This is a genomic window from Brevinematales bacterium, from assembly GCA_026415355.1.
GTDB lineage: Bacteria > Spirochaetota > Brevinematia > DTOW01 > DTOW01 > SKYB106.
This window is the reverse complement of sequence record JAOAHF010000005.1, coordinates 1-57671: the sequence shown is the minus strand read 5'-3', so window position 1 is coordinate 57671 and position 57671 is coordinate 1. Positions and strand designations below refer to the sequence as shown.

Below are 57671 nucleotides of genomic sequence, written 5' to 3'. Positions count from 1 at the left end.
GATAATTTTAGATTATTTTACTTGACGAATTTGTATGGTTTATAATAGGAGAACGTATGAAGAAGTTTTTTGTAGTTTTTTCCTTTACCTTAATATCTGGGATGGTTTTTTCAACTTTGACTTCTGATGTTGCAATAAGGCAGCTTCGTAATGCTTACAACTCTATTTCGTCTTTTACTGGTTCTATAACCATAAAAATAGGTAATAAAACCTTCAGTGGTAATATAAAATATAAGTTGCCAAACAAGCTGAAAATAAATTTCTTCCAACCCTCTCAGATAGACTTAATAAGTGATGGGTCTTCCATGTGGATATTTGTAAAGGGTAATAATACTGTTATTAAACAGCCGTTGCTTCCAAAAAAAGGTGATAGAGTTATATATGTTTCAGAAGTTATAAACCCTTATGATAAGTATAACAGAGAGTATATTATAACTCTTGATAAGTATGATGACAAGTCTTATACTTTTGATCTTAAGCCTAAACCTGATGTGTTTACTACCTTCAGTAGTGCTAAGTTTACCGCTCTTAAGAATGGTTTAATTTCTTCAATAAATGGTATTACAGTTACAAGAGAAACTCTATCGATAAGTATATCATATAGTGGTGTTAACGTTATAATTGATGATAGAGAATTCTTCTTTACACCTCCTGCTGATGCTCAGGTTTTAACAGATATTTTCCAGTAGCCTATGTTGGATTTTTACCCTACATTAAGTAATGTAAAATTTAAGAATCCTATTCTGCTAGCATCAGGTACGGCTTCTTTTGGGCTTGAACTTATGAAACTTTATGATTTATCTGAACTTGGAGGTATCGTTTTGAAAACTATAACTCTTGAGGAGAGAAAAGGTAATGAGCCTCCTAGAATAGTTGAAACTTATGGTGGTGTGTTGAATTCAATAGGACTTGCTAATCCTGGGCTTCGTAGGTTTAAGGATGAAGTTTTACCAAAGGTTTTAGGTAATATAAAGACTAACATTATTGTTAGTGTTGCAGGTAGTAGTGTAGGAGAGTTTAGAGAAATAGTTGAAGAGATTTCTTCTTTGGATATTGCTTTTATTGAACTTAACCTTTCCTGTCCAAATGTTGAAAAAGGGGGGGTAACTTTTGATAGTAATGAAGAAAATGTTAGAGAAGTTGTTAAAGTTATAAAAAGAGTTTCGAAAAAGCCCTTCTGGGTAAAATTGAGTCCTAATACATCTAACATAGTTAAAAATGCTCTCATATGTGAGGAAGAAGGTGCTGATGGTATTACAGCTATTAATACTATACTGGGTATGAAAATTGATGTAAAAACTGGTAAACCTGTATTTAAGAATATATTTGCGGGATATTCAGGTCCTGCAATAAAGCCTATTGCGTTGAGATATGTATATGAGATATGTAAGAATGTTTCAATACCTGTGATAGGAGTAGGTGGCATATCGTCTTATGAAGATGTCTTGGAATTTATGTATGCTGGAGCAAAGCTTATACAAATAGGTACTTCAAATTTCTTCGATCCTTTATTGCCAAAGAGGGTCGTTGAAAGACTGTATGAAAGTAAGATGTAAAAGTCCTTCATTGTTTTATGGTGTTGAATTTCTTATACTATTTTAAAATTATGTTAACTTTTCTGTGTAAAAACTCCACAACCAAGGAACACCCAGGAACACAAAACGGACACTCAAGTCCCATCTTTGCTTTTCAAAATACTATATGGGTGATTCTCACGCTAGTTCCATAATGTTGAAATCTATGAAGTCTTCGAACATTTTGTAGAGCTGGTACAAAAGTGATAATCTGTTTTGCCTTATTTCTGTATTTTTGTCCATTACGAAAACTTTTTCAAAGAAATTGTGTATAGGCTTTTGGAATTCAAGTAATGTTTTGAGTAGTTCCTCGTAATTTTTAGTTACCAAGTAATTAGACACAGTGTCTTTCTTAGATAATATTAGATTATACAATTCTCTCTCTTCTGGAGTTAGTATATCGTAGTTTAGTGGAGTAGGGGAAGTAAATTTAGCTTCGTTTAGAATGTTTCTGACTCGTTTGAAGAGTATCCCGACGTTTGCGAACTCACCTTTATTTCTGAAATTATTGATAGTTTTCACTCTTAAGTAAGCATCGTATGGATTAGTTGTTGCTTTTATTGTTGCTTCTATTTCATCTGTTCTAAAACCCATTTCCTTAAATAATCCTTTGAGTCTTGCGTTTACAAATTGCTTAAGGTCTTCTGTTATTTCTTTATATTCCTTTGTGAAGAATGCTTCATATATTTCTTTTGATGATGTAAATATGTCTACTATGTCAATATCTAGATTGTAATTTATCATTATTCTTGATACGCCGACTAGTTGTCTTCTCAAACCGTAAGGGTCACTTGATCCTGATACTTTTTTACCTGCTGAATATAGTGAGAATATATTATCTAATTTATCTGTTATTGATACGATTCCTGCTCCTAGTGATGATGGCAATTCATCGTCTGATGATATAGGTTTGTAGTGTTCTTTTATGTAATTTGCTACTTCTACTTCTTCTCCAAAGTTCAAAGAGTAATAATATCCCATTATACCTTGTAGTTCAGGAAACTCGTATACTACTCCTGTTGTTAAATCAAACTTACATATACTTGATGCTCTTTTTATTTTCTCATCCTGAATTTTCAGTTTTTCCATTATTCTTTGGGATAGCTTTTCCATTCTTTTCATTTTGTCATATATTGTTCCAAGTCCTGCAAAGAATATTAGTTCTTTAGTTTTCTGGATAAAGAATTCTATGGACTTCTTGGTATCTTCCTCGTAGAGGAATTTACCATCATTAAGCCTTGCTGAAATAACCTTTTGATTGCCTTTTACTATTTTTTCATTTGGTTGAGTATTTACCACTATTATGAATTTATTTATGAGTTTTGAATCTCGGGTTAATGGGATGAATTTTTGATGTTCTACCATTTCTGATATTAGTATTTCGTTTGGTATTTCAAGAAATTTTTCGTCAAATGTACCTATTGTCGTTTTTGGGTATTCTACTAAATTTACGATTTCTTCAAGTAATTTTTCGGATAAGACAGGTACCGAGTTAAGTTCTTTTGAAATTTTTTCAACATCTTTAAGTATTACTTCTTTTCTTTTACTAGGTGATGGGATGACTTTACCTTTATTCTCTAGAAGTTCTTCGTATTCTCTTGGATTTTTTATTTCTACATTTTCTCCTATGAATCTGTGTCCATAAGATATGTTTGAGGATTTTATTGTTGCTAATTCAATGTCTAGGATTTTATCTCCAAATAGGCATACAATCCATCTAATTGGCCTTACGAATCTGAAATCTACGTTTGACCATCTCATCGTTTTTGGAAATTCTATACTCTTTACTATTCTTGGAATTTCTCTTTTGAGTATTTCTTCTGTGTATTCTCCTTTTTGAATTCCTTCGAAGAATACAAATTCTTTTTCTCCCTCTTTAAGTATTTTTATTTGGCCTTCAAAGGATGATACTGTTGATAAGAAACCCTTAAGAGCTTGTGTTGGTTCCCCATTTTCGTGGTATGCTATGTTTTTAGGAGGTCCTTTTTTGATTATTTTCCTGTCTTCTTGTTTTTCTTCAAGATCCGTTATTAGTATTGCTAGACGCCTAGGAGTAGAATAGGTGTATATCTTTGCATAGTTTAAGTTGTATGAAGATAACGTTTCTATGAATATTTTTTCAAATTGTATGTGAGATTTTGATAGATAATCATGAGGTATTTCTTCTGTTCCAATTTCAAAAAGAAAATCTTTCTTCATCTTATTGTCTCCTACGCAAGCTAGAATTATCAATGTCTAACCTTTACTATTTCAAAAATAGTCCTAAATGGTGTACCGGAAGTCTGCAGGTGAATTGTTGATAAAATTAAAATTATGTTAACTTGTTTGTGTAACAAAAAAACACCAAAAAAAGAAAAAAAACAAAAACTACAAAAAACAACCCAAATCCCTCATCCCAAGCAACAAACCCAGAATAGCCTCCCTCCTATGACTTATTCTATTCTTAACACTACTACCCAATTCAGCAAATGTTTTATCATACCCCTCAGGTATAAAAACAGGATCATACCCAAAACCGTACTGTCCTCTAGGTTCATAAGCTATTTTACCTCTAACAATACCTTCTGAAAACAAATATCTGTCCTTACCATACATAAAAACAGCTAAACAGACAAACTTTGCACTCCTGTCTGTCTTGTTTTCCATATTTTTGAGTAATTTTCTTATTAAATCTTCCTGCGTTGAGTTCTCACCAGCATATATTGCAGACATAACACCCGGTTCCCCATTCAAAGCATTAACTTCCAAACCTGAGTCTTCCGATATTAAAGGAATGTTGTAAGCACTATAGTAATACTTTGCCTTTATAAGTGCATTATCAAAAAAAGTTTTACCATTCTCGACTGGGGGAGGTATTTTAGGCAAATCAGACAGAGAGAGAATTTCTATACCAGGTAATACTCCCAAGATTATATCAGCTATTTCATTGTACTTACCTTTATTAGAAGTTGCTACAAGTATCCTAGTAAGTTTCATATCTTGATTTCATAATTTTTGTCTAAAAACGTAACTGAAAAACCATACTCTTTAAACGTGCTAACAATCCATTCCCTTATTCTGTCATCTTGTATCCTAGCTACTATTTGTTTTTTAAAGTTAGGATCCAAGAGCAAAGTTTCTTTGAACTCATCTTTACTGATGAATCCTTCTTCTCTTGAAATAACCTTAAGAGCAAAAGCATAATCATTACCTTTTATCTTAAGACCTTTTATAGGGTAGGGTAGCGTTTGTCCTACTTTTATATTAACCAATCCCCCCAACAACTCAACAGGAAAGCCATTTTTTGCTAGAGATTGTATGGATACTGGCTTCTCAACAAACATAGTTGCATCTTTAAATAAGTATTTTCCTAACTTTCTCTCCGCCACTGATACTGCTTGTTGATATTTCCTTAATTCAACAAGGTTGCTTATCTCTGAGAACACAGATTCTATTTCCTTTTCTTCTTTAAGAGAGAGATCTCTTGGTAAGTTTACAACTATCGACAAGAAACTAACTCTAATTGACTTGACGTTCTGTTTATTCTTTTCGTACAACTCCTCAATTAACTTGTTTACTTCGGAGTCATCTGGTTCTCTTGACAGGTAATTCTTTAGCTTCTCATCAGAAGTAATAAGCCTTGAAAGAATATATTGCTGTTTTATTTCTCCTAAGTAATCATGGTAGAATCTTTTTTCCTTTCTGAGGGAGTTTTTTATCTCGTCATCTGTTATGCTAGCAACAATTCTTTCATCCTCTGGTAACACTATGTTTTTCTCTTTCCCTATAACTAGTACCATTTTTTCTAGGATTAATTTCATCATAACATCCTTATCAGATATTTGGTTAGTTTCACCAAGAGTAGAAAGCTTATTCCGTAGAAACTCTTTCCTTTTAGCTAGTTCAAGTAATGTTATAGTTTCTCTATTTCCAACAACAGCAATCACCCTATCCAAAGGGTACCTCTTGGAATTATACTGAGAATATGAATCTGTGGACATAAAGATAAAAGCGACTAGACAGAAAAGAAATATTATTTGCAGAAACCTATTCATACAGTAGTACCTCGCAGTCTTAAGGATTATATATGATGTTTTCAAGTTTAAACAAACTAAGAATGCTTTGTTAAACAGTAGTAAACTTACCACATAAAAAATTCTTTACATTGCGATCATAGTATAACCTGATCTGATTACTATACACCAAAGCTAACTTGAAAAAATCAGTATAGTGAATTATGATATTTGTATTAGGAGGTATATATGAAAAAACTAATCTCACTTATAGTGTTTACAGTATTTACCACATCTGTGGTAATTTTAGGGGGCTGTCCTCAACCACAGAAAGGTCCTGAACCAGTTACAAAACCTCAAGAATCAAAAGTTAGGTATGAGATTATTCAAGATCAACAAAGTGCCTTTACTGGTAGAACTATGCCACTACCAGAGTGGCTTTTGAATGCTCTTCAAGGCAACCTATTACAATTTGGTACTGATCAGGACAACAAAAAGGTTGTTTATTTTGTGGCTATAGAAAGACAAAAAAACCTTGACCTTGCAAAACAGAACGCAAAGTTAAACTTAAATGCAAGGGTAGCTGAGTCAGTCCAAACATTGGTAACTTCCGAAGCTGCAAAAGTATTTGAGGGTGATCAGGATACCTTTGCACAATACATACAGGGAGCAATAGGATTGCTTGCCAAGAACGTTAAGGTTAGTGGACTTGTACCAGTAAACGAATACTGGGCAGAATTACAGGAATACTTGGGTGATACCCCTAGAGAGAAATACTTCAGTTATGCTATAAGATATCAGATGGATCTCGGAACATGGAGGCAAATGCTTTCTGGTGCTTGGCAACAAACTAAGCAACAAAAACCTGATATACCAGAAAAAGCAAGGGAGAAAATGGATAAGCTTATACAACAGATGTCTGAAGCTATGTAGTTTTAACATAAAAGGGGGTAGTATCCCCCTGAATTTTTACTTTATGAAATACAGTTATGAAAGGAGGTTATGATGTTTAGAAACTTTCTAATTTTTCTTTGCATTTTTAGCCTACTATTCTTTTCGAGTTCTTATCTTAAAGCACAGAAGAAGATGCCTGATTGGATTTCAATTCCTACTTTCAAGAAAGGGAAAGACTTTTATTTTGTGGGTATGGGAATTAGCAAAGATATAGTTTCAGCAAGAAATTTGGCTATTGAAGATATAAAATCCAAAGTAGTTCAATCTATACTAGTCGATGTAACTGCTGAAACAAAGGGTGAGACTGTAATATCATCACAAAGTGGCGAGATTGACGTAACCCAGAACATTAGAAATGAAGTAACGGTTAAAGGCAAAGCGAGAATCTTCGTTCCAGCGCCTGATGAGGAAGTTTCGTATCAAGACAAAGATGGTAGTTATGTAGTTTATCTTCTGGTCAAGTTTCCAGAATCTAAAATATTAGAAGAAAGACAAAGGATAGAACAAATGTATAAAGACATGATAAGATCTGTTGATAAGTTTATAGAAGAAGGTGATATGTTCGTAAGAGAAGGAAAACTTCTCAATGCAATAGCCTCATATACGCTAGCTGCTAAGAATTCTGTGAATGTTGAAGAAAGGAAAATGTTTTACCCAGAAATAATAAAGAAGATAGACGATATAATATCAAGACTCTCTATTGAGGTAGTTGAAGGTAGTAACAAAAAGGTTGGAGTAGGGGACAAGGGTGAGATAAAGTTTAGGGTGTTCTATAATTCGGAAGGTAAGAAAGTACCCATCAGAGATGCTAACGTTATATTTAGAGTTTCCTCAGGAGGTGCCGAAGTAAGCACTTCAGCTACTAGTGATGAAAATGGATTTGTCACCTGTAATGTGTTTAGAGTGTTGAGATTTGACAATAAGAAACTCTCAATAAAGGCATTCTTGAATCTCGATTTCACTTCTCTGGCAAGCATAAGTAGAGAAACAAAACAAGATGCTGCCAAACTTATAACTAAAGGCAGACTTGTTCAATCGGAAGCAAATTGGTACATGAGTGAGACAAAAGCTAAAAATGCAGTTATCATATCATTGAAAGATAAGGATAATAGTGGATATCTCTACGATAGTACTTTGTCTTCATCGTTAAGTAGCTACGTAATGAAGAAAGGCTATAAAGTTTCTAAGCCTACTTCGACATCAATAAACAGTGATGACGTTCAAAAGATAAGAAAGTTCGTTGCTAAAGATGCAGTTATAGTACTTGTGAAAGTTTCTGAACCAAAACAGAAAGTCATCGACTTTGGTAACGAGAAGATAAATAGAGTAGAGTACGAGATATCTGTTGAGGTATACGACGAGGAAGGTAACCTCATTAACTCTCTGTCAAAAAACTTGTCCAGCAGTAGTTTGAGTGCTATGAATTCAAACTTACCTACTAATATTGGCGAAGTAATTGAAGAAATGGAATTCTAAATCCAGTGCAAAGTTTACTATCGTAACATACAATAATTTCGTAGGTAGCCTAACATGTCGTAGGTACCTAGGTGTTATTCATAGGTCAAATTATCCAAGTTTTTTCAACTAAATATCTGTAAGTAATGATTACTTGTACTTATGTTCTATGATTTTACCGTCTATTATATAGACTGTATCTTCACATATGTTAGTAAGCAAATCTCCTATTCTCTCAAGGTCCTTAAAGACAAGAATTAGTAATATTGCTCTTTCAGTACTATTGTCTCTTTGGCTTTCTTGCATTATCCTTTTTACTCCCTTATTTCTCAGGTTATCAATTTCCTTATCCATTGTAATAACTTCTTTAGCCATCTCTGAGTTATGATCTATAAATGCTCTAACCGTTTTATTCATCATTATTATGAGGTTGTTAAACATACTGTCGACTTCTTCAGGTATTTCTATCTTACCTAGGCTGAGAGACTTTATGGTATTACTGGCTATATTAACAGCATGATCTCCTATTCTCTCAATGTCCTTGTTTATCTTAACTGCCATCACGAGTTTTCTTAACATTTCTGCTTCAGGCTGGTAAAGTGCTATAGCTCTTATTATCTTGCTTTCGATTTCAACTTCGATCTTATCAACCTTTTCATCAGATTTGATCACTCCTTCACAAGTCTCTTTGTTCATTTCCTTCAATCCTCTTATTGCTTGATATAACATGTCAGTAACTATTGAAGTTGTATTTACAATATCTTCTTCAATTTGACTAACTTCTTTTTCAAGTTTTATCATAAAAATCCTCCTAAAAATTATCCAAATTTTCCTGTTATATAGTTTTCTGTCCTTTCGTCTTTTGGGGTAGTAAATATATCTTCTGTTGGACCAAATTCAATTAGTTCCCCATTCAGCATAAATCCTGTAAAGTCTGATATCCTTGATGCCTGTTGCATATTGTGGGTTACTATGACAACTGTATAGTTTTGGGCCAAATCGATGATAAGTTCTTCAATTTTTGCTGTAGATGCTGGATCTAGAGCTGAAGTGGGTTCGTCCATAAGCAAAACTTCTGGTTGTACTGCTAAAGCTCTTGCTATACATACTCTTTGCTGCTGACCTCCTGATAGAGATATTGCTGGTTTATTAAGTCTATCTTTTACTTCATCCCAAATACCAGCTCTTCTCAAAGATCTCTCAACTATTTCATCCAGGTCACTTTTTCTCTTTATACCTCTTAGTCTAGGACCAAACGCAACGTTGTTATAGATAGATGTATAAAAAGGGTTTGGTTTTTGGAATACCATACCTATTTTACTTCGCAGCTCAAAATCATCAATAGCTCCATCCTCTATAATGTTCATTCCCTCAAATATTATCTTTCCTTCTATTTTTACTCCTTCTGAAAGTTTGTACATTTTATTGAAAGTTCTAAGTAACGTTGTTTTCCCACAACCCGATGGGCCTATTAGAGCTGTGATTTTGTTTCTCTTTATGGATATGTTAATATTCTTGAGTACATGGATATCACCGTACCAGAAATTCAAAGAATGAGTTGATAGTATTTCATTAGTATTATTATTTCTGTTGTTATTCTTCATAGTATTACCTCCACCTATAAAGTTTGTAGCTTCCTTAATCTTCTTCTTAGAATTATTGCTACAAGATTGAGAAGAAAAGTCAAAAGTAACAATACTAGAGTTGTCGCAAATTGTATAGGTAATGTTGCATCGACATCAACGGATTGCGTAGACATTATGTATATATGGTAACCTAATTCCATGAATTGATCATTGAGAGAACTTGGAAGATAGGGTAGGAAATATGCTGCTCCTGTGAATAGTATTGGTGCAACTTCACCACTTCCTCTTGATACTGCAAGTATTGAACCTGTAAAGACTCCTGTCATAGCTCTAGGTAAAACAACTTTAAAAACAGTTTCTGCTTTTGTTGCTCCTAACGCAAATGATGCCTCCCTCAGTGTACTTGGTACAGCCTCAAGTGCCTCTTTTACCGAAACTATAACAACGGGTAAAGTCAGTACTGCCATTGTGATACCAGCCCACAATATCGCCGGCTTACCCCAGACCAGTTTGCCACCGTAAAACAAATTGTCAATTCCGCCTCCTATAAACACAATGAAGAAAGAAAAACCAAACAAACCTATAAGTATAGCAGGTATTCCAGCAATTGTGTTTATTGAAAAATGAACAAACCTGTAAAATAGAGAATCCTTTTTGGAATACTCACTCAGGTATATAGCAGTCACAACTCCAATTGGTATTGCAAATATGGACATGACTATAACTAAAAATACGGTTCCAAATATAGCAGGGAATATACCACCTTCAGTCATTCCTTCTTCAGGTGAACCTAGTAAGAATTCCCATGTAATTTTTTCATACCCACCGATAAATATTATTAAAAGTATTATTGCAAGAATCAACACTACTAATAACGAAGAAATTCCTAGTAAAGCATACGTTGATATATTACCTATCCTATAGATACTCTTAAGATTTTTATTTTCTCTCTCTTTTATACTCGGTAACGCTATATCCTTCATAATTTACCTCCTTGTTAATTCCATCATGAAATACCCATTTTTGCCCTTATCCTTGATGATATATAGTTTGCTAGCATATTGAATACTATAGTAAAAGTTAGAAGTATTGAACCTATGAAGAAGAGGACAGCATAATGTTCATCACCTATTACAACTTCACCCATTTCGGCACCTATAGTTGCCGCCATTGTTCTGGTAGGTAGCATAAAGTCAAAAGTCAATACAGCAGCATTCCCTGTACACATTAGAACTATCATAGTTTCACCAAAAGCTCTTATGCCACCTATTATTATAGCTGAGAACGTGTAATTTATAGAAGAAGGTAAAATGACACGCCAAGCAATATGATGTTTTGACGCCCCTAATGCATAAGCAGATTCTACAAGATGTTTCGGTACTGTATTCATTCCATCTTCAGCTATTGTGAATATGGCTGGTAAGATTGCTATGCTTACACCAATTCCACCTACAATTGCATTCAATCTATAGTCCCATTGAAACAATTCCTGCAAAAAAGATGCAGCGACCATAAGCATAAAAAATCCTATCACAACAGTAGGTAAACCTGCTATAAGCTCTATAACTGGTTTTATGAATTCCTTAATTCTCCTAGAAGCATAAACACTGACATACAAAGCAGAAAAAACGCCAAGTGGTATAGCAATTAATAAAGCAATAATGGATATTTTCAAAGAACCTACCATTAAAGGTATAACTCCGTACTTCGGCTCGGAAGAAATAGGTTGCCATACCGACGAAAAAAGCCTGTCAAGCGAAGCATACCCTTTTACAAATCCCTTTGTAACAATAAGAAAACTTTCTCTGAATATAAAAACAATTATAAAAACCAAAAGTAGTATAGCCAGGAAAGCAACAAAGTATATAAACCCCTTTGCAATTACATCACCGAACTTCCTTCTAGACTTTAGATCTAACTTTAACTTAAACTTACTTAGATCCATGTAAAAATTATTTCTGCCTAGTGTAAAATAATTGTAAAGTGATTGTAAAAATATGGCAAAATTTTCAGGTTTTTACTCAAGTTAACATAATATTTATTATCGGAAATAAATATAAAGAATCTTAACTTCATATATCTAGAGTTTTAATCTCTTATATCCGTTGTAACTAAGCTAGGAGCAAATTTGATAACATCTTCAACAAAAACTGGTATCTTATATCCCATCCTATGAAGAAGAACATCTATGAAATTATAATCATCTTGAGTATCTAACGTGACTCTTATATCTTGGAAGTTACCATATTCATACACAGGTTCCAAAACTTTGAATATCTTTCTGTTTTTGTATATATAAGGAGTTACATGTTCTCTATCATATTCGTCGATCGCAAGCTTCGAAGACATAACTAATGCTTCAAATTTTATAACTTCAACACCTGTACCCAAAGGTATCCCCAGAAAATGAGTTAAATCTGCCTTATCTTTTAAATGTATTTCTACTACTTTGTCTATATACCTGGGACATGTTAGTGGATTATCTGCTGTTATTCTTACAACATGATCAACATCATCAAAGACACTAACACAGTTTACAAATCTATCAAGTACGTCTTCATCAGAACCTGCAACCACATTAACATCATTAAACTTACTCATTACGAAAGACGAGATAATACCAAAAGATAAATGATTGGTAGCCACAACTATATTATCTACTAGCTTCGAATGTTTAACCTGCCTTATAACTCTCTCAAGAACTGTTGTACCATCTGAAAATCTAGCTAAAACTTTGAAAGGAAATCTATCCGAATTTACCCTTGCTTGAATTACACCAAGTATCATAAATCACCTACTTAATCTCAATAACTTGCTTCGTCGCAACTAGGTATCCTTTTTCTGTCTTTAAAAATACTTCACCGTTCTCATTAAGCCTAACACCAACAACCTTATCACTATAAGAGTTACCTGTATCACCATCCATCCACTCAATAACCTTGGAAATCATTGATAAAGAACTATTTATTGAATTCTGAGAAACTAAAGACAAAATGTTATTGTTTAGAGTGCTTAATTCTTTGAGAGTAGTAAGCTGAGCCATCTGAGATATAAAAGTTTTATCGTCTATAGGATTGGTAGGGTCTTGAGTTTTAAGTTGAGTAGTTAGTATCTTAAGGAAATCCTCTTCTCCAAGTGTGTTTTTACTTCCTTGTTTATTCACCTTTAGCTCTTCGTTAAGTCTTCTTATTTCCTCTTTAGTAGCTTTATCAAGATCAACCTTCTTTGAGATCATATCAAGACTGTAATTACTATTTATTATCATATCTGACCCCTCCTAATAAGGAATTTCGGATAATACTCAAAACCTTTTAGTTTATTAGTATCCGAAAACATAACATTACTACCTTAACAAATTATTCCCCACCATAGTCTCAGCATCGTCGATATACTTTACAGTTTCTTTTACCTTCTCTAACCATTTCTCAGTAGTGTAAGGCTTTATTCTACCGTTAAACAATCTATAAAGATCATGAATAAAGAAACCATTAGGTGGGAAATATGAATAGTGAGTTATAAACATTTTCAATCTACTTGAAAAGGTATCCAGAGGATCCTGATTACCTCTGTTCAATATACTATCTATAATGTTACCAAATACAATATTTGTATCAAGATTATATACATATCTTAGATAGTATTCTCCGGCACTTTCGTACATACTGTCACTATAAAACTCATAAAGCATATAAAAGGAATAATCAATCCCTGCATCTCTAAACATAAATAGATCCTGGCCATGTTCTCTACCAGCATTCCACCCCAACATGAACGCAACAAGCGGTTTACTTATGCCCATCCTCATAAGATGATTTCTTATACTTCTGATAATCCTACTAACTCTAACTGCTTGGTACCATCTAAAAAGACTTCTCAGACTTTCATTTCCACCAACAACTTTTATAAGGCCCTCATAACTCAACTTAGAAAAATCAACATTTACTATGTCAGAAAGATCCATCATAGAGAGAACCTCAGAATAAAACTCAGGTATAAGCTCATATCCCCCGTAGTCCCCTACCCTAATAAAATCAAGTCCCAAGAAATCTATATAATCCTTCCTACCAATATAGGTAAGAATATCAATTATATCATTTACGCGGTTTGTTGAAAGAACAGAAGTAAACTTGTATTCTTTTGATATTCTACCATTTCTGTAAGTTATTATTGGTCTATAACCTTTGAAAATATCTTTATCATTCTGACCAAGTGTAAGAAAACACATCACATAAGCACCAGTTTGAATACCTTTATCTTTTAGGTACTTCAGAACAGTAAGATTAGACAATGGAGTTGAGTACCACACATTTCTTTTGTCCTTAAGATAGGTAGTTTGTCCACCTAACATAAGAAAAGTATTTAGATTTGCTTCAAGCATCAATCTGTATATTGAATCAGCAACACTTCTATAAGACTTAGTACCTGGTTTCTTCATCTGCACTTTGAAGATACTGACATCATCTTTCATAGTAGATAACCTAGCTTTAAAATCAAGATTCCTAATATCCATATTCTCCTCAAAAGTCAAGACTTTGAGAGGTTCCAAAAGCTTAGCCTGCTGCCTTGACTGTAACAAAACGTTGGTTTTAAATAAAACTTCATCAACATTCTTAATCACCACATCGTAAAACCCACTTTTCATACCATATCTTGGTACAAACAAAAATACCATCTGATTACTAAATACCTTAGGCTTTACAAACTCCCTACCTAAAAGATCTGAAACTATTCCATCATCTTTTAAAACTATCAAACGATAATCATCTACTTTACTCTTTAAACATCCACTCCGGAAACTAGCAACAACCTTAATGTAGTCATAATGTAGAATCTCAGTAGAGTTTATACTAAAAATAATATCTCCCATCGAAGCACGAACAATAGCAAACAAAAGACAAAATGAAGCAATGTGCCTAAACATATATTGAAATTGTCGGAGTTATTAAACAAGACTGTAGACAACTATGTAAACTATACTTGTCTAGATAGTACTACAGATATTATAATTTTATAGATATGACTAAGAGGTTTACTGTTGTTACCCATGGATGTAAACTCAATCAGTTTGAAAGTGCTGCCATATCAACAAAGCTTTCAAACATAGGAATAGTATATACTGAAGACTACAAAAGCGCAGACATCGTTATCTTCAACTCATGTACTGTAACTAATACTGCAGATAAAAAAGCAATAAAGTTCATAAGGCAGATAGAAAGACTTAAAAATAACAAAGATATAATCTTTATAGTTACTGGATGTTTAGCACAAACAGACAGAGAAAAAATCCTTGGAATGAATGGAATAAATCTTATAGTCGACAACAAGCTTAAACACAAAATACCTGAGTTTGTTGATTACTACCTAAAAAATGGAGTTTTTGAGACAGGCAAAGTAAAGGTAACTAGAAGCGATAGATTCGAATTTGAACCAGAATCCTTTCCGGGGAGAACTAGAGCTTTTCTTAAGATACAAGATGGATGTAACAGAATGTGCTCATTTTGTAAGGTACCTTTCGCAAGGGGGGGCAGCATTTCACTTGAAACAGACGAGATCATAAGAAGATTCAAAAGATTGCTTGACTTAGGATACAAAGAAATAGTATTAACTGGAGTTAATATAACCAGCTACTATTGGTCTGGAAATACACTCAAAGATCTAATTAAACTCATACTTGATGTAAAAGGTGAATATAGGATCAGACTATCATCAATAATGCCGGATGAATTTGACACAGAAATACTTGAGTTTACAAAAGACGGTAAGTTATCACCACATCTACACATATCGATTCAGAGTGGATCTGATAGGATAATCAAAATGATGAAAAGGCACTATACATCCTCAGACGTAATAAAGATAGCAGAAAAAGCAAGAAAGTACGTTTCTGACTTTGGTTTTAGTGGTGACGTAATAGTAGGATTTCCTGGAGAATCAGAAGAAGATTTTCAAAACACAATCAAAACAGTAAGGAATGTAGGCTTCTTTAGACTTCACATATTTCCATTCTCTCCTCGAAAAGGCACTCCTGCATCCGCATTTCCAGATCAAGTAGACTACAATACAAAAAAAGAAAGAGAACACATACTAACCGAAGTAGTAAAAGAACTATCTACCAAGTTCAAAACTAACTTCCTAGGCAAAAAGCTAAGAATACTGCCCGAAGAATACTGTGAAGAAGGCGTATACGGATACGCTGATAACTACTTGCGAGTATTGTCTAAAAATCCAACACTAAAAAGAAATGAATTTAGCTATGTTGAAATTACTGATATCAACAAGGACGACGTAACAACAGTTATATCAAGTTGAAAGATCTACAAACTAATATTGGCCATCGTTAATTTGCAACAATTTGAGAATTACAATAAACAACATATAAACTTACATAGTATGGTTAATATAATAGAGAAATATAAGTCATTTCGTGCTGAAAAGCTAAACAACCTAAAGAATCTATTTGAAGAGTTAGGCAAAGGTCAAAAGCCTCATACTTTATTCATAAGTTGTTCTGACAGTAGAGTTATACCTGAACTAATAACAAATTCAAACCCAGGAGAGCTATTTGTAATCAGAAACGTCGCAAATATAGTTCCGAAATACGATAATAGTGATATATCAGCTACTGTATCATCAGCAATAGAATACGCTGTAAACGTTCTAGAAGTACAAAATATTGTTGTATGTGGTCACCACAATTGTGGAGGATGTGCAGCATTACATCTAGAAGAAGAAAAACTCAACGATAAGCCAAATTTAAAAAAATGGGTATCTCTATCGAAAGATGTTGGCCAAAAAGCACGGGAAATAGTAAAAGATGATCCTCACAAACTTGCAATTACCACTGAACAGTTAAACATAGTAAAACAATTAGAAAATCTTATGACATATCCTTTCATAAAGGAAAAGGTCCAAAACGGAAAGCTCAAGATATACGGTTGGTACTATGTAATATCAACTGGCGAAATATTGAATTACAACTACGAAAAGCAAGTCTTTGAACAAATAACCTAAGTTACAAGGTTTTTACAGAAACTCCACGAAGTTACAATCTTACACTTCCGGTTGTATATCATTTAGACTCATACCATTTGCAATTAGAGTGTCGTTATAATCTTCAACAAAACCTATAAGTTCATATATCCTTACAGGCATCTTCTTACCTTTTACTCTTATAAGGTCAAGTTCTCTTGCTATAACTCTATCCTTTACTTTTTCATAGGTATACTCACTTATTATAATACGAGTATGGAAGAGCTTGTTAACACCTTCAAGTCTAGATGCTAAATTTACGCTATCTCCCATTGCCGTGTAGTTTTTCTTTTTAGTTGATCCCATGTTTCCTATAGTTGCTATTCCTGTGTTTATACCTATACCTATCTCTATCTGCTTGTCGGGTGGTAGCGTTGAATTTATTTCTTCAAGTGCTTGCAGCATCTCCAGGCTTGCTTTACAAGCTCTATAAGCATGTTCTGGATCATCAAGAGGCGCTCCCCAAAACGCCATTATAGCGTCACCTATATACTTATCAACAGTTCCTCTGTTATCCATTATTATGTCAGTCATTCTTGAAAGATATCTATTTATTAAAGAAACTAATTCTTGCGGAGAAAGACCTTCTGAAAGCGACGTGAATCCCCTAATATCAGAAAAAAATATAGTAACTTCTCTATCTTCACCACCTAAAGTTAGTTTTTCAGGATTTTTAAGTAATAGGTTTACAACCTCTGGAGATACATAACTATCTAGCATACTTTTTATCTGTAATCTTTGAGCTCTTTCCCTAGATATTATAAAAACTTGTCCACCTATGTAAGATGTAATAAAAGCGAGACCAGGGGTAAGTACATCCAGAAGATAAGCATTCGTTGAAATTGGCTTTAAGAAAGGTATAATAGTACCTTGTGAAAAAATAAAATAAGAAATAAAAACAAATAGAAACATTACACCTATAGCTTCAGCTAGTACAAGTATTATTCTTTTTGTTAAAACTAATATCAAAACTGCAATAAAAGCCATTACTAAAGATATTAGTACAACAACACTTCTTGGAACAACCCTAACAAATCCAGGATACCCTTGGATATTAGCCATTATTACGTTATTCATGGCATTTGCTATATGCTCTATACCATACATATTATCAGCAATTGGTGATTTCCATACATCACCATATCCATATGCTAGCATACCTATCATGAGTACCTTACCATCTACAAAGTTCCCTATTCCTCTTATTCTTGGCAAATCGGAGAGAGAAATAGTTCTTATAAACCCACTTCTAGATAGCTTTGTACTTCTTGACACATAATTAACAAAGAAGTTATTGTACTCATCAATAGGTATAAAAACATCTCTCGTTTCAAAACTTCCATCAGGGTATTTGACTTTTGCGTCTTTTATCACAATCTTTTCACCAAGATATACTATTACGTTCGATAAAGAAACTTCATAGTAACTACATAGTAGTATAAGCAGAATACTTGGATAATAATCGCCATTATATTCTAGAACCATAGGAAAAACATTGTACGTCTCAGCAAATACATTATATTTAGAAATATTTGCATATCCAACTCCATATGATCTTTCTGATATCTCTCTTATAGGCAGGTTACCTCTGGATGGAGAGTTTACAAAACTTCCTGATTTACCTTTCACATTACTTCTAGGAATAGTAAACTTTTTCAAAGGTTTCAGTTTTTCTCTATTTACTTGACTGTCTAATGGTAGTCCTTCCTCTCCTAACTCTTCAAAAACAAACATATAGTCAAAAGCTACTCTTATTCTATCCTTAGCTTTTTCAAGAATGCTTATAAATGCTTTATCTTCTTTTTCTGTTGAGTATTCAGAGAAGACAATATCAAAAAACACTATGTTAGGTTTCTTATTGTTGGTTATTGAATACAAAGGCTTTAGAACATAATCACCGTAATAACTTCTAGGAAATGGAAATTTACCTAATACCGACAAAGACTTATCATCAATGCCAACTATTACTATATCCTCTGTAAAGAAACTTATTCCTTCGAACTCTCTTTTTTGAACTCCTTCGGAAATTACATCAGTTGAGACTTCTCTGAAGTGGAAGAAAGCATTAAATATAGTATCTTTCACTCTAGACAAAGGTCCTTCAACGAGAATAAAAGATAGTAATACACTCAACAAACCTATAGAAACTAGGATAATTAAATCTTTTAATGACTTCTTCATAGACAAATAATAAAATATACCAGTAACTATTTCAACAAAACCACTTTTAAGATCTGAAATATCAAAAGAATAAATTGAATTTAGTTGATGATCGTAATCAAGTAAACTAAAAGAAATAAGAGAGGGGGAATACCCCCTTGATTAACTAGACATCAAAGTAGAGAACAAATTCGTAAGGATGAGGTCTCTGCGCTATTGCTTTTACTTCAGCATTCATCTTATACTCTATCCATGTTTCTATAACATCCTTAGTAAATACATCACCTTGGAGTAAAAACTCGTGGTCGTTTGCTAGTGCATTAAGTGATTCTTCAAGCGAACCTGAATATTGAGGTATCTTTGCCTTTTCCTCTGGTGGTAGATCATATATGTTTTTATCAATTGGTTCTCCTGGATCTATTCTATTTCTTATACCATCCAATCCAGCCATCAGCATTGCTGCAAATGCTAGGTACGGATTAGAAGTTGCATCAGGTGGTCTGTACTCAATTCTCTTAGCTTTTGGAGATGTAGAATAGACGGGTATTCTAACAGCTGCACTCCTGTTTCTTGCAGAGTATGCAAGATTTATTGGTGCTTCGAATCCTGGAACTAGTCTCTTGTAAGAGTTAGTTGAAGGATTAGTAAACGCTGCAACTGCCTTTGCGTGCTTGAGTAGACCTCCAATATACCATAAAGCTTCTTGAGAAAGTCCTGCATACTTATCTCCTGCGAACAAGTTTTTGCCGTCTTTCCAAATACTCTGATGTGTATGCATACCTGTACCATTATCTCCAAAGATGGGTTTTGGCATAAAAGTAACAGTTTTGCCTCTTTTCCAAGCAACATTCTTAAGGACATACTTAACCTTCAGAACATTATCAGCAGTTTTTGTTAGAGTATCAAACCTAAAATCGATCTCACCTTGTCCCGCTGTAGCTACCTCATGGTGATGTGTTTCAACTCTTATACCTATTTTCTGCAATATAATTACAGCCTCGTTCCTCAAATCTTGTAATGAATCGTGAGGTGGAACTGGGAAGTACCCCTCCTTATGTCTTATCTTATAACCTCTGTTGAAAGAACCATCAATATTCCTCTCGTTTCCACTATTCCATATCGCTTCATCAGAATCTATGAAGTAATACCCGCTGTGAGAGTTCTGATCAAAATATGCTTTATCGAAGACAAAGAATTCAAGTTCTGAGCCAAAGTACGCAGTATCACCTATGCCCGTTGATTTTAGATACGTTTCAGCTTTTTTAGCTATATGTCTTGGATCTCTTGTGTAATCCTTACCAGTTAATGGATCTTTAATATCGCAGAAGAATATAAGAGTTTTGTGCTCCGCAAATGGATCGACAAACGCCGAAGTGGGATCTGGGGTTAGAAGCATATCGCTTTCGTTTATAGATTGCCACCCTCTTATTGAAGATCCATCGAATCCAAGTCCTTTGTCAAATACATCTTCGTCGATCTCACTAGCAGGTATTGAGAAGTGTTGCCAAAGGCCTGGAAAATCCATAAACCTAAGGTCAATAATCTCAATACCCTGATCTTTGATGAATTTAAGGGCTTCGTTTTTGTCCTTAAACATACTCTATACCTCCTTAAAGATTTTCTAAATCTAAATGTTTATATAGCGCTATTTCCACTTTCACCGGTCCTTATCCTATAAGCGTTACTAATATCATAAACAAATATTTTTCCATCACCTATTTCACCGGTCTTTGCTGTCTCAATTATAGTTTTAATAACTTTATCAACCATATCATCAGTTACAACAACTTCTATCTTAACTTTTGGTAAAAACCTGACCTCATATTCCTTTCCTCTGTATATCTCAACATATCCTTTTTGTACACCGAATCCTTCAACTTCTGAAACCGTCATACCCTTTATACCTACTTTTATCAAAGCATCCGTAACATCTTCAAGTTTAAAAGGTTTAATTATAGCTTCTACTTTTTTCATAAAATACCTCCTATTTATACATGTAAATTATATGCTTTCTCACCATGTTCACTTCTATCAAGTCCTATAATCTCAGAGTCTCTGCTTACTCTCAATCCATCAATAGCTTTCACGACAAGCATTATAATCAATGTAACGATGAAAGTATAAACTATCACAACACCAACTGCAATCAACTGGGTAACAAGTTGTTGTGGATTACTGTATAGTAACCCCTTTCCAGCTTGGTTTATTGATGGATCAGCAAATACACCAGTAAGTATTGATCCTATTATTCCAGATACCCCATGTATACCAAATACATCAAGAGCATCATCATAACCTAAAGCAGGTTTTATATAAGATATGAATAGAGGTGGTATAATACCTGCAAGTAACCCTATTATTATACCTGAACCTACGTTAACAAAACCAGCTGCTGGTGTTATAGCAACTAATCCAGAAACTATACCTGACGCTAAACCTAGAACAGTCGGTTTGCCATTTATAAGTCTCTCTGTAACTATCCAAGATATTCCAGCAACAGATGTTGCTAAGGTGGTATTTGTAAAAGCTATAGTAGCAAGCTCATTAGCAGCTAATGCTGAACCTGCATTAAACCCAAACCATCCAAACCATAGTAATCCAGCACCTATTGCTACTAAAGTTATATTGTGAGGTAGTAATACTGGATCCTTTCTTCTACCTAATACTATTGCACCAGCAAGAGCAGCAATACCTGCATTTATGTGTACAACTGTTCCACCGGCGAAATCGAGTGCTCCTAGAGAATATAGAAATCCACCACCCCATACCCAATGAGCAATCGGTACATAAACCAAAGTTAGCCATAGTACAGAAAACAATATCCAGGATGAGAATTTTATTCTTTCAATGAATGCCCCACTTATAAGCGCCAGGGTAATAGCAGCAAACGTCAGTTGAAATACGACAAAAATATACTCAGGTATAGTACCTAAAACACTACCGCTAACCCCATTAAGTAAAACTTTTGAAAATGTTCCAATAATACCAAGAGTATCACCACTAAAAGATAGTGTGTATCCGTAGATTGTCCACACAACACTAGCAATCGCAAACGCACTAAACGACATTGCTATAGTGTTCAAAGCGTCTTTTCTCCTGGCCATACCACCATAAAATAAAGCAAGACCAGGTACTGTCATTAACATAACTAATGCAGTAGCTACTATCATCCAAGCTGTATCTCCAGTGTCAATTTTTGGACTTTCTGACTGATCTTGGGCAAAACTATAAATCGCAATTCCCAAGACCAAAATCACAGTTAAAACCCGCAATATATTTCTCATAGGCTTCGTACCTCCTAATGCCTATTTGAGTACAAAAAACGTGCCGTTAATATAACACCTATGCCAAAAATACCATAACTTCTATAAGTAAACACTATTGTCGAAAGTATTTACGATATCTAAAAAACCAAATGACATTGCCTAAACTACAAGCATAAATAGGAATATTGCCTAATAAATAGGCAACAACTAAAAACAAGCACAGATTCTAATTATATTTATCAAAGTACTCACAGTTTCTACTTGGAACTACTGAAAGCTATAGGGTAATTGTCAATCTTATTTTGGTTTTTAGTGTATTGCTAGTTAACTCTGATTACAGCTTGTATTTCTTTATATATGAGAAAAGTGTATTTCTATTTATTCCTAGTATCTTGGATGCCTTTAGTTTATTCTTATTCGTTCTTACCAAAAGCTGGTTTAGGAGTGTCTTTATTACAGGAGATACAATCTTTTCGTAGAGATTACTTTCACTGTCAATATCATTTGATTGTATAAACTCTGTTATGGCTTCAGATATTTTTTCTTCATAATTCATTTTCGATGTAGTTTTGTTAAATATGTACCTTGGTAATAAAGATTTAGATATAACTCCATCAGTTGACATAACTACCGCTTGTTCAACAACATTTTCAAGCTCCCTCACATTTCCAGGCCAGTTGTGTAACGTAAGGAGTTCTATAAACTCTTTGTCGATCCTACTAATGTTCTTGTTGTGCTCTCTTGCAAACTTTTTTATAAAGTGATCAACTAGTAACGGTATATCTTCTATTCTCTCCCTCAACGGCGGTAGTGTTACTTTAACCACATTAAGTCTGTAGTACAAATCCAACCTAAATTTACCTTCTTCAACTAGTTTCTCAAGGTTTTTGTTCGTTGCGGATATAAATCTAACATCAACCTTAACTGGCTTTCCACCTATAGGTTCGACTTCCTTTTCCTGTATAACTCTCAGTAACTTTGCCTGAAGTTGGATAGGCATATCCCCTATCTCATCTAGAAACAAGGTGCCTCTATTTGCCATAAGTATTTTACCATCTCTATCTACTGTTGCTCCTGTAAATGACCCTTTTTTATATCCAAACAATTCACTCTCTAGTAGAGTTTCAGGAATGGCAGCACAGTTTATAACTACAAATGGACCATCCCTTCTATCACTTGCGAAATGAATTGCTCTTGCTACTAGTTCCTTACCAGTACCAGACTCTCCTTCTATGAGCACTGTTGAATTAGTTTTCGAAACAGTACTTATAATATCAAAAACTTTCATCATACTTTTGGAGTTGCCAATTATGTTATAAATACTATACCTTTTTGAGAGTTGCTCTCTTAGAGAAATATTTTCGTTTATCAACTCCTCTCTTTCTTTCTTTAGTTTTAAGTATCTTAAAACAGATATAGCTATAAGATCAGATATCTCGTTCAATATCTTCTCTATAGTCTTGAATTCTTCAAGGTTTGAGAACTCTCTTTCGACAGTGATAACACCTAGTATTTCATCACCAAACTTTATGGGATTTGCAAAGAAAGATATAATTTTACTTTTGTGTCTTCTAGCTCTTGTCTTGTTGAGAAATCTCTTATCTTCCCATATGTTGGGCACTGATATAGGTTTTGACGTCAAAGCGACTGTACCAACTATACCTTCACCTAGTTTATATACTCCCCTCCTTATCTCATCTTCTGTAAGACCAAAACTGTTTGTTATCCTTATTTCGTCTTTCTGTTCGTTTATTAAGAATATCATTCCTCTTTCAATACCTGCGGTGTTTACCAAAAAGTTCATCAGCTTTGTAAACAGAGTATTCAAGTCATCAATATTTTGAAATATCTTATACACAGAGTATAGAGACTTATAGAATTTTATCTCATATTCCTTAGATTGTAGTTTGTAATTGTAATTAACGAATCTCGAGATCAAAGGTATGAGAAGGTTTAAATTCTCAATATCAATCTTAGTATACTTATCCTTTTGTTTACTTTCCAGGTTTACAATTAAGATAACTTTACCTTCATCAGATAGTATGGGAAATGCTATATCAGACTTTTTGATATCCTCAACAGGTATGTAGAACTTGTCAGTTTCAGTATCATCCGATATATAAATTGACTTATTTCTGTAAACCCATCCAACTATACCTTTATCAGGGGCTAGATAATAGTTTTCCTTTATTAGAAACTTAAAGTTACCGTCTGTTTTCTCGACATAGTACTTAAGCTCAAGTCCTTTCTTCTCAAAAGGATCTGGAAAGTAAAGACCTCCTATTTCTGATTCAGTTATCTTCACAAGAAAGATAAGTAATTTCCTAAAAAATTCTTCACTGTTTGAGTAGTTAGGGGACAGTATATCTACCAATTCTTGAACATCAAAGATTCTGTCTTTCATACCACTTAAGGAATTTCAAGCATTCTTTGTATAGGCACAAGTGCTTTTTTTCTTATTTCTTCAGAGACAGTTATAACATACTTTTCCTCTTTTAACGAATTCAAAACCTTATCAAGAGTTATTTTTTTCATATACTCACATATCATACTTTCGCTAACTGGGTAATATTTGGCATTCGGCTTGAACTTTTTCATTCTATGTAATACACCTATCTCAGTTGCTACGACAAACTCGTCTTTCTGTGAGTTCCTAACAAAATTTACCATACCTTCTGTGGATAAGAAATACATATTTTGAGAGCTTATATCCTTACTTTCAACATAATAAAAACAACTAGTAGTACAACCACATTCAGGATGTATAAGAAAATCTGCATTAGGATGTTTTCCTCTAATGCTTTCTATGTCCGAAGGTCTAACATTAGCATGTACGTGACATTCTCCAGCCCATATATGTATTTTCCTACCAGTTACTCTTGCAACATAGCTTCCGAGAAACATATCAGGCAAAAAGAGTATTTCCTTATCCACAGGAATAGAATTTACAACTTTAACAGCATTAGAAGAGGTACAGCAATAATCACTTTCAGCTTTGACTTCAGCAGTAGTATTTATGTAAGACACAACAACAGCACCAGGATGTTTTTTCTTCCATTCTCTCAATTCTTCAGCAGTAATGCTATCTGCAAGAGAGCAACCAGCCTCAAGGTCAGGAAGTAATACTTTTTTATCAGGGTTTAGTATGTAGGCAGTTTCGGCCATGAAATGAACCCCACAAAATACTATTATGTCGGCGTTTGTTTCCTTTGCTTTTATCGATAGACCCAATGAATCACCTACGAAATCAGCTATGTCTTGTATTTCTCCTATTTGGTAATTGTGTGCTAGTATTACTGCGTTTCTTTCTTTCTTTATTTTTAATATTTCTTCGACTATTTCTTTTTTTGTTTGGTTTGTGCTTGTGTTTGTTTTCATATGATAAATATTTAACTAATTTTTTTTTTGGTTTCAAGGTTGAGTTTGGTTTTTGTTTTGTTGTTTTTTTCTTTTTTACAAACAAGTTAACATAATTTAAAAACTTACTAAAAAATACTTACTCTCTAACATCGTAATTACTTAACAGACTATTTTACTTATTGTTTTGATTAAAATCTTATTCTGGTTTGTAGTTCCTACAGTTATACGGTAGAATGTCTCATCATAGCCGAAAGACTTAAGGTTTCTTATCAATATACCATGATTAAGTAACTTTTCATCAAGTTTCTGAGGCCCTCTTATGAATACAAAATTTCCGTAAGACTCTTCAAGAACCCATATACCTAACTTTTTCAAACTCTTTTTCATTTTTTCTCTATCATTCACTATTTGTCTGAGCACTCTCGAATAATATTCATTATCAAGGAGTGCTTGCTTTACTACTTCTGAAGCAAAAAGTGATAAATTAAACGGCATTCTGACTTTCTCATAGATTTTCGTTATACTACTAGAGCAAACACCATACCCAATTCTAACTCCTGCAAGTCCGTATAACTTCGAAAACGTTCTAGTAACAACAAGGTTATCGTATTTATTAATTAGTTCTATAGAGTTCCAATACTTATCTTCAGGGACAAATTGAAAATATGCTTCATCTAAAATAAACAATGTATTCGGACTTATGCTGCCTAATATCTTTTCTAAACACTCTCTATTTGTTATAACACCCGTAGGATTATCAGGAGATGGAAACACAACAATCTTCGTAGAAGGTCTTATTGAACTCAATATATTTTCACAAGATATTGAAAAATTTTTACCTCTTCTAGCTTCTATAACCTCAGCTCCAACTATAGACGCTAGTATTTTGTAGTAAGTAAATGTTTTTTCAAGAGTGACTATTGAAGAATTTTCATCCAAAAATATAAAAAACAAATATAAGAAAATTTCGTCAGAACCATTACCAAGTATTATGTTATCAACGGAAACTTTATTATGATCAGATAAAATTTCCTTGAGCGAAAAATAAGAAGAATTTGGATACTTATAAGCATCTTTAGAAATCTTCCTGATTAACTCCCTAACCTTTGGTGAAGGACCATAGTTATTCTCATTAGAAGATAGCCTTAGCTTGCAAGAAACATCTTTTGTACCACTTACATAATTTGGTATCTTAGCTAAGTTACGTAAATACATCATGCTCCTCTATATATTCTCTCTATTTCATCTCTAACAGATATACTTCTATCCTGAACTATCTTAATCTTCCCTTCAAATATCACACCTTGTTGGATTATTATTTCAGGTGTTGTGATATCTCCATAAACTCTACTAGTTGGTAAAAGCATAACTCTAACCTTCGCATCTATATTACCAATCAAAATACCCTCCACAATAACACTCATAGCAGATATATTACTTTTGACCTTACCTTTAACTCCTATAGTTACCTGAGATACCTTCAACATCTCACCTTCAAATTTCCCATCAATCCTAATACTACCATTGACCATAAACCTTCCTTCAAAGAAGGAATTCTCACCTATTACTGTATTATAAACTGTTGTCCTAACATCAGCCATCTTAACCTCCTAAACTCCTACTACCCCTATGTAGTTTCTAAATTCAATTACAAACTTGTACATATCCTTTATAGCATCGATTGCTTCTATATTGTTTATAACTTTATTCTGATCAGAATCAAACTCTATCAAAAAATGTGGTTCTAGTAATATACCATCAGAAGTTGGATTCTCAAGAATACTCTCTAAGAATTCTTGTATCTCCTCAAAAAATTTGTCTATGTTAAACAAAAGCTCTCTAAACCTCTTCCTCCTCAACTTCTGCATCTCAGAGATATAAGCATCACTATCACTTCTACTAATATTTTCAATCAATTCAACATATTTCGAAAACAACATTTGAACTCTCCTAAACTCAGAAAAGAAGTAATCTAGTTTGTGTTGATAAGAAAAAATAACTTTAAGATACTTAGTAGTAAATAAAGGTAAGTATTCTCTCTCGAAAAAATCCATATAACTATTTACATCAACCAATTCCTTGTCACTTATGTGTGGAGATGGAGAAATTTTAGGTATTGTTTCAAGTATATCAAAAGAGATTTCAACCTGCTCGATTTTGTCTTCTCTAGTACTAAATTCATATTTCTTAAGATCTTCTTCAGTAAATGTACCTTCATCTATTTTCTTTAAATCCTTCATAACTAAAACAAGAGATGCCTTTATACTCTCTTGTCTTCTTGGATCTTTAGCAAGTGCTAGCGCGCTTTCTAACATTTTTTTTATGTTGTTTATTCTTTCACGTATCTTGTAAACATCCATTGTAGATATATTTTATATGGATTCTTAGTAATTTTTCTATTTTGTAAATGGTTGTTTGGAGGTTGCTGTTTTTTGTGCTGTTTTTTTTTAAAGCACATAAGTTAACATAATTTGTATAGACATACAAAGAAATTCAGTAAATTAAAAAAAGTGTCACATTATATTGAGTGATTTATATCAACTAAAATATTGACATAATGTTTTCAAATTTGTATATTTAATTTATGTTAGATGATGGAAAAAGTTGTAGAAAACCAAATTATGCTGGATCTTTTTATCCATCTGAAAAATTTAAACTTGAAGAAATAATTAGAAACTACATAGAAGAATCAGATATACCGAAGGAAGTTGAAGAGAAAAAAATAATAGCAATAATATCGCCACACGCTGGTTATAAGTATTCAGGTATAGTAGCAGCTCACTCTTACAAAGCTATTAGAAATAAAAGCTATGATGTTGCAATAATACTTGCTCCAAGTCATCATTTCTATTTACACTTTTTCATAGTTGATGATAGGAAATATTATCAAACACCACTTGGCCCTCTAAAAGTTAACAAAGATATTACTGAATTTTTAAGAAACAAACAGGGATTTGAAGTATCCTATAAAGTCCAAGATGAAGAACACTCGCTAGAAGTACAACTACCATTTCTGCACTACATATCTGACGGTAAAATTGAAATAGTACCTATACTCTACGGTGAAGAAAACAGAATATTTATGACGACAATGACTGAAGTTCTAGACGAGATTTTCGAAAAATTTAAGGATCTAAAAATACTAATAGTTGTATCAACAGATTTATCACACTACCACCCATACAAAGAAGCATATATCATCGATAATAGATTAATAGAGATACTAAGAGAAAAAGATTTTGAAGCATACATAAGTATGCTAAACCAAAAGAAAATAGAAGCATGTGGTGCAGGCCCTCTCGGAACCTTCTTGTATATGGCAAAAACAAAAAACAAAGAGATAAACGTACTAAAGCTATTAAATTCTGGAGACACTAGCGGTACCAAAGACTATGTTGTAGGCTACCTATCAGCAATAATGTACTAAACTACAAAACTTCTTTGTATATTTTCTCAATACTATCCCTTGAAGGGACATAAGGAGAATTGCTAAGAGAAGTAGTCATATAAGACACAACATCATCAGCCAGATACTTTATGTCTGATTTTTGAACCCCGAAATCCGACAACCTCTTGTTTAGATCAAGATATGAAAGTAAATATTCAATAGCATCAAGTATTGTGTGCATTATAGAAAAGTCGCTATTACCTTTGACTTTTATTCCCATAGCATCTGCTACTTCTCTATATCTATCAACAGCAAAAAGAAAACTATGCTCCACAACTTTTTTAAACACTATTGCTAACCCTTGACCATGAGATATATGGGGGAATCTAGCACTAATAGGATGTTCAAGAGCATGCATAAGCCCTACTCCGCTAATATCTATTGCAAGACCAGAAAGAACAGAAGCAAATTGCATATCTCTTCTAGCTTCTAGATTAGAACCATTATTATAAACTTTGAATATATTGTTAATTATAATCCTTATAGCTTCTCTAGAAAGAGATTGTGTAACAAAATTAGACTTTTTACTCACCATACATTCAATAGCATGAGACAAAGCATCCACAGCAGTAATTCCTGTCAAGTACCTATTCATTGTTAAAGTCATAGATGGTATTATAAGAGCATACTCTGGGTACAAAACATCCATCTTTATAGATCGTTTTTGAATTTTTTGAATATTTGTTAAAACGGCTACTTTATTAACCTCACTACCAGTACCAGCAGTAGTAGGCACAGCAATTATGGGTATGGCCTTTTGAAGTGTTTCTTTGCCTTCAGCATAATCCCAAATGTCAACTCTCGGATTAGACATCTTAAGAGATAATCCTTTTGCACTATCTATTACACTACCACCACCAATCGCAACTATTACATCAAATTCATATGCCTTAACTTGTTCATAAATTCTATCGATAAGCTCAGTAGTAGGATTAGGAGTAATCTCTGATACAATAGTGTATTCTTTGCCAAGTAAATAAAAAAACTTCTCTATTTTCTGATAACCATCTGAAAACTTAAGGTGATTTTTACCAGTAAGCACCAAAAATCTATTATACTTATCAAATGCCTCAACTCCATCGTCTAAACTCGATAAATCAAAAAGTATTTTAGTCTTACTAAAAGAAATAAATTTCATATGTACTATTATCAAGGAAAATAAAAGATAATAACAAATAAGTTGAAAAAAAAAACATCTCTTATTCTAAATAAAGATAATCTCCAGAAGGAGCAAAAAATGGAAACTACAAAACTTTACATCATAATGGAAATCGATAATGTTATATATGACTTTGGAAACTACTACCTAAAAACAGTAGACTATATAGGGTCATTTGTAAACGAAAATTTTGGACTTAACAAAGATGAATTCCTAACATTTTTCATAAAAAAACTAACAACTAAAACATTCATAAACAACGATTACTTATTCATAACTTATGAAGTACTAAAAGAACACTTAAAAAAGCAAATCACTTTCAGCAGTAATAATTCAAAAGTATCGTTTATAAACACACTGCGAATGAAATTCAACCAAGGGCGATTAAAAAATCTTAAGTTTCTCAATGGAGCACTAACACTTCTAAAAAAACTCAAAGATATGGGAATAATCATAATAGGTTTTACAAACTCTCCATCAAGAGTCACAAAACAAAGAATAAAATTACTTGATATAGACAGGTACTTTGATACTATATATGCACTTCAAGATAACTTTCTAAATCAAAACGAAAACAATGAAGATTTTGAAGATACTTCAGTAGCAAGCATATGGTACCAAGCAATTTGTAATAATGTATCTTCTCTAATATGTGATATTATGGAATTTCCACCAACATACCAGAAACCATCAAAAAGAGGATTACAGAGAATAATAGAAGAAGAAAAGATACCAACTACAAACTTGATAGTCTTCGGAAATTCAGTAGAAAATGACATACTTCCAGCCAAAATGTTAAATCTAAAAACCATACTTTTTAACACCAAGATCAAAATACAGAATAGAAACATAATATCAAAGTTTTTAAAGGAAATGAACGCAAAAAGCTTAAGAAAAATCCTTAACTTACCTAAAAATGAAAAACTATTAAAGCAAATAGACAAACTAATAACAGTAACATCTCTATCAGACTTATTATACTTCGTTGAGAACATAAGAGTAAAAACATAATTATTCAAAAAGTCTATACAACTCCGGCTGTATAGGAGGTACATCTATGCCTATACTCTTTTTAGATTTAACCTCAAAACTAACATAAGGTTCAAAAAAAGCAAAGTTTCTAACTTCATCCTTATACAACCTAATACCCCCGCTTAACGAAGCAATCCAATCATAAAGATCTCTTAAAATAGATATCGTAACCCCCGTGTTTTTGAAGAGCGTTCTTCTAAGGGCATTTATATCAAAAATATTTATAGCATCAACTATATCCTGAATAATATTAACCTGGGGTACATTGTATCTTAAAGCATACTCGGGAACATATCTGAAAATCTTGTTGTTAACTATACTAGTTGATAAAGCAAAACTCCAATTTTCATCAATATTCCCCCCAATAGAAAAAGAAAGAGAAAAACGATTATTTATTGGATTAACGTAGTCAAAGAAAAGTTGATAATTTATGTTAATGAAATTTACTTTTTTTATAAGATACAGTAATGATAAATCCCTAACAGATAAACCACCCGACATACCAACACCTACAGGATCAAACACCACAATATCGTTAGAAAGCTTTACTCTATAAGAAATACTATAATTAAACAAAGGACCAAAAGAAATATTTACACCTATAGGGTTGGAAATCTTATTAGTCCAATAACTTTTATCCTCTTTGTACTTAATCTCACTCTTCAGGTAAAGTAAATTATAAGACAAAGCTGTGGAAAGTATAACAGAAGAAAAACCAACGAAATTTAGAAGAGAATTCGAAAGCACGGTTAAATCTAAAAACCTAAAATAAACGCTACCAGATAAATTATGAGCAATTACATTATCAACATAAGGATCCTCTTCTGGAGATAAAAACTTTGGTAATGTAAGTCTGTAAGATACATTATGAGATACAGAAACTCTAGGTTCAAAAAAAACAAAAGTACCTTTAAAAAATCCGTCGGACAAACTCGCAGAGCTTGATATACCCAGTGTAGCCGAAGAATTAAGATCATCTTGTTTTTTTCTATTTATGTTATCCGTCCTAGTCCATATATTATTATTTCTTATCCCTGTCGAAGAACTTATCGAAAGTACGTTATTAAAAAGTCCTAATAAAGCAGATATGTTGACTAACTCAGTATGAGTAAAAGTATCTTCTATCGGTGTTCCATCCTCTACCTTATAAACAGAATTAGGTACAACAGAAACAGAAGCAGACGGAGAAACACTAAACTGAAGCCACTTAAAACTAGAAATATTTGTCATAAACTTCGCAGAATATCCATACTGTACCAAATTAGTTGTACCGCTAATACCCACAAAATTAGAACCTAAATTAGTGTTATTAGTAAGATCTGTTATGCTAACAAAACGAATAAGATTAGTGCTGACAAAAAAATTAGTAGAGATGTTTGTAATAATACTAATCACATAGTTTGTATTGCTTCCAACACGGTTTGTAATAAAATTTGTTAAGTACATCGTTTGTACAACAATTAGATTTGTATTAAAGTAGTTAGTTCCTATCACAAATTCATTTGTAGTATATTTCGAGAATATTCTAGGCTGAGTAACATTATCCTTTAAAGAAACATTAGTATAACTCTTCTCATATGTATACGAAATAAAATTACCAAGATTAGCCGAATAATACAAATATGGTCCCGATAACCTCTGTAAATCATACCTGTAATAATCATTTTCATACTTATTAGTCTTATTTTTCACTATAACAACACCAAAACTATTAGTATTAGTAATACTATAACCAGATCTAAGTTGATAAACCCAATCGATACCTAAATTCAAAGACGATATACCATATTGATAAGATATTTTCAAATTTCTTGATACACTCTGCTTAGGACCAGGAAGAGACCAAAATAGGTTCTCATTAGGAAAAATAAATCTTCTAACATCAAACCTCTCACGACGTGATGAAAACTTTGAAGGTAAAAACGGATCATTTAAATTTTCAGTTGAAAAACTCACTGAAGTACCACTAACGCTATAGTTAAGCTTAAGGTTATAATACCATCCAAACGTTCTGTACTCCCTATAATCATTTTTTCCATACTGATCTATGAAATTAACTATGTAACTTCCCTTCTGTTCATACTTTTTGTCATACTCAAGATCAACTATAAGATTCACATTCAAGTTCGATAACAAAGGTATACTAGGTACTTCAAAACCTAAGTATTCTCCAAGTTTCTCATAGTGATCAAACTTCACTTTGAGTCTCGGAAAAAATCTCTCACCCCACCAGTTCCTAGGATAGAATGTGTTCTGGATGTAAAAACCTATACTTCTTTCAACACCAAAATCTGTAAATATATCTGTATACCTATAAAACTCTAGATAAGTAGGAAAATAAAGAAAAGACCCAACACCAACACTATAGGAATTATTAACAGATAACAGATAATCTCCTCTATAATACCAAACTCTAAAAGCACTAACCTTATATGTAGGAAAAAGCAAATCACTCTTTGTGAAAAACACATTCTCAAAAAAATACCTATTACTATCCAACTGCTTCATGATATCAGCATAGTAAAATTGATCATCAAGCTTTGTTCTAGCTTCATAAAGAGATATCTTACCAGTACTTAGATCGTAAAAGAACTTTTCTCCTTCAAACAAATCTTTACCACTAACAAACCTAACATCACCTTCACCTACTATCTCTCTCACAGTATTGTCAATAAGAAAGACAGTAATAGACTTGCACTTGAGTTTTTTATCCTGATAGACAGCATTTACACCACCTCTGAAAAATATTATTGAAACATTACTCTTTGAAGAAACCTCAATACTATCAAAACTTCTTACAACAACATATTTATTCAAATCCACATTACTTATATCAATAATGTCATACGACTTTGAATACAAAATCCCTGGATACAAAACTTCTGCGTTTGCTTGAACATTCAAGCTTGAATTAGAAACTACATTAGTAAGTAAATTAGCGAAACCATCCAAACGATAAAAAATCAGTAATTTAAGTATTAAAAATACTAACAAAATAAATCGCATAAATCTCAGAAATTATCAAAAAACTAGCCACTCTCATTCAATTTATAAAGTAACTGAATCTCTCTCAACAATAGTCTAGGTTAGAAGTAAATGTCTGTATTATTCTAGGATTTCTTGAAGTGTTTTGTTTTCTAAAACAAGTTAACATAATTTTGACTCTCTCACAATAATTGCAAAACAACTATATACATTTTATTTTTATCAAGTAAATAGACAAAAGGTAAGAAACAGAGTTAAAATATTATGTATGAGAAGAGTTCTGGGAGGGGTATTTATATTCTTAATACTTTCAACTATGCTAACATATGCCTACTATCCCTTCCTATTAGGGTTTGATAACATTTTGTCTTCTATATTAAGAAGGATAGTCTATAATGTAAGGGTATTAGCAGGTGAAGAGAATACTCTCATCTGCATGGGGTTATTGATACTTGTTTTTATTCCTCTACTTTTCAAAAAACCCTTTTACTATTTTTTCAAGAATCTTCTGGGTGTAGAACTAATAACAATAAGTTGGTTAGGGATATATGGTATCTCAAACTCAAATAGCAAACCCTACATTATAGGGATGATACCCTATGATATATCAAATATACTCCTAACTTCATTTGGAATAACACTCTCTTACATTATTCTCTACTTATTATTCATAGTTGGAATTCTTCTAACCTTAACCTCCTACAAAAGCTTATCTAAGATATTATCTCTATTTCTAGCAGGAACAATCACAACCTTACAAAGAACCTATGAATTTCTAAAATCAATCTTCGAATATACGGAAACTCCGGATTTCGAAACCTCAGTAAGTAAAAACTCATCATCAAAAACCTCCTACTCTTCTAAAAACACATCATACAGGACAAACACTACAAGAAACAAAAATGAAAAGTTTATTGAGATAACAGAAATAGATGACGAAATGGAAAACTTCAAAGACTATAAACCCTTTAGTACTTTCAAAAATAGTCTAGACAACTTAGAAATAAACTCATACAATAAATACCAACACTATCAAAAACCTAAATACCTTCTAAATAACCAAGAAAAACTAGTCATAAGGGATGTAGAGATAATATCAACCAATACAAATCAAGATGAAGACCTTGAAGATACAATAAACACATATAACAATAAATACCATGAAAACAACTTCAAAGACATCATAGACGACATATCTGATGTTGAAGAAAATAACACAAAAGATAAATATTCTAAACAATCTACAACTTCAATGAAAGAGATATTCGAAGAAGGATTATTTACAGGTAACTATCCCCCACCCATTGAACTACTTGACAAGCCTGAAATAGATACTATAAATAGTTTAGAAATTCAGAGAGAAATAGAAGAAACAAAAAAGACAATAAAAGATACATTCAATGAATTTAAAATAGAGGCAGACATAGAAGGAGTTGTCAGAGGACCTGTTGTTACAATGTACGAAGTCAGACCTAAACCTGGAACAAAAATAACAAAAATAGTTAATATCTCTGACAACTTGGCACTAAATCTAGCTACATCTAGAGTTAGAATTGTTTATCCTATTCCTGGCAAATCTGTAATAGGCGTCGAGATACCTAATAAAGTTAGAAGAACAGTGAAAATCAGAGAAGTCTTGGAAAGCAAAGACTACAAAGAAACAAAAGCTAAACTCCCACTAATTATAGGAGTCGATATACACGGTAAACCTGTAGTAGAAGACCTAACTCAAATGCCACATTTACTCATAGCAGGATCAACAGGATCTGGTAAAAGTGTTTACGTTAATTCAATAATAGCAGGATTGCTATTCAACAAAAGACCAGACGAACTTAAATTTATAATGATTGATCTTAAGATAGTTGAACTCAAGATCTACAACGGTATACCCCATTTGCTTACCCCTGTCATAACAACACCATCTTTAGCTAAAGCAGTTTTAGAATGGCTTGTTGATGAAATGCAGTACAGATACAAAAAACTTGAATACCTAGGAAGCAGAGATATAGTGCAATATAATCTAAAAGTTAGTAAATTAAATGACGAAAGCTTAGAAAAATTACCCTACATAGTTTTAATAATAGACGAATATGCCGATCTAATGATGACATCACCAAAAGAAACAGAAGATTACATAACACGTCTTGCCGCAATGTCAAGAGCAGTTGGTATACACCTAATAATAGCAACACAAAGACCATCAGTCGATGTAGTTACAGGACTTATAAAAGCGAACTTTCCTGCAAGAGTTGCTTTTAGAGTTGCATCAAAAGTCGATTCAAGAACAATACTAGATACAATAGGAGCAGAAAAACTCCTAGGTAAAGGAGATCTCCTATTCACAAGTCCATCACATCCATCACTCCTTAGAGTACAAGGATGCTACATATCTAATGAAGAAGTCGAAAGAGTTGTAAACTATCTAATCCAACAAGATACTCCAAACTATGTTGACTTATCATCATTTCTTGAGATCACAAGCAAAGACGAAGAGTTAGAAGATTATGATGGAGAAGAATTTTCAGATGAACTTTACAATGAAGCTATCAAAATAGTTGTAAGAGAGAAAAAGGCTTCTGCCTCTTATTTACAGAGAAGGCTGAGAATAGGATATAACCGCGCTGCTAGAATGATAGAACGTATGGAGGAAGAAGGTATAGTCGGACCACAGCAAGGTAGTAAGCCTAGAGAAATATTCGTCGATGAATCTTATTTAGAAAGATTAGAATGATAATCTATAACTACCTAAAGTAAAAAATTCTATTAAATTTTAAACATCTTTACAATCTTTTCTACTTTGTTCTAAAACCATTCTCTGTCAAGTATCTTTTTCTTCAAGTAATCTTTCTCTTTTGAAACTTGATTTCTATCAGGAATACTAGGTACAACAAAACCTAGATCACCTATTATGTCCTTATAGCCTTTTAGAATAGTAGGTTTGACAAGTTTACCATTCAAAGTAATTGTCTTTTTCTTTTTATCAACTTTAACTTCACTTTTAGTAGTCAGGGGAAAAGATAAAAAATACCTATCACCTTTGTAGTCATCAGTATATATGAAAACAATTTCCAGCTTCCTTCGGATACTTCTTGGAGATATAGAATAAACCTCAAAATACTCAGAATTTTTAATTTCTACATCTAAATACTCTTCTTTACCAAACTTAAGAGATGCTTTTATGTCTCTAATATCTCTCGGCAGATTAGGTGAGAATATTATTTTATTCTGAGATAATCTAGGATTGAAACCAATAAATCCCTGATACCAAGCACGATTAATTTCTGCAACGCTCCAAGCCTGAGAGTAAGTACCAGACAATTTTATTCTACCATTTTGCTGAGGTATCGCATCAATAAGCTCACTTAAAGTTCCAACATGACCTTCATTTATAACTTGGTTTAATGTATTTGTGAATAAAGAATAGGCAAGATCTTTATATCCAAACTTAAGTAATGATAATATCACAAATCCAGTATTCCAAACCCAAACAGTCCCATTGTGATAAGCAGAATCCTTATGATATAGATCCCATCTCTCATGCCAAGGGTGAAAAAACTCATCATTCTGCGAAAGAGATGCTATACCATAAGGATATAGAAGTTCAACAACAGCATTTCTTAAAATATATGCTTCTCTATCTTCTCCAACTATACTAGCATCAAATGGTACAGTTATCGTCATAAGCATATTAGGCCTAACCTTGAAGTCTTTAAATCCATCACTCCTAACCCTATCAGCAATTTTCTTATTTACATCATCCCAAAAGACTTTTACAAAATTCTCTTTTGCCTTTTTATAAAGCTCAGACCATTTTCTAGAAGATTCCCCATCTCCTACATAACTAGCCATAAAAACTCCAACTTCAAGAGAAGTTATCCAAAGAGATTGTACTTCAACAGCTCTATTACCTCTTGGTGACCAAGCTTCTTTGCCTTCTATTCTCGCATCCATCCAAGTATCAGCATCATCATGTGTTAAGAGTCCATCACTATCAACAAAATTTTCAATTGCACCTTCTATAGCTAGTTTTACAACAGGATAAATTTCTTTCAAGAATTCTAAATCACCAGAATAATTAACATAATTCATAATTTCTCTTATAAACCAAGGAGTCCCATCAGCAGTATTGTATTGCACTGAAGTTTCACTCGATACTAAATTTGGTACCCTTCCATATGTCTTTGATTTAACAATACTTTCCCTTATAACATACTTACCCTCATTCTCCTTGAGTGTTTTGGATTTCGAAATAAGCTCACCTTTTGAAGAAAATGTTTTACTAAACATATATCCTGGTACTGTTATAAGCAACCTATTACTTAACTTCCTTAAACCTATAAACTTACTTATGTTTTTTATATCTTGTAATACTTGTCTTAGAAATTCTTCATCATCAGAAATTATCTCAATAGAAAGATTACCTTTGTCCTGAAAGTTCGCAAAATTGAGAATTACATCTTTAGCTTCAGCAAAATTTCCATTAACTAAGCTACATCCAGCAAGAGAAATAAAAGTATCTCTCCCCCAGTTATTCTTAAACCATGGTAATCCAGCCCATATTCCCTTACCAAACTCCTCAACCACAAATCCATCACCTGAATAAAGAGACCAGTATAGAGGTTTGTCTATAATATCTTTTAGATCAGTCTCAAACCTAGATCCTAAAACCCTATTAGCTATCTCTCTCTTATAACTATCTAAAAACACCTGAATATCTGAAATTACATTACTAGCATTTCTAATACCTTCTAACTCATTAGTAGAAAAAACTACCACATACGATACCTTATTAACGCTATCCTTACTTACAATCAAGCCTGAATTCCCAAACGTAGGAGATACTTTAACCTCTTTCAATATATTGGTTGGATCTTGAATTAACTCCACATCTTTATCAGAATTTATAATAGCAAAAGAAGGTACTGCTGAACCCTTTACCTTCGTGTTTTCAACAACAATAGTTCTTTCATCTAGTTTTCTAACACTAACATCTTTTTTGAACCAATTGAGTAAAGCAATTATACCCAACCTTGATGGACTTTGAGACTCAATCTGTATTACTACATATTGTTTATTCTGTATCACATACATCCTTTCAAGATGATTTTGATACAAAACTTCAAAGTAAGAAGGATACAAAAATATTTTATCTGCTTCTCTTCGGTTAAGGGGTTTATCATTCTGAACAGAAATAAAATCTCTAAATATAACAGTATTTCTTACCTTATATCCTTCACCACCAGCATATGAAAACGTTTTGTTTTCATAATATCCATCCAACCTATCGTAAAATACAAAACTTCTAATATCACCTTTTTTCAATTCTACCTTACTAACATCAAAAAAATTACCATAACCAAACAGTTGCTGATAAAGCATAAAAAAGAGTATAACAAAATTAACAACCAAAAAGTAAAATATACCATCCTTCATAATATCTAACCCCTATTTTAGGATAAAAGAAATTGCATATTACTGTCTACCTTTTTCTAAAAGCAAATAAAATTAACGATACCCCTATGTTTTTCAGTCAAAAACTTTACAAATTACTAAGCATGTCAGTATAAACTTGTAGAAATGGTACAAACTCATTAATAAATATCCTTGGAGTATGGCTAGAGAAACAATACTAATCATAGATGATGAAGAACAAGTAAGAGAAGGGCTCAAAACTATTTTTGAACTTGAAGGATACAACGTTATAACTTCAACCGATGGGACAGATGGAATAAGAAAGATAAACACAGAGAAAGTTGATCTCATAATACTCGATCTTAAGATGCCTAATATGAATGGTTATGAGTTTTTGAAAACTGTATCAAACACAGATCCATACTTACCAGTTATAATTTTAACAGCCTACGGATCTGTTGAAGAAGCAGTAAATCTAACAAAACAAGGAGCATTTGATTACTTTATAAAGCCACCGGATATCGATAAACTTCTAGTATCTATTGGCAAAGCACTAGATATAAGAAAAAGTTTGATAGAGAAAAATAAGCAAAAACCTTTCTTACCAAAAGATTTCCTTGACGCTATAATAGGAGAAAGTGAAGACATAAAACAAATAAAAGATCTTATAAGAAGAGTTGCATCAACCGATGCAACAGTTTTAATAACAGGTGAATCAGGAACAGGTAAAGAACTAGTGGCAAACGCAATACATGCATTAAGCCCCCGTAGAGAAGGTCCATTTGTTAAAGTAAACTGTGGTAGCATTCCTGAAACACTTCTTGAAGCAGAACTCTTTGGACACGAAAAAGGAGCATTCACGGGAGCAATAAACCGCAGGAAAGGAAGATTTGAACTAGCCAATGGAGGTACAATATTCTTAGACGAAATAGGAGAAATATCACCCAAATTACAAGTAGCATTACTCAGAGTACTTCAAGAAAAAGAATTTCAAAGAGTCGGTGGAGAAGAAGATATAAAAGTAGATGTTAGAATAATAGCAGCTACAAACAAAAATCTAGAAGAAGAAGTCAAAAAAGGATCATTTAGAGAAGATTTGTTCTACAGGATAAATACAATAAACATACATATCACACCATTAAGACAAAGAAAAGTCGATATACCAATCCTCTCAAACTATTTCTTAAAACTTTATTCCAATATCTACAAAAAGTCAATAAATAGCATTTCAAAGGAATTGATGGACATACTACTAGAATATCCATGGTACGGTAATGTTAGAGAGTTACAAAATTTTATTGAAAGTTCTGTTATAATATGCAATAAAGATCACTTATCAGTTGACTGTATACCACTTCACTATAAAACAAAACTCTTACCCCCTAAGGTATCTAACCCCGTAAAGATAACAGAAAAAACACAGTATACAATAGACGACAAAAAACCAATTCTCGTAATAGAATTAGGTAACAAACTTGATGATATTGAAAAAAAAGTTATAGAAGAAACACTAAAACTAGTCAATGGAAACAAATCGAGAGCATCAAGAATACTAGGTATAACGAGAAAAACACTACTTTCAAAAATGGATAAATATGGTTTAGACCGAAGGAATAATAGTCTTTAGCACACCAGCAACTTCTTTACAAGTTTTAAACTCAATTCTACTATTCTTCTCAACATAATCCCTAGCTTCTTCAGTAAGTGGAGCAGATGATATTATAAATACTCTATCACAATCATTTTCCGTGGCTTTTTGATTGATATCAACTATTGCTATCTTACCTATTTCATTTGTACCCCATCTTCTAACAGCAACATAATACTTATCAACTTCCTTATGTCTTGAGCATATAAAATCAATTCCTTCAGCTTCAGCAAAAACATCAGTATCCAACTTCCTAAGTATACTAAATCCTAGCGCCTTTACAAGTTCTTCTGATATACTAGTAAACGTATTACTATCTAAACGATTTGTAAACATATCACATATATCTTCTTCATCCTCAACAGACAACCCTCCTCTACCAGAACTCAGAAATTCTTCAACTTTTTTGTTGTGTATTTTCATCTCTTCTTGAACTTGTTTTATTATTTCAATAACGTTTAACTTCTCTCTTTTTTCTCTCCTTAACACAAAAGCATCTACAATTTCTCGTGGTCTAAGAGATGAATTTATCCAAGAATTAACATAGTTTTCTATCTCTTTTATAGGTCTGAGATCATACGGTTTCATCTCTTTCTTAAGGTTTGTATTTCTAATAGCTTCATCAATAAATGGAGACAAAGAATTTATAACAGCATCACTTATATTATACTCTTTGAGCATCGATAACATTTCCTTTGCACTCTCATATCTAGAGAAGAAAAGATACGTCATAAAAATTCCAAATCCAATCTCTCGTATAACACTATCCATACCCTTCGACGTAGCAAAAGTCAGAAACTGATCCCAGTACTTCATTGCCTCATTAAAGTTTTTCATCGCTATATGAGAGTAAGTTATTATTTTATACGCTAAGTAAATAACCTGATCAGGAATTCCTTCCTCTGTAAGTATTGAAGAAACTACATCAACGGCTCTCCTATAACCACCCAGTTTATGTAACGTAAATCCTAATACTATACGAGTTTTCACATTCTTTGAAAACGCCGCTTTTTCAGCAAGTTCAATAGCATCACCATACTTACCCAACTCAAGCTTAGTAATAGCATAATCAGTTAAAAACAATGGATCCTTTGAGTAAAAAGGTAATGCCCTTTGACCAAAAGTATCAGCAAGTTGGAAATTCTCCTCTTCAAATAGAACCTTGAAAAGACTAAAGTTAACATCCTTATCAGCAGGAAGAAAATAAGAAGCATAGTAAAGATAATAAAATGCTTCACGAATTTTCTTTTCATTCAAAAACAAAATACCTATATCCTTTAAAACTTCACCTTTACTAGTAATAGATGGATAAGTATCTTTTTCAACTAATTTTAGATAATAACCTATAGCCTCAAGATTATTTTTAAGATGCTTATTTATCTCTGCAAGCTCGTATATAACTCTAGTATCATCTTTATTTTTCTGATACATTCTTAAAAGCCTCTTTAAAGCTTCCTCATAATTACCCTTACTCTTAAGATCAGTTATTACCTTATATTGGTCTTTAAAAAGAGAACTTACAACAAAATAAGCAATTACTGCTATTACCAATGCTATTTCTAATGCTATTAGAAACTCCATCTTAGATAATTTTCGTAACTAATTACAAGAGACATTAATAATTTGATTAATACACAGATAAAAATTCAAGAATAAATCAATAATTTCATTACATGATGAAAACGGGCAGGAAGGGGGAAACCTGCCCGGGAAGGAGGTGTGGAAAGTTCTTAATTGCTACTATTAATATAGTATTTTCTTCTAAAAAATCAAGTTTTGAAAAGTCAAGTTTAAATTACCACAAATCCCAAACGGGATATTTCAATTTCTACCTTTACAAACAGTTCAACTTTGGAAATTAACAAATGCTTTCATACAGAATTTTGTGTATGGAAAGAGTTTTGAGCGGAATGAGACCGACTGGATATTTACACTTAGGCAACTATGTTGGTGCATTGAAACAGTGGGTTGAACTTCAAGACAAATACGAATGTTTCTATATGGTTGCAAACTTACACGCTATGACGACAGATTTTGACAAAAATATTAATCTCAAAGAGTTAACATTAGAAATGGTAATAGACTGGTTATCCGCAGGTATTGATCCAAACAAAAGCGTAATATTCGTACAATCAATGGTACCAGAACACTCCGAACTCTTCACACTACTTTCTATGATAACCCCCCTAGGATGGCTTGAAAGAAATCCTACTTACAAAGATGCAAAAGAAAACATTAGAGACAAAGATCTGAATAACATAGGTTTCCTGGCATACCCAGTACTCCAAGCTGCAGATATCATCATATACAAGGCAACAAGAGTCCCTGTAGGAAAAGATCAATTACCACACTTAGAAATAACTAGAGAAATCATTAGAAGATTTAATTATCTATTTGGAGAGCTATTTCCAGAACCCCAACCAATACTAGGAGAAGTAACTCATGTCTATGGAATAGACGGTAGAAAAATGAGCAAAAGTTACAATAATGCAATATACATAAAAGATAACCAAGACGAAATATACAAAAAGGTCAAAATGATGGTAACAGATACTGGAAGAATAAAAAGAACAGATCCAGGAAACCCAGATAACTGTAAAACATTTCCTCTTTACAAGGTGTTTTATCCCGAAATAGTAGAAACTGTTATTGAAGAATGCATAGGTGCTCAAATAGGATGCGTAGAATGTAAAGATAGAATTGCTAAAAAGATTGTTGAATACTTAGCTCCAGTAAAGGAAAAAAGAAAATATTACGAAAAGAATATAGATGAAGTCATTGACATACTTAAAGAAGGATCTAAAAAGGCACGAGAAGTAGCATCAAAAACGTTACAAGAAGTTAAAGAAGCAATGAAATTATCTATATAGTTAGTGTACTTGGTAAACACAATCAAATTAAGTTTTTATAAGGAGGTTCTTATGAAAGTACTTGTAGCAGGAGGAGCCGGATACATAGGCTCACATGTATGCAAAATGCTCTTAAAGAAAGGTTATGATGTTATAATTTATGACAATCTTTCACATGGATATGAATTTCTAGCTAAGTATGGTAAGTTTATTATAGGTGACATTGGTGACAGAAAACAACTAGAAATAGTGTTCAAAAACTACAAACCAGATGTTGTAATGCATTTTTGTGCTTATATTGAAGTTGGCGAATCAGTACAAAACCCAAGAAAGTATTATGAAAATAATCTTTGCAACACATTAAATCTTATCCATACTATGCTTGATAACGGAATAAATAAAATTATATTCTCATCAACAGCTGCTGTATATGGAATGCCAGAAAATGTACCAATTGATGAAGAAGAACCAAAGAATCCCATAAACCCTTACGGTAGAACTAAATGGATGGTAGAACAAGTGTTAAAGGATTATTCTGATACACACTCTCTCAAATATGTAGCTTTCAGGTATTTTAATGCAGCAGGTGCAGATCCTGAAGGAGAAATAGGAGAATGTCATGAACCAGAAACTCACCTTATACCACTAGTGCTCGATGCAGCAATGGGTATAAGAAAATCAATAAAAATATTTGGAACTGACTACCCCACACCAGATGGTACTTGCATAAGAGATTACATACATGTAAATGATCTTGCATCAGCTCACATAAAAGGTGTTGAATACTTAATGGAAGGAAATAATTCTAACTATTTCAACCTAGGAAATGGAAAAGGATTCAGTGTAAGAGAAATAATCAACACTGTCAAAAACGTTACAAAAAAAGATTTCGCAGTTGAAGAAGTTGAAAGAAGACCGGGAGATCCAGCAATACTCATAGCTAAGAGCAATAAAGCAAAAAACATTCTAAAATGGGAGCCAGAATTCGGTATCGAAGATATAATATCTCACGCTTGGAAATGGCACCAAAAAATAAAAAAATCAGCTTAACCCCAAGCCTCCGCCTTAAATCTTGATTTATCTACTCTAAGCTCATTGATTACAACGTTTTCAATTTCCTTCACAAAAGCAGTATTACCACAAGCATAGAATATATCTTCTTCTCCAGTAACATTATCAAGAATTAAATCTCTAGTTATTCTACCTTTTAAACCTTTCCAATCATCGCCATCATACCTTGTTACAGTTATAAAACCTTTGAAATTAGGATTTCTTAGCATTTCTTTTATATCTTTTTCATATATGAAATCTTTTGGAGTTTTGAAGCTATAAAATAAAGTAACCTTTACATGTGGCATCTTGTCATAGATATATTTCATAGCAGACCTAACAGGTGCAATTCCACTACCCGCAGCAAATAAAACTACACTCTTTATACTATTTTCATTTCCACTAAATATACTATGTCCAAAAGGACCTGCAACAAATAATTTGGAGGCTTCATTAATTATCGAAGGATCATGTATCTTAGTTGTAAAATACCCACCCTCAACTAGCTTTATAGTTATTCCTATAAGACCATCTTTGCTAGTTTCAGTAGGAGATGTTGATATCGAATACGCTCTTCTCTTTTTCTTATCTTCGTAATCCTCAGGCAAAGCAGTCATAACAAAATGACCAGGTTCATAATTAAATTCATCTATACTGAAATAAAAACTTTTGACACCTTCTGCTTCAGTAACTATCTTTTTTATCTCAACTATTCCTTGGAATAGTTTTTTAGCACCTACCATAAAACCTCCTAAACAATTCCTACTAATAATATACAAATTAGCATACAAAAGTCAAAATTATTAGAATCAAGCTTTCAAAAGATCGACGTAAAAATTATCTAATTAAATTTGAATAAAAATACTCCAAACATAGAAAATTAAACTTGAACGGGGATATTTTATGGAAATAGGAGGAATTTTTGATTATCTAGCAAAAGGCGGTATAATGATGATATTTATTCTAATTGCTTCTATTATAGGAGTAGCTATATCTATAGAAAGATACTTTTTTCTCACAAATCTGAGAAGATCAACAAAAAAACTCTTTAGCCTAGCAAAGGATAAAATAAACAAAGGCAATCTAAGAGACATAATAGCAATATGTGATGCTGAAAAGTCAGTCGCTTCAAACATACTCAAAACAGCAGTTGATGTCTACCTAAAAGGATCTTCTAGAGAGGATATTGAAAATTCAATACAAGATATAGCAAAAATAGAACTACCTGTTGTTAACAGATACCTATACTTACTTGGAACTATGGTAACAGTATCTCCGATGCTTGGGCTTCTTGGAACAGTACTAGGTATGATAAAGGCAACATCAGTATTAGCAGAAAAAGGCCTAGCATCACCTTCAGAACTCTTAACAGGTATCGCTGAAGCGTTAATAACAACTGCAGCAGGACTTATAGTCGCAATACCTCTCCTAATACTATACAATTACCTAGTAAATAAATCCCAAGAAATAATCGAAGAGATTGAAGCAAATGTTACAGAAATATTACTACTAATGTCATCAAATAAGACCATATGGTAGAATGAACATAAGAAACTATATAAAGTCATCTATAATCCTATCAGGTTTTACGTTTGTTATTATACTGATAGTACTATACTTCCTAACTGTGTTTTTAAACCAAAACCTTAGTCCACAATCATTTGAAAAATATCTAGTATTATTTGGAATACCGTTATATGTTATTTCACTATCATCCGGACTCATAATAGCATATATTTATTTCTTTAAGTACAGAAAATTTTTAAAAGAGTATCACGAAAGATATAAAGTTATAGTTTCAAAAGTTTTTGGAGATTTAGAGAGTAGAAAAACTTCACTCTTAGAAAATCTACTCAAGGGAACACATAAAGACGAATCTGGAATATTTTCCGTATTACCTGAAGATGATGAATTTGGTGATTTTGGTAGGATGATAAATATCATGTTATCAAATGTTTATCATCAAGATATTGAAAAAAGCAGACTTTTATCATATCAAAAAGAAGTCATAAGTAAGTTAATAAGTTTCGTTGACATACCAATAATAATACTTAGAAAAATACATCAAAAAAAACCATCAGTAATAGTGGCAAATCTCAATCTTGAATTTCTCAAAGCCATAAAAACAGAAAATGTTGTGAAACTAGCAGTAAAACTCATGGATCGTTTTAAAATAAAACAACATCCTGATAAATACTTATACGATACAATATTTGACATTATAAGGTCAAGAAACTCCGAAGACATAGAAGAGATATTCACAGGACAAGAAATAGGAATAGAAGAGTTTTTAGTTGAGGTTGATTGGTTTCTACATCCAGTTGACGACAGAAGTAAAAAAATAATATCAGTACTAAAAGAACTAGTAAGAGGAAGTGATCTAACTGATTTAGATATAAACACTGTACTCGACATCTTAAACTATTCCGAATACAGAAAGAGATATGGCCTACCAGAAGCTCTTTCAAAAACGGATATACTCCAAGAAACCCAAGGATTAATACCTACAGTAGTACCAGAAGATGAATCAAGTTTTATAAAAACAAAGCAAATATCCTTCTATAGAGAAGGACTTACACTAGAAAACTTTAAATTCTCATTGGCAAACAACGAAGTAATATTCAACTCTACCATAAAAATATTTCCTGCAACAAGTAAACATTTCTCACCAGAAAAAATGCTTATAATACAGTTTATAGAAATAAAAACACTACATACATCCTAACTCCTATGATATGAACCTAAAGACATTTTTCTTATAAGCTCAACAAAATCTGTTTCCTTGGCTTTCTTTAGTATATCACCTAATCTTATACTACCCAAATAATCTCTTATATTTTTACCCAAACCAGCCCAAATATCAACTAATATACAATCTTCAACTATAGGACACTTCTTTTTCGAGTTAGGATTCAAACACCAAACCGGAATAATCTTACTATCAGCAGATTCTACTATTTCAAGTAAGGTAATATCTTCAAATCCATTCTTTAGGATATATCCACCTTTAACACCTCTTATACTTTTGACAATATTAGCTTTTCTGAATCTTATGAATATTTGTTCTATATACCTCAACGGTATATTTTGGTAATTAGCAATTTCGCTTAAGGACACAGGCCATTTATCCTTATTAAGCCCCATATATATTATAGCCCTCAAGCCATACAAAACCCTGGTAGAAATCTTTATCATAAATGCTCTCCTAATATACTATAATTTTAATAGAGTATTAACCTATAGTCAATTTGTAGAAAATTAAGATTAACACTTTGCAAATAAATCCTATAAAATATTTTCATTAGCAATTTCAAGTAGATATTTACCATAGTTTGTCTTTTCTAACCTTTTAGCTAGATCAACAAGCTGCTCTCTATTAATAAACCCCTTCCTGTATGCTATCTCCTCAATACATCCTACATACATAGACTGCCTTTTTTGGATTGTCTCAATAAAATTTGATGCTTCTAGAAGACCATCATGGGTTCCAGCATCAAACCACGCAAATCCCCTACCAAAAAGTAAAACATTTAACTTTCCTCTTTCTAAATAAACTTTATTCACATCAGTAATCTCTAATTCTCCTCTAGCAGAAGGCTTTAAAGATTTTGCTATATTTACAACATCATTATCATAAAAATAAAGACCAGGGATAGCATAATGAGATCTAGGCTTTTGGGGTTTTTCTTCTATTGATAAAGGTTTACCATCTTTGTCAACTTCTATAACCCCATATGCACTCGGATCCTTAACAAAATAACCAAATACTGTAGCTCCATCTAAACTATTAGCCTTTTCTAGCATAACTGAAAAACCTTGACCGAAAAATATATTGTCACCCAAAACCAAACATACATTATCTCCACCTATAAAATCTTCTCCTATTATAAAAGCCTCTGCTATACCTCTTGGTTTTTCTTGAACTTTATATTTTACAGAAACTCCTATAAAACTACCATCCTCAAAAAGTCTCTTGTACAAGTCTATAAACTCAGGATTAGATATTATCAATATATCTCTTATGCCTGAAAGAAGTAAAACTGAAAGTGAATAATATATCATAGGTTTATCATAAATAGGTAACAGCTGTTTACTAACAGCTTTCGTCACAGGATACAACCTTGTACCACTACCACCAGCTAAAACTATACCCTTCCTCATACAAGTCTAACCTCTTATAACTAAAAACCAAGATAAAAACAATTTAAAACTCTTATCAAAATCTATATTTCAACTCTTTTCGTTATTATCTTCCACTTATCATCAAACTTCTTAAGTAGATAAATCACTTTTCTATTAGCATTATAAACCCTAATTCCTTCCTTAGTCTGATAAGAATTCTTAACAACCCAATTAACACGAACCACAGCAATATCATTTTCATAATAAACATCTGAAAATTGATAAGACTGAATATTACCTATCTCTCTATCAACCAAAGACTTATCAGTTAAATAAACATCGATAATTTTCTCAACTCTTTTTTTTTCTGAAAGTTCTGTAAGATGAACCATAGAAGAGAAGTCTTTTTTTATAAGCATCTCAATAGCATTAGAAACCACATCATCAGGTTTTGAAAAATCAACAGCATACCCAAAATTAAACAATAAAAACCCAAATAAACTAATACCAAAAATCTTACCCTTCATATTACAAAAGTCGTAAAAACTACAAAAAACTTTACAAATAACAAACCTTAAATCACAATAAACAAAAAATGCCTAATGATATCCTATAAATCGAATTTCAAATGTTTCCTTATTGTTTCAACAAACTCATCATAACTTTCGTTTTTCTCTATCTTAACAACTTTAGCAAAGAAATCTGGAACCTTAACAACTTTTCTGGTATTCTTATCTAGAAATACAAGTTCAGAAAGACCAACACAAACTAAGGATTTTTGATAGTTTTCAATTCTAAATATTTTGTATCCAATACTCAATTTAGTTTTTGTTATTTCAATAAGACAACTTTGAACAACTATATCATCATCATAGTAAGAAGAATCAATAAATTTCGCTGAAGTGTAAACAACTGGAAGTAAATATCCCCTATCTTCAATTTCTCTGTATGTTATACCTATCTTTCTTATAAGATCTGTTCTACCAACTTCCATCCAAACAAAGTAGTTAGCATAGTAAACTACTCCCATTTGATCTGTCTCAGCATACCTAACCTTCAGGTAAGTTTCATTGATCATAAAACCCCCAGAATTATAGCTTTATAAAAAGCATACTTATATCGTCAATTACCATACCATTATTCATAAATGATTCAACTTCTTGGGAAACTTTAAACATAAGTTCATTTGGCATTATATCTAGACTTATATACTTATATAAAATTCTCATCATGTCATCAATAGAAAAAATATTACCGTCCTTATCTGAAATAGAAAATAACCCATCACTAAGCAATATAAGATAATCGTTTTGATTAAAATCAATTTCAGAAGAATAAACATCTATTTTTGAAAGTAATCCAAGTATAGGAGCAGTCGATGAAAGAACAAAAAACTCATTTAAGCTTGAACTCCAATAAAGACAATCAGTATGACCACAACTGACATACTGAAACTTCTTTCTATTTTTATCAATCAAAGTTATGAAAAGTGTTGAATATCTACCAGTATCTTTAATAAGACTATTAAAATCCGCATTCAGATTTCTAACAACTGAAGTCAAACTAGAATATCCTTCAACAACTTCTTTTAGTAGAAGAGCTTTTAACATAGAAACAATTATACCTGCAGAAACCCCATGTCCTGAAACATCAGCAATGTACGATATAAATTTACTCTCTGACAGAGGTATAATATCTAAAAAGTCTCCACCAACCAAAACAGCAGGTTTAAAATATTTATCAAACTCTAATCCTTTTACACTTTTTTTGTTAGGTAAAAGTCTATCTATAATTTCCTTACCAACTATAATCTCATCAACAACACTCCTGTAAAGAGTTAAAAATCTATTGTTATCTTCTACAAGTTTATTTTTCAGGAAAAATACATAATTCATTCTAGAGTATAAAAGTGTAAGAATAACTATTAAAAACACAATACTATGAAACACAAATCCCCAACTACTCCTTACCGAAAAACCAAAAATTATTTTAAGTAAAAACATCAAAAAGAGAGCCAAAAAACCAACAAGCAGCTGCTTATACCCCAAGTGCGATTCAGACTTCAAATAATTTTCTTCCTTATTCACCATACCAAGAACTATATCCCTAATAACCAAAAAAATCACAACCAACATCAAAATATAAACTAAATCACCTAAAAATACTCCATCAAATATAACAGCTGAATAGATACCAAATACTGTAAATAGTATTACAAACAGAATAGATAAAAAAGATAAGGTAATATGAATTAAATAATTTTTTTTAAAGGATACATCCATAAGAATCAGAAGTGATATAACTGACAAAATAGCAAGAATATCAACAATTTGAATACCCCAATAATCTGTAAAAAAGGCAACAAAGTTAAAAGTTGCTGATAAAAAAACTAAAGAAATCGATATTGAGTAGACTAACTTAAACGTTCGTTTCATTTCATAGTAGAAGTAATTAGCTATCATGGAATGAAAAAAAACGAAGAGAGATATACCGTATGTAAGGGACACTATTACTGTTGTTATCATTAATTATATGCCGAGGACGGGACTTGAACCCGTACGCCGTTGAAGGCATGGGATCCTGAATCCCACGCGTCTACCAAATTCCGCCACCTCGGCCTAGCTACTTAATACCTTTGTTATTATTAATCTCATTAACCTTTCCTAAAATTATATCCTTAAGGTTTTTGGAACTAGCAACCGCCCTCAAGTTTGCTTTTTGAATCTCTTCGAGGACTTCTTTTCTGTATATTTTTAATTCTGGTGGCGCGGAAATTCCAATTTTTACAGTATCACCCTTTATAGAAAGAACCTTTATCTCTATGTTATCTCCTATTATTATACTTTGTTCTTCCTTTCTTGAAAGAACCAACATTCTAACCTCCTAGACACTAACCCTCGTTGTTATATCGTAATCTGTTGGATAGTCGTTTAGCTTAGAAACTGCTTGCACTCCTTTGTTGTTCTTTGTATTTACTAGAATAGGACCTAGAAGGTTAGCAGTAACTTTTTGCTCATCTAGATTAACATTTAGTATTACAAAAACCATAATATCTTCTTGATTTTCCATATCTATGTACTTAAGATCATCTTCATAAACATCAAGTATATAGTCAGGTTTAAAAACATACGGATTCGCAACAAGAAAACACAGATCCGAATTCTCAATTGACTGCATCCAGTAAACGAAAGAATCCTTCTCAAACTCTATAAAAACATATCTCTTATAATCTTCAAATCCAATAATTCCTCTGTCAAAAGTTATTATATGCTCTTTATCTATCTCAATTTCTCCAAAATGCTTCGAGAGGATTTTCATACCTTCCTCACAAAAAGTATATAGAAAATACTAACAACTTTCAAAATGAGTTTTGGTTAAAACTATTTATAAATTACAATTCGTATCAATGTTCTTTTTGACTCTTATCCTTGATTATTATTTTTATAGGTACTCCATAAAAACCAAATAAAGCTGTTATTCTCGATTTTAAGAAGTTTTCAAAATTCTTCTTAAAATGTTCTGATCTATTCACAAAGACAACAAAAGTAGGTGGATTTATATCTACTTGGGTTATGTAGTATATTCTTAACCTAGTAGAAAGTTCTCCACTAAAAAACTGTGGAATTTCTTCTCTTATCTTTCTATTCAAAAAACCTGTTGTTATTCGTTTTTTCGAGTTTTTAAAAACCCTAAGAATTTCATCTAAAAGCCTATCAATATTGTATTTTTCTTTAGCGGATATTAAAACAACTGGTACGTTTTCAATCCCTTGAAATGTTCTAGATAGAAAGTCTCTAAAAGCAGACTCATATTTCTTAACCTCTCTAATATTCCTAATATTATCAACACCAACAACCAAATCCCATTTATTTACAGCAATAACAAAAGGCTTATAATTTTGCATAACTGTGTCAAAAACTTTCTTATCTTGTTTGGTTATACCTTCTTTTCCATCAATAACTATAACAACAACATCAGAATTTTTGATAGCACTCTCAGTTCTCTGAATACCAAACCTTTCAATAAAGCCTACTTTGTTGATACTTTTCCTAAAACCAGCAGTATCAGTTATCCTAAATGTAATTTTATCAACATTAATAATATCATCAACACTATCTCTAGTCGTTCCTGGTTCATCATCAACTAAACTTCTATCCCATCCAACTAAAGCGTTCATAAGTGTAGACTTACCAACGTTAATTCTACCTACTACACTAACATTTATACTATCATCCAAATTACTCCAATTATCACCTTTAAAAGTAATAGATTCCTTTAATGTATCAATAAGTACATCAATACCATACTTGGTTTTTGAAGATACAAAAAGTATATCTTCAAATCCCAATCTAAATACTTCATCCGCTACTGCAATCTTCTGATGCTCGGTATCAACCTTGGTAACAACTAGCTTAACTTTTTCTTTATATGGTCTCAATATACTAGCAAGCTCAAAATCCAAAAATCCAACATTATTATACTCCACCGTAAAAAGAATAAGAGAGGAATCTTGGATAGCTTTAAGTAAAAGTTCTCTGACTCTACTAGTAAGTTTTTTGGGTATAGACCCCAAAGAATCATCAAGCAAATATCCTCCCGTATCTTGTAATATAAACTTTACACCATCAAAATCTATTATTTCTTTGTTTATATCAATAGTAGTACCAGGTTCATCAAACACAATAGCCTTACCCCTACCAATTAGGACATTAAAAAGAGATGATTTACCTGTATTAGGGCGCCCTACTATTGAAACTACACTCAACCCCATAATCTCTCTTAGAAATAAACTAAAGTTTCACCTTTATTCCACCTTGAATGTAAAAAGGCTCGGAAATAATACTCCCATATCTAACTTGAATAACATTATTAAGAATATTATCTACCTTAAGAATTACAGAAATATTCTTCAAAAACTCCCATTCAATCTCAGTAGAAACACCCAAATAGGGGTACAACTCATAAATACCAAAATCAACCCATCTTGATGTTTCACCAAAAACGCTAAACGACAAATTAAAGTTACCTAATATAAACTTTGAAGAAATCTCAGTGGAATGTATAGAAACATAAGGTATAAATGGAATAAATAGTGAAAACCTATAAATAGCACTTAAATTAAACCACTCAACAGATACCACATCTAAAGAAACTTTTGAATACAAAGCACTTACATTGGTAATATCAACAACATAAACATCATTTTGCAATTTATCATATAGTTTTGAAAAATAATATGAATATCCTATAAATAACTTAATAGAATTGTTACCCCAGAAGAAAAATCTGGGACTCAACTCAACACCCAAAGAAGAATCTCCAAAAGGAATATATGTAACAAAGTTTAAACCTCTAGATAAGTAAGAGATTTCAAACTTTTCAAAATCTTTGAAAACTGATAGAAAGACAACCAAGTTGTCACTTAATCTATAACCTAGATTTAGTCTAGTATACCACTCCATCGGAAAGAAAGTGTTTGGCAAAATACCGGTACTAAGACCCACAAACCAACTATTCTCATATATAGGAAAACTAAAAGAAAACGAAATATCTCCGTAAACACCACTTTTGAAATCATTATCGTAAGTTAATTTGATTACGTCTGTACCTATACCAAAATCAATTCCAAAAAAATTAAACTCTTCTATTCCATACTTGTATCCAACACTAAGAGAGAAATCATTAAGTGAAGTATAATAGTAAGAAAAAGTCCTATCCCTTATCCTACTATTAAAATGTTCAAGTTCTAATAAAACATTAAAAGTTGAATCCCTATCAATTCGGTACCTAAATCTTGAGTTAGCAACAACTTTCCTATCCTTTTCATCGAGATAATTTCTATTACTCCAAAGTCCTTTAAAATCCTCAAAAAACTCAATAGTACTACTCCAAAAGACAACACTTGAAGAAACACCTATAGAAACATTAGCAAGATCAAGCTCCTTAAAAGTATTCAAGAAGCTACCATCATAACCATATAACACCACATCAGGTCTTTTGAATCTATTATATTTTACTACAGCACTTATACTAACACTATCAGAAGGTATTTGACTAAGACCTATTATTGAAAAATCAAGGATATCGTTTAGACCATAGGCAAAAAGCGCTATCAGTCTTGACTTTACATCTTGGGATATATCTTTCTTAGCTTCTTTTTCAAGAACATCTACGCTCCTAATAGTAGGTATTTCATAAAGCCCCTTTTTCTCTTCCTTTGTAGGTAAATAACTTTCTCTATCATCCATCACAGGTGAAGTAGCAGGTTCAGCAAAAAATTCAGTTTGAGGTAAAATAACCTCATTAGTATTTGTCTGAGCAAAACTCAACAAAACAAAACAAAAAAGCAAAACGCTAATAACAAACAAAATCCTAACGTTTGTCATATTATATGATGTTGAACATTCTCATATCCAACATTCAATCTAAATCGAAATATACTTCCTAAACATCTTAATATCTACCAACTGTCTTCTTCATTTTTTCATTCCAATACCAGGAGAAGTAGTATAGTTACCTCTATTGTAATAGTGTATATTATCAAAACTCCAAGCTAGACCACAGCACCTAATAGTTACATTAACAGGTGAAGAGTAAGTACAAAGAGCTTCAACACCAACAACTCCATTATTAAACATATAGAGTATTACCTAGATGTAATCTTGAAATGTAGTTCCATCAAAACTCCTATTAAACGTCCACTGTAGGAGTAGACACATTAGTAATATTGAAACCAATCTGTTAGTAGTACTTATTTCATAGGAGTTATACCTTGATACTATGTTATCCATACGAATAAATTGCCCCCCCTATTGAAAGGGGGGGGACTCAAAATAACCTTTTCAGGAGGTGGCCTTAATTAGATTTCTGTTTCTTGGTATCTCCTCTTTGCTGATCTTTTCTAGGTTGTTCTTGTTTAGGTTGTTCTTGTTTAGGTTGTTCTTGAAGCTGTTGAGGTTGTTCTTGCTGAATTTCTTCTTTCTTTCCAGTATTTTGTGATTTAGTATCAATTCCTAATTCTTTCATTTCCTTCTTCCGCTTTTCAAGCTCTTCCATAAATTGTAATTCTCTTATCTTCTCTTCAGTATAGGCAAAAGCACTTCTAGGTAGCCTAAACCTGTAAACCAAGCTAAAAGAATGAGACAAATCACCAACTGAAGCAAACAAATGAGGCATAATACTTAAACTATAGTCAAAATTAACTTCATGCTCATCAGCAAAAACATAACCAAAAGAAAGTCCTACACTTATACTTGAAAATTCATACAAACCAAATTCATATCCTGCCCTAAGACCAATTATTCTATTCAAAAACCATGTCTCAACACCAAAATGATATGTCAAATCAAGTTCTCTATTATCGCCAGGTTCTCTTTCGGTTTGTGTTATACCTACTCCAACCATAAGATCCTCAAAAACATCAAAGAAAGAACCAACTATCCAGTTTGCTCCAAACTTTATCTTTCTCGGAAGGGTAGATTCATTTCCTTCAATTAATGCTGTATTAGGTTTTATGATATTCTGAACGGCAAATCCTAACCTTATAGTATAGCTGAAATCATAAGTCACACCTACATCCATACCAAATCCCCAAGTACTTAATCTATCACCAAGATACGGATTAACTTGTGTATCAGAATTTGGAACCAAACCTAGGTTATACAAATTTAGTTTCACTCCTGCTGATATTCTGGCACCTTTCGATATAAAATCATCAAGATTTTTAGCATATCCTATGCTTATAACTTGCTCATAGTATAAATCCAAGACATTAAACCTAGAATAAGAAAAACCTATAGATCCTTCCCTAAAGAAATATGGCACATTACCACCCGCAATAACACCCGCTAAGTAATCAATTCCAGCATAACCTTTATTACTGAAAGGTATCACACCAAATATACTAAACATGTTCATACCAGTATCATCAAGGTATCCTATAGGTATACCAAAGTTAACCCTACTTTCTATATTTTTAGTATTAGCCATCAAAGCAGGGTTATACTCCATACCGTTCACTCCATCAAATAATCCAAACATAGCATTCCCAAAACCTTTAGCTCTAACGCTAGTACCCCTATCAAGGTACTCGAAAGCGGCTTCTGCATATATTCCCAAAAGCAATATACACAAGACAATTAACATAACCCCAAAACTAAACCTACTCATAACAACCTCCTGTTATTTCACGAGGATAACGGTTCCTCTATAACCAACCGTACCCCCTGTCTCAACCACAAAAATGTAAGCACCATTTCTAACTATAACTCCATCTAGATCCTTACCATCCCAATAGACCTCTCCTTGTCCGAAGCTACCATCACCTTCTAGTTCTCTGACCAACTTACCACTCATATCATATATCCTTACCTTATATTTATCGTAAGGCTTATCTAACTCAAAGGTGATCTTAAATACCCCATACCTACTATCAACACTCGCATTTTTTACACTAGGAGTAAATGGATTCGGTGAGGCTTTCACATTCCTTACAACACCTTCCGTTTTAACACTACTACCATCACTCATAACCGTATAGACTCTGTGTAGATATCTAGTCTTTATATACACAAAGTTTTTGTCCTTATCA

At 32.6% G+C, this 57671-nt stretch carries 51 protein-coding genes and 1 tRNA gene; 14 read left to right on the top strand and 38 right to left on the bottom strand.

Annotated elements, in window-relative coordinates; translation table 11 throughout:
* The first annotated feature begins 56 nt into the window (after nt 1–56).
* Together N2712_02835 and N2712_02830 are read left to right on the top strand one after the other, a co-directional pair.
* Entirely contained in the window at nt 57–689 is a 633-nt protein-coding gene (locus N2712_02835; GenBank protein MCX8028911.1) for an outer-membrane lipoprotein carrier protein LolA, read from the top strand.
* Between the two features lie 3 nt (nt 690–692).
* A complete protein-coding gene (locus N2712_02830) occupies nt 693–1556 on the top strand; it encodes a dihydroorotate dehydrogenase (GenBank protein ID MCX8028910.1) in 864 nt (287 codons plus the stop codon).
* Between the two features lie 156 nt (nt 1557–1712).
* Here the strand turns inward: N2712_02830 and glyS are convergent, their stop codons facing one another.
* The 3 genes from glyS to N2712_02815 all read right to left on the bottom strand — a co-directional run bounded on the left by glyS (nt 1713) and on the right by N2712_02815 (nt 5509).
* Nucleotides 1713–3773: a glycine--tRNA ligase subunit beta gene (glyS, locus tag N2712_02825; GenBank protein MCX8028909.1), complete on the bottom strand. Its 2061-nt coding sequence runs from the start codon at nt 3771–3773 to the stop codon at nt 1713–1715.
* A 168-nt stretch (nt 3774–3941) separates the two neighbouring features.
* Entirely contained in the window at nt 3942–4550 is a 609-nt protein-coding gene (gene rdgB, locus N2712_02820; protein ID MCX8028908.1) for an RdgB/HAM1 family non-canonical purine NTP pyrophosphatase, read from the bottom strand.
* Entirely contained in the window at nt 4547–5509 is a 963-nt protein-coding gene (locus N2712_02815; GenBank protein ID MCX8028907.1) for a hypothetical protein, read from the bottom strand. Before N2712_02815 ends, rdgB begins: the two co-directional genes overlap by 4 nt.
* A 306-nt stretch (nt 5510–5815) precedes the next feature.
* Between N2712_02815 and N2712_02810 the strand changes: the two genes are divergently transcribed.
* Both N2712_02810 and N2712_02805 read left to right on the top strand, forming a co-directional pair.
* Nucleotides 5816–6499 (top strand): hypothetical protein, encoded by a 684-nt coding sequence (locus tag N2712_02810; protein ID MCX8028906.1) that lies wholly within the window; start codon nt 5816–5818, stop codon nt 6497–6499.
* 72 nt (nt 6500–6571) lie between these two features.
* On the top strand, nt 6572–7996 hold the full coding sequence (locus tag N2712_02805) for a hypothetical protein (GenBank protein MCX8028905.1): 1425 nt from the start codon (nt 6572–6574) through the stop codon (nt 7994–7996).
* Between the two features lie 129 nt (nt 7997–8125).
* Here N2712_02805 and phoU read toward each other — a convergent pair whose 3' ends face one another.
* The 7 genes from phoU to N2712_02770 form a co-directional block, all read right to left on the bottom strand.
* The gene (phoU, locus tag N2712_02800) at nt 8126–8776 is read right to left on the bottom strand and encodes a phosphate signaling complex protein PhoU (GenBank protein ID MCX8028904.1); all 651 of its coding nucleotides are present in this window, start codon (nt 8774–8776) and stop codon (nt 8126–8128) included.
* Between the two features lie 17 nt (nt 8777–8793).
* The gene (gene pstB / locus N2712_02795) at nt 8794–9579 is read right to left on the bottom strand and encodes a phosphate ABC transporter ATP-binding protein PstB (GenBank protein ID MCX8028903.1); all 786 of its coding nucleotides are present in this window, start codon (nt 9577–9579) and stop codon (nt 8794–8796) included.
* Nucleotides 9580–9593: 14 nt separating this feature from the next.
* Nucleotides 9594–10544, bottom strand: coding sequence for a phosphate ABC transporter permease PstA (pstA, locus tag N2712_02790; GenBank protein MCX8028902.1), 951 nt, complete (start codon nt 10542–10544; stop codon nt 9594–9596).
* Nucleotides 10545–10567: 23 nt separating this feature from the next.
* Entirely contained in the window at nt 10568–11506 is a 939-nt protein-coding gene (gene pstC / locus N2712_02785) for a phosphate ABC transporter permease subunit PstC (GenBank protein ID MCX8028901.1), read from the bottom strand.
* Between the two features lie 143 nt (nt 11507–11649).
* Complete coding sequence (locus tag N2712_02780) at nt 11650–12348, bottom strand: hypothetical protein (GenBank protein ID MCX8028900.1); 699 nt, start codon at nt 12346–12348, stop codon at nt 11650–11652.
* A gap of 7 nt (nt 12349–12355) precedes the next feature.
* Nucleotides 12356–12826 carry a hypothetical protein gene (locus tag N2712_02775; protein MCX8028899.1) on the bottom strand — a complete coding sequence of 157 codons (471 nt, stop codon included), beginning with the start codon at nt 12824–12826 and terminating at the stop codon, nt 12356–12358.
* Nucleotides 12827–12904: 78 nt separating this feature from the next.
* Entirely contained in the window at nt 12905–14482 is a 1578-nt protein-coding gene (locus N2712_02770) for a hypothetical protein (GenBank protein ID MCX8028898.1), read from the bottom strand.
* Nucleotides 14483–14577: 95 nt separating this feature from the next.
* Between N2712_02770 and mtaB the strand changes: the two genes are divergently transcribed.
* Nucleotides 14578–15870, top strand: coding sequence for a tRNA (N(6)-L-threonylcarbamoyladenosine(37)-C(2))-methylthiotransferase MtaB (mtaB, locus tag N2712_02765; protein ID MCX8028897.1), 1293 nt, complete (start codon nt 14578–14580; stop codon nt 15868–15870).
* A gap of 81 nt (nt 15871–15951) precedes the next feature.
* Nucleotides 15952–16572: a carbonic anhydrase gene (locus N2712_02760; protein MCX8028896.1), complete on the top strand. Its 621-nt coding sequence runs from the start codon at nt 15952–15954 to the stop codon at nt 16570–16572.
* Between the two features lie 39 nt (nt 16573–16611).
* Here the strand turns inward: N2712_02760 and N2712_02755 are convergent, their stop codons facing one another.
* The 9 genes from N2712_02755 to N2712_02715 form a co-directional block, all read right to left on the bottom strand.
* Entirely contained in the window at nt 16612–18771 is a 2160-nt protein-coding gene (locus N2712_02755; GenBank protein ID MCX8028895.1) for an adenylate/guanylate cyclase domain-containing protein, read from the bottom strand.
* Between the two features lie 145 nt (nt 18772–18916).
* The gene (gene glnA / locus N2712_02750) at nt 18917–20347 is read right to left on the bottom strand and encodes a type I glutamate--ammonia ligase (GenBank protein MCX8028894.1); all 1431 of its coding nucleotides are present in this window, start codon (nt 20345–20347) and stop codon (nt 18917–18919) included.
* A gap of 38 nt (nt 20348–20385) precedes the next feature.
* Nucleotides 20386–20724, bottom strand: a complete 339-nt coding sequence (locus tag N2712_02745) for a P-II family nitrogen regulator (GenBank protein ID MCX8028893.1) — start codon at nt 20722–20724, stop codon at nt 20386–20388.
* 14 nt (nt 20725–20738) lie between these two features.
* Nucleotides 20739–22034, bottom strand: coding sequence for an ammonium transporter (locus N2712_02740; protein MCX8028892.1), 1296 nt, complete (start codon nt 22032–22034; stop codon nt 20739–20741).
* A 316-nt stretch (nt 22035–22350) separates the two neighbouring features.
* Nucleotides 22351–24420, bottom strand: a complete 2070-nt coding sequence (locus tag N2712_02735) for a sigma 54-interacting transcriptional regulator (GenBank protein MCX8028891.1) — start codon at nt 24418–24420, stop codon at nt 22351–22353.
* 5 nt (nt 24421–24425) lie between these two features.
* Nucleotides 24426–25394, bottom strand: coding sequence for a quinolinate synthase NadA (gene nadA, locus N2712_02730; protein MCX8028890.1), 969 nt, complete (start codon nt 25392–25394; stop codon nt 24426–24428).
* Between the two features lie 141 nt (nt 25395–25535).
* Nucleotides 25536–26591 (bottom strand): histidinol-phosphate transaminase, encoded by a 1056-nt coding sequence (gene hisC, locus N2712_02725; GenBank protein ID MCX8028889.1) that lies wholly within the window; start codon nt 26589–26591, stop codon nt 25536–25538.
* Nucleotides 26591–26977, bottom strand: a complete 387-nt coding sequence (locus tag N2712_02720) for a polymer-forming cytoskeletal protein (GenBank protein MCX8028888.1) — start codon at nt 26975–26977, stop codon at nt 26591–26593. Before N2712_02720 ends, hisC begins: the two co-directional genes overlap by 1 nt.
* 9 nt (nt 26978–26986) lie before the next feature.
* Complete coding sequence (locus tag N2712_02715; protein ID MCX8028887.1) at nt 26987–27736, bottom strand: hypothetical protein; 750 nt, start codon at nt 27734–27736, stop codon at nt 26987–26989.
* Nucleotides 27737–27960: 224 nt separating this feature from the next.
* On the opposite strand from N2712_02715, the gene amrB reads away from it, so the two are divergent.
* Nucleotides 27961–28803, top strand: a complete 843-nt coding sequence (amrB, locus tag N2712_02710) for an AmmeMemoRadiSam system protein B (protein MCX8028886.1) — start codon at nt 27961–27963, stop codon at nt 28801–28803.
* 1 nt (nt 28804) lies between these two features.
* Here amrB and N2712_02705 read toward each other — a convergent pair whose 3' ends face one another.
* The gene (locus tag N2712_02705; protein ID MCX8028885.1) at nt 28805–29962 is read right to left on the bottom strand and encodes an iron-containing alcohol dehydrogenase; all 1158 of its coding nucleotides are present in this window, start codon (nt 29960–29962) and stop codon (nt 28805–28807) included.
* A gap of 99 nt (nt 29963–30061) precedes the next feature.
* On the opposite strand from N2712_02705, the gene N2712_02700 reads away from it, so the two are divergent.
* Nucleotides 30062–30994, top strand: a complete 933-nt coding sequence (locus N2712_02700) for an HAD hydrolase-like protein (protein ID MCX8028884.1) — start codon at nt 30062–30064, stop codon at nt 30992–30994.
* Here N2712_02700 and N2712_02695 read toward each other — a convergent pair whose 3' ends face one another.
* Entirely contained in the window at nt 30995–34021 is a 3027-nt protein-coding gene (locus N2712_02695; GenBank protein MCX8028883.1) for a hypothetical protein, read from the bottom strand.
* A gap of 247 nt (nt 34022–34268) precedes the next feature.
* On the opposite strand from N2712_02695, the gene N2712_02690 reads away from it, so the two are divergent.
* Entirely contained in the window at nt 34269–36731 is a 2463-nt protein-coding gene (locus tag N2712_02690; protein MCX8028882.1) for a DNA translocase FtsK, read from the top strand.
* 71 nt (nt 36732–36802) lie between these two features.
* On the opposite strand, the gene N2712_02685 is transcribed toward N2712_02690, so the two are convergent.
* The gene (locus tag N2712_02685; GenBank protein MCX8028881.1) at nt 36803–39433 is read right to left on the bottom strand and encodes a GH116 family glycosyl hydrolase; all 2631 of its coding nucleotides are present in this window, start codon (nt 39431–39433) and stop codon (nt 36803–36805) included.
* A 178-nt stretch (nt 39434–39611) separates the two neighbouring features.
* Here N2712_02685 and N2712_02680 point away from each other — a divergent pair, with 178 nt between their 5' ends.
* On the top strand, nt 39612–41039 hold the full coding sequence (locus N2712_02680) for a sigma-54 dependent transcriptional regulator (protein MCX8028880.1): 1428 nt from the start codon (nt 39612–39614) through the stop codon (nt 41037–41039).
* On the opposite strand, the gene N2712_02675 is transcribed toward N2712_02680, so the two are convergent.
* Nucleotides 41013–42641 (bottom strand): restriction endonuclease, encoded by a 1629-nt coding sequence (locus N2712_02675; GenBank protein ID MCX8028879.1) that lies wholly within the window; start codon nt 42639–42641, stop codon nt 41013–41015. The two genes, N2712_02680 and N2712_02675, sit on opposite strands and share 27 nt — an antisense overlap.
* Nucleotides 42642–42949: 308 nt before the next feature.
* Between N2712_02675 and trpS the strand changes: the two genes are divergently transcribed.
* Together trpS and galE are read left to right on the top strand one after the other, a co-directional pair.
* Nucleotides 42950–43930, top strand: coding sequence for a tryptophan--tRNA ligase (gene trpS, locus N2712_02670; protein ID MCX8028878.1), 981 nt, complete (start codon nt 42950–42952; stop codon nt 43928–43930).
* A 51-nt stretch (nt 43931–43981) separates the two neighbouring features.
* The gene (galE, locus tag N2712_02665) at nt 43982–44959 is read left to right on the top strand and encodes a UDP-glucose 4-epimerase GalE (protein MCX8028877.1); all 978 of its coding nucleotides are present in this window, start codon (nt 43982–43984) and stop codon (nt 44957–44959) included.
* Here galE and N2712_02660 read toward each other — a convergent pair.
* A complete protein-coding gene (locus tag N2712_02660; GenBank protein ID MCX8028876.1) occupies nt 44956–45702 on the bottom strand; it encodes an FAD-binding oxidoreductase in 747 nt (248 codons plus the stop codon). The two genes, galE and N2712_02660, sit on opposite strands and share 4 nt — an antisense overlap.
* Nucleotides 45703–45862: 160 nt before the next feature.
* On the opposite strand from N2712_02660, the gene N2712_02655 reads away from it, so the two are divergent.
* Both N2712_02655 and N2712_02650 read left to right on the top strand, forming a co-directional pair.
* On the top strand, nt 45863–46498 hold the full coding sequence (locus N2712_02655) for a MotA/TolQ/ExbB proton channel family protein (GenBank protein MCX8028875.1): 636 nt from the start codon (nt 45863–45865) through the stop codon (nt 46496–46498).
* Nucleotide 46499: 1 nt separating this feature from the next.
* Nucleotides 46500–47684: a hypothetical protein gene (locus N2712_02650; GenBank protein ID MCX8028874.1), complete on the top strand. Its 1185-nt coding sequence runs from the start codon at nt 46500–46502 to the stop codon at nt 47682–47684.
* Here the strand turns inward: N2712_02650 and N2712_02645 are convergent.
* From N2712_02645 to N2712_02580, 14 genes are all read right to left on the bottom strand, one after another.
* Nucleotides 47681–48154 carry an Rrf2 family transcriptional regulator gene (locus N2712_02645; protein MCX8028873.1) on the bottom strand — a complete coding sequence of 158 codons (474 nt, stop codon included), beginning with the start codon at nt 48152–48154 and terminating at the stop codon, nt 47681–47683. The genes N2712_02650 and N2712_02645 overlap by 4 nt on opposite strands.
* A gap of 90 nt (nt 48155–48244) precedes the next feature.
* Nucleotides 48245–49120: a glucose-1-phosphate thymidylyltransferase RfbA gene (rfbA, locus tag N2712_02640; protein MCX8028872.1), complete on the bottom strand. Its 876-nt coding sequence runs from the start codon at nt 49118–49120 to the stop codon at nt 48245–48247.
* 62 nt (nt 49121–49182) lie between these two features.
* Nucleotides 49183–49608: a hypothetical protein gene (locus tag N2712_02635; GenBank protein ID MCX8028871.1), complete on the bottom strand. Its 426-nt coding sequence runs from the start codon at nt 49606–49608 to the stop codon at nt 49183–49185.
* An 83-nt stretch (nt 49609–49691) separates the two neighbouring features.
* Nucleotides 49692–50159 carry an acyl-CoA thioesterase gene (locus N2712_02630; GenBank protein ID MCX8028870.1) on the bottom strand — a complete coding sequence of 156 codons (468 nt, stop codon included), beginning with the start codon at nt 50157–50159 and terminating at the stop codon, nt 49692–49694.
* Nucleotides 50160–50172: 13 nt separating this feature from the next.
* On the bottom strand, nt 50173–51543 hold the full coding sequence (locus N2712_02625) for a SpoIIE family protein phosphatase (protein MCX8028869.1): 1371 nt from the start codon (nt 51541–51543) through the stop codon (nt 50173–50175).
* 71 nt (nt 51544–51614) lie between these two features.
* Nucleotides 51615–51699 (bottom strand) — tRNA-Leu (locus tag N2712_02620).
* A gap of 4 nt (nt 51700–51703) precedes the next feature.
* A complete protein-coding gene (gene csrA / locus N2712_02615; GenBank protein ID MCX8028868.1) occupies nt 51704–51955 on the bottom strand; it encodes a carbon storage regulator CsrA in 252 nt (83 codons plus the stop codon).
* A 9-nt stretch (nt 51956–51964) separates the two neighbouring features.
* A complete protein-coding gene (gene fliW / locus N2712_02610; protein ID MCX8028867.1) occupies nt 51965–52399 on the bottom strand; it encodes a flagellar assembly protein FliW in 435 nt (144 codons plus the stop codon).
* An 85-nt stretch (nt 52400–52484) separates the two neighbouring features.
* Nucleotides 52485–53852: a ribosome biogenesis GTPase Der gene (gene der / locus N2712_02605; GenBank protein MCX8028866.1), complete on the bottom strand. Its 1368-nt coding sequence runs from the start codon at nt 53850–53852 to the stop codon at nt 52485–52487.
* Between the two features lie 19 nt (nt 53853–53871).
* Nucleotides 53872–55467: a hypothetical protein gene (locus N2712_02600; GenBank protein MCX8028865.1), complete on the bottom strand. Its 1596-nt coding sequence runs from the start codon at nt 55465–55467 to the stop codon at nt 53872–53874.
* Between the two features lie 90 nt (nt 55468–55557).
* Nucleotides 55558–55719 (bottom strand): hypothetical protein, encoded by a 162-nt coding sequence (locus tag N2712_02595; protein ID MCX8028864.1) that lies wholly within the window; start codon nt 55717–55719, stop codon nt 55558–55560.
* 12 nt (nt 55720–55731) lie between these two features.
* Nucleotides 55732–55872: a hypothetical protein gene (locus tag N2712_02590; protein MCX8028863.1), complete on the bottom strand. Its 141-nt coding sequence runs from the start codon at nt 55870–55872 to the stop codon at nt 55732–55734.
* Between the two features lie 64 nt (nt 55873–55936).
* The gene (gene traF / locus N2712_02585; GenBank protein MCX8028862.1) at nt 55937–57250 is read right to left on the bottom strand and encodes a conjugal transfer protein TraF; all 1314 of its coding nucleotides are present in this window, start codon (nt 57248–57250) and stop codon (nt 55937–55939) included.
* Nucleotides 57251–57262: 12 nt separating this feature from the next.
* The coding region (locus N2712_02580; GenBank protein ID MCX8028861.1) for a hypothetical protein at nt 57263–57671 on the bottom strand (409 nt) is incomplete at its 5' end.

Coding starts and splice junctions, on each gene's coding strand:
- N2712_02835 (MCX8028911.1), top strand. CDS start 57: ATGAAGAAGTTTTTTGTAGTTTTTTCCTTTACCTTAATATCTGGGATG.
- N2712_02830 (MCX8028910.1), top strand. CDS start 693: ATGTTGGATTTTTACCCTACATTAAGTAATGTAAAATTTAAGAATCCT.
- glyS (MCX8028909.1), bottom strand. CDS start 3,773: ATGAAGAAAGATTTTCTTTTTGAAATTGGAACAGAAGAAATACCTCAT.
- rdgB (MCX8028908.1), bottom strand. CDS start 4,550: ATGAAACTTACTAGGATACTTGTAGCAACTTCTAATAAAGGTAAGTAC.
- N2712_02810 (MCX8028906.1), top strand. CDS start 5,816: ATGAAAAAACTAATCTCACTTATAGTGTTTACAGTATTTACCACATCT.
- N2712_02805 (MCX8028905.1), top strand. CDS start 6,572: ATGTTTAGAAACTTTCTAATTTTTCTTTGCATTTTTAGCCTACTATTC.
- phoU (MCX8028904.1), bottom strand. CDS start 8,776: ATGATAAAACTTGAAAAAGAAGTTAGTCAAATTGAAGAAGATATTGTA.
- pstB (MCX8028903.1), bottom strand. CDS start 9,579: ATGAAGAATAACAACAGAAATAATAATACTAATGAAATACTATCAACT.
- pstA (MCX8028902.1), bottom strand. CDS start 10,544: ATGAAGGATATAGCGTTACCGAGTATAAAAGAGAGAGAAAATAAAAAT.
- pstC (MCX8028901.1), bottom strand. CDS start 11,506: ATGGATCTAAGTAAGTTTAAGTTAAAGTTAGATCTAAAGTCTAGAAGG.
- N2712_02780 (MCX8028900.1), bottom strand. CDS start 12,348: ATGATACTTGGTGTAATTCAAGCAAGGGTAAATTCGGATAGATTTCCT.
- N2712_02775 (MCX8028899.1), bottom strand. CDS start 12,826: ATGATAATAAATAGTAATTACAGTCTTGATATGATCTCAAAGAAGGTT.
- N2712_02770 (MCX8028898.1), bottom strand. CDS start 14,482: ATGTTTAGGCACATTGCTTCATTTTGTCTTTTGTTTGCTATTGTTCGT.
- mtaB (MCX8028897.1), top strand. CDS start 14,578: ATGACTAAGAGGTTTACTGTTGTTACCCATGGATGTAAACTCAATCAG.
- N2712_02760 (MCX8028896.1), top strand. CDS start 15,952: ATGGTTAATATAATAGAGAAATATAAGTCATTTCGTGCTGAAAAGCTA.
- N2712_02755 (MCX8028895.1), bottom strand. CDS start 18,771: ATGAAGAAGTCATTAAAAGATTTAATTATCCTAGTTTCTATAGGTTTG.
- glnA (MCX8028894.1), bottom strand. CDS start 20,347: ATGTTTAAGGACAAAAACGAAGCCCTTAAATTCATCAAAGATCAGGGT.
- N2712_02745 (MCX8028893.1), bottom strand. CDS start 20,724: ATGAAAAAAGTAGAAGCTATAATTAAACCTTTTAAACTTGAAGATGTT.
- N2712_02740 (MCX8028892.1), bottom strand. CDS start 22,034: ATGAGAAATATATTGCGGGTTTTAACTGTGATTTTGGTCTTGGGAATT.
- N2712_02735 (MCX8028891.1), bottom strand. CDS start 24,420: ATGAAAGACAGAATCTTTGATGTTCAAGAATTGGTAGATATACTGTCC.
- nadA (MCX8028890.1), bottom strand. CDS start 25,394: ATGAAAACAAACACAAGCACAAACCAAACAAAAAAAGAAATAGTCGAA.
- hisC (MCX8028889.1), bottom strand. CDS start 26,591: ATGTATTTACGTAACTTAGCTAAGATACCAAATTATGTAAGTGGTACA.
- N2712_02720 (MCX8028888.1), bottom strand. CDS start 26,977: ATGGCTGATGTTAGGACAACAGTTTATAATACAGTAATAGGTGAGAAT.
- N2712_02715 (MCX8028887.1), bottom strand. CDS start 27,736: ATGGATGTTTACAAGATACGTGAAAGAATAAACAACATAAAAAAAATG.
- amrB (MCX8028886.1), top strand. CDS start 27,961: ATGTTAGATGATGGAAAAAGTTGTAGAAAACCAAATTATGCTGGATCT.
- N2712_02705 (MCX8028885.1), bottom strand. CDS start 29,962: ATGAAATTTATTTCTTTTAGTAAGACTAAAATACTTTTTGATTTATCG.
- N2712_02700 (MCX8028884.1), top strand. CDS start 30,062: ATGGAAACTACAAAACTTTACATCATAATGGAAATCGATAATGTTATA.
- N2712_02695 (MCX8028883.1), bottom strand. CDS start 34,021: ATGCGATTTATTTTGTTAGTATTTTTAATACTTAAATTACTGATTTTT.
- N2712_02690 (MCX8028882.1), top strand. CDS start 34,269: ATGAGAAGAGTTCTGGGAGGGGTATTTATATTCTTAATACTTTCAACT.
- N2712_02685 (MCX8028881.1), bottom strand. CDS start 39,433: ATGAAGGATGGTATATTTTACTTTTTGGTTGTTAATTTTGTTATACTC.
- N2712_02680 (MCX8028880.1), top strand. CDS start 39,612: ATGGCTAGAGAAACAATACTAATCATAGATGATGAAGAACAAGTAAGA.
- N2712_02675 (MCX8028879.1), bottom strand. CDS start 42,641: ATGGAGTTTCTAATAGCATTAGAAATAGCATTGGTAATAGCAGTAATT.
- trpS (MCX8028878.1), top strand. CDS start 42,950: ATGGAAAGAGTTTTGAGCGGAATGAGACCGACTGGATATTTACACTTA.
- galE (MCX8028877.1), top strand. CDS start 43,982: ATGAAAGTACTTGTAGCAGGAGGAGCCGGATACATAGGCTCACATGTA.
- N2712_02660 (MCX8028876.1), bottom strand. CDS start 45,702: ATGGTAGGTGCTAAAAAACTATTCCAAGGAATAGTTGAGATAAAAAAG.
- N2712_02655 (MCX8028875.1), top strand. CDS start 45,863: ATGGAAATAGGAGGAATTTTTGATTATCTAGCAAAAGGCGGTATAATG.
- N2712_02650 (MCX8028874.1), top strand. CDS start 46,500: ATGAACATAAGAAACTATATAAAGTCATCTATAATCCTATCAGGTTTT.
- N2712_02645 (MCX8028873.1), bottom strand. CDS start 48,154: ATGATAAAGATTTCTACCAGGGTTTTGTATGGCTTGAGGGCTATAATA.
- rfbA (MCX8028872.1), bottom strand. CDS start 49,120: ATGAGGAAGGGTATAGTTTTAGCTGGTGGTAGTGGTACAAGGTTGTAT.
- N2712_02635 (MCX8028871.1), bottom strand. CDS start 49,608: ATGAAGGGTAAGATTTTTGGTATTAGTTTATTTGGGTTTTTATTGTTT.
- N2712_02630 (MCX8028870.1), bottom strand. CDS start 50,159: ATGATCAATGAAACTTACCTGAAGGTTAGGTATGCTGAGACAGATCAA.
- N2712_02625 (MCX8028869.1), bottom strand. CDS start 51,543: ATGATAGCTAATTACTTCTACTATGAAATGAAACGAACGTTTAAGTTA.
- csrA (MCX8028868.1), bottom strand. CDS start 51,955: ATGTTGGTTCTTTCAAGAAAGGAAGAACAAAGTATAATAATAGGAGAT.
- fliW (MCX8028867.1), bottom strand. CDS start 52,399: ATGAAAATCCTCTCGAAGCATTTTGGAGAAATTGAGATAGATAAAGAG.
- der (MCX8028866.1), bottom strand. CDS start 53,852: ATGGGGTTGAGTGTAGTTTCAATAGTAGGGCGCCCTAATACAGGTAAA.
- N2712_02600 (MCX8028865.1), bottom strand. CDS start 55,467: ATGACAAACGTTAGGATTTTGTTTGTTATTAGCGTTTTGCTTTTTTGT.
- N2712_02595 (MCX8028864.1), bottom strand. CDS start 55,719: ATGTTTAATAATGGAGTTGTTGGTGTTGAAGCTCTTTGTACTTACTCT.
- N2712_02590 (MCX8028863.1), bottom strand. CDS start 55,872: ATGGATAACATAGTATCAAGGTATAACTCCTATGAAATAAGTACTACT.
- traF (MCX8028862.1), bottom strand. CDS start 57,250: ATGAGTAGGTTTAGTTTTGGGGTTATGTTAATTGTCTTGTGTATATTG.